This window comes from Pontivivens ytuae (assembly GCF_015679265.1).
Lineage (GTDB): Bacteria > Pseudomonadota > Alphaproteobacteria > Rhodobacterales > Rhodobacteraceae > Pontivivens > Pontivivens ytuae.
This window is the reverse complement of sequence record NZ_CP064942.1, coordinates 3,013,790-3,068,260: the sequence shown is the minus strand read 5'-3', so window position 1 is coordinate 3,068,260 and position 54,471 is coordinate 3,013,790. Positions and strand designations below refer to the sequence as shown.

The following is a 54,471-nucleotide window of genomic DNA, read 5'->3' as shown; positions in this document are numbered from 1 at the left end:
CGGCCTCGCCGCGCGTCTTGCCGAGGACGGCGGGACCGTCGCCGAATGGCAACGCCTGATCCGCGCCTACCGCGTCTTGGGCGAGGCCGAAGCCGCCGAACAGGCCATGGCCGACGCGCGCGACGCCTTCGCTGGCGACGCAGCAGCCCTCGACGAACTGGAGGCAACGCAGTGAGCGTCTACGAGGACGTGGCGGAGTTCCGTAGCGCGCTTCCGGCGACCGGCGCCCTCATGGGGCTTGACCTTGGAACGAAGACGATCGGCCTCGCCCTGTCGGACGGGCTGCGCGGCGTGGCGACCGCGATGCGCACGCACAAACGGACCAAGTTCGGCGTCGATGCGCAGGCCCTGCTCGCCGCGGGTGAGGAGCGGCAGGTCACCGGCATCGTGCTGGGGCTGCCGCGCAACATGGATGGCAGCGAGGGGCCGCGCGCGCAGTCCACTCGCGCTTTTGCCCGCAATCTCATGGGCTTGACGGAGTTGCCGATCACCTTCTGGGATGAACGGTTGTCCACCATCGCCGCAGAGCGGGCCCTTCTCGCCGCCGACGCCTCGCGCGCGCGCCGGGCCGAGGTGATCGACAGCGTCGCGGCCTCCTATATCCTGCAAGGCCTACTCGACCGGCTGCACCATATGGAGCATGACGATGAGCGATGACGTCTGGTCCCGGCCGGAGATCGAGAGCCCCTGCGTCCGGGTCTGCGTGCTCGACCCCGCAAGCGGGCTCTGCCTCGGCTGCCACCGCAGTCGCGATGAGATTGCAGGGTGGTCGCGCATGACACCCGAGCATCGGCGCGAGGTCATGGACGGTCTTTCGGCACGCGCCGCCCAGCAGACGCGGCGGCGGCGTGGCGGGCGAGCCGCACGTGTGACAAATGCCACAAAACCCCAACCGTGAGGCAAACTGCCTTTAAACGGCCTCAAGTTGTGGCCCATGATCGAGTTGATTCGAGGGGTACGTTTCTGGAGACGCCATGTTCTGGCCGGTGACACTTGCACTTGCCATCGCGTTCAGCGCGCTTGTCGTGACGGGCGTCATCGACACGGTTGCGGCCGAAACACAATTCGTACTGGCGCTCGTGCTGTGCACCACTGCAGCCGCGATTTCCCTCTACCGCAGCCATGTGAGGACGGGCCGGCTTCACGTTCAGCCCCTGCTTTGGGCTGTCATGGCGCTGGTGATCTCCGGTGCGTACAGCTTCCGCGAGCACGGCCGCCTCTTCGCGCTCTCCCTCCTGGAACAACCCGTCGAGATCGAGCCGAACGTCCCGAGCCTGCGCAACGAAGTCATGCTGATGCGCGCGTGGGACGGCCATTTCCGCGCCGTTGCAGACGTGAACGACACCCCGGTCGGGCTTCTGATCGACACCGGCGCCTCGCTGGTCCTGATCCGCTACGACGACGCCCGGCGTATCGGGATGCCGGACACCGATCTCGACTTCAACATGGCCGTCACGACGGCCAACGGCCGGTCTTTTGTGGCACCAGTCACGTTCGACGAGATCAGCATCGGCGGCGTCGTCGTCCGTGACGTCGAAGGCGCCGTCGCCCGCCCCGGTCAGCTTCACTCCAGCTTGTTGGGCATGTCCTTCATCGAACGCCTCGACGAAGTCGCCATTCGACGCGACCGCATCGTGCTGCGGAACTAGTTTCGTAGCTGAAGTTCGAATGCCACTGAGCAGTGGGAAAACGCGTGTTCACGATACGACGCCAGCTTACACGCGTTTGATTTAACCGGCGAAGCATGTTTTCCGGCAATCACTGCACGATAAATTCCGCATGAAGAGCTCCGGCAGCCTTGATGGCTTTCAGGATGTCGATCATGTCCCGCGGCGCGACGCCGAGCGCATTCAGCCCAGCGATTACCTCCGGCAACGTCACCGCGTCCTCGACTAGAGCGAGGCCAACGCCCTCCTCCTCTTCGATCCCCACCCGGGTCCTTGGCACCACGACAGTTTCGCCACCGTTCGTGAAAGGATTGGGCTGGATCGCAAGGGGCGCCTCCTCGACCCTCAACGTCAGATTTCCCTGGCTGACTGCGACGCGGGAGATGCGGACGTCGGCGCCGAGGACGATCGTTCCCGACCTCTGGTCGATCACGACCCTCGCACGCTGGTCTGGTTCGATCTCGAGGTTCTCCATCGTACTCACGAGCCGAGCCGGAGAGACGCTCTCGCTCAGGCTAATTTCAACAGTTCCGGGGTCGAGCATGCGTGCGGACCCTCGGCCCAGACGCCCGTTGATCGCCTCTTCAATCCTCGCCGCAGTGGTAAAATCGGGATTCCTCAACGACAATCGCAACCGCTGCATATCGTTGAAGACGAACGGAATCTCACGTTCAATCCGCGCGCCGGCGGGTATCGTGCCAGATGTCGGCACACCCAGTGTCACCGAAGCGGCATCACCCTCGGCACTGGCACCACCGGAAATGACCGCTCCCTGCGCGACGGCATAGATCTCGCCATCCGCAGCGTTGAGTGGCGTCATGATCAGCGTGCCCCCTAGCAGGCTGTCTGCATCGCCGATGGTCGAGACCGTAACGTCCATCAAGCTGCCGGTGCGCGCGAACGGTGGCAGGACACCTGTGACGAGCACTGCGGCAACGTTCTGCGGCCGGAACTGCTCACCGGAGACGTTGATGCCAAGCCTCTCCAGCAGATTGGCGAGCGCCTCCTCGGTGAAGGGCGTGTTGCGCAACGTGTCGCCGGTTCCGTCGAGGCCGACGACGAGGCCATAGCCCACCAAGTCGTTGCCCCGCACGCCCTCGAACTCTACGAGATCCTTGATCCGCGCGCGCTCTGCCAACACCGGGCTGGCCTGCAACATGCACATCGCGATTAGAACAAGAGCGCGAATCATCCGAGGTACCGCGTCAGAGACAGCTCGCTCATGCGGCGGGTCAGGACAAACAGCGTATCGAGTTGGTCCTGGTAAGCCTGGAGCCTCGATGCCGCCTCGTAGGGATCAACACCACCAAGAGCATCCCTTTCAAGTACAAGGGAAGTCTGCCGTGCCGCTCCACGGGCCTGCAATCGCTCACCCGTCTCTGCCGATCGGCCGACGCGGGCCTCGAGTGCTACGAGGGCGTCGGAGGACTGGCTGAGGGCGTCAAGGCCTGCATCCGCGAGTTCGCTGCGTTCAGCTGCATCGACGGGCAGCGTGGTGTCGGCGGCGAGCAAAGTCCCAACATATCCCTTGAGGAGCTCCGTAATGGCCGGGTCGAGCGCGGTCGGGTCGGATGGAAGCGGCTCCCCACTCGCCAGATTCAACGAAGCTGCCGGAGCACCGGCCCAGAGCGTGGTTTCCAGTCGCCCACCTGGACCGAAGTATGCCTCCAGTTCGGCGCTCGGATCAGCGGCAGCCCCAATCGATGCGGTGGCGTCGGCGAGCAGCGTTGCCGCATCGGGAAGAGGTGCGCGATCGGTCTGCGCGCCGGAAAAGACGGCACGATCCGCATACCGGGTGGAAAGTGCAGCCAACGTCCGATCGAGGCCATCGCGGGCGTCGATCAACGCGCTTTCGGTCAGGTCCGACTGACCGAGATCCCTTGCGCCAGCCAAGTCGATCGCTACGGTCCCGAGAGCCTGCCGCATCTCGGCAATGGCCTCGGTCTGCGCAGACCACCGGCCTGCTGCCAGGGTCAGCACGCGATCGTCCGCCTCGAGCCGAGCAAGACGGCTCTCGATACCATGAAGGCGTTCCGCGGCAGCGCCACCGAGGCCATAGGGCTTGGCCGAGCGGTTGCTGAGCAGTTCCTTCTGCGTTTGAATGATCTGGGACTGGACGCGTCCGGTGCCGGACCGGAGCGTCAGGAGATCGGCGAGGTCGCTGCGGGGTGTGACGGTCATCGCTTAGATCTCCAGAAGGGTGCGGATCATGCTGTCGACGGTGTCGAGCACGCGGGCATTCGCGGCGTACGCCGTCTCGATCTCCAGCAGAAGCTGCAGCTCCGCGTCGGTATCGACGCCGATTCGGCCGAGCTCGACGGTGCGGGCTGCCTCGAGGGTTGCGGTGCGGGCGGCGGCGTCCGTCTCGGCAGATGCGGCTTCGCTGCCCAAAGCTGCTGCGAAATGGATGGCGTGGTCGAGGATCGAGCGGGAGACGGGATCGCCGATCGTCGCGAGATCCGTGCCTTGTTGGCGAAGGCCTGCAGAGAGGGCTTGTAGGGTCGCTGCATCGCCGGGCGCGCCCGGTGCGGTGGCGCCGACGCCATCGCGAATCCGGTGGAGCCGTCCGCCTTGCGCCGGATCTACCACCGCGTTGACCTCGAGACGGCCTGCAAGACCAGTGGTGTCGAGCGGGTCATGCGCGACGTTTCCGTCACCCAGCAATGCGGCATCACCGGGCGCCCGGGTGACGTCCGCTGTTTCCAGTCGCGAGAGCAGGCCGGCGGCAAGCGTGTCGAGTTCTGCCGTGATGCGGGGCAGCGTGGTGTCGCGGAGGAACTGATCGGCAGCGAGGCCGCCGCCTGACAGCAGGCTACCGTTCTCCGATGGCGTCACGGGCTGTCCGTTGAACAGAACCTCGCCGAGAGTGCCATCGGTGACGTTCAGCGCCTCTGTCACGACGGGTGTCGGGGTGAATTCGAAACGGGCGGGGATGCCGTCCAGCAGCGCGGCGCCGTCGGGGGTGAAGAGCGCGATCTGGTCGTTGTCGCGACGAATGATGCGAACCGGCACGTGCAGGGCGACCTCGTCGACCAGGCCCGCGCGCTCCTGCTCCAGTGCGGAGACGTCGCGGCGCTGTGCCTTGCCGGCGGTGATCTCGCGGTTGAGCTTGTCGATACCCTCCAGCGCGCCGTTCAGGGCATCGACCCGCTCGCCGAGCCTTCGGTCGGCATCGGCGCGTGCCATGCGGAGGCCTTCGGACAGATCGCCGAAGGCGCTAGCCACATCCTGCGCGGCAGTCAGGACGTTTCGCTGGAGAGCCTCGTTCTCCGGCGTTGCTGCGGCTTCGTCGATGGAGGTCAGGAGCGCGGTCATCTGCGTGACCAGCCCGGTTTCCGCACCCGGATCGCCGAGGATGTCGCCGACTCGGGCGAGCGCGTCGGCGCCTGTCCGGGCCTGTTCCGCCGCACTGTCGGCCGACAGGCGGAGCGCCGTGGCGCCCGCGTCCCGGGCCACGACGACCTGGCCGGACGCCACGCCGCCGTCGAGTCGCGGAACGCGGTCGAGCTCCTGCCGCGCGTAGCCCGGTGTAAGCGCGTTGGCGACATTGGTGCTGACCAGTTCAGCGGCGCGCGCGTTGATGGCGAGGCCGGAGCGGGCGCTGGCAAGGGCGGCGGAAATGCTCATGACGGGCTCCTCTCAGGCGCCTCAGCGCTTGATATTGGTGGTTTCCTGAAGCATTTCGTCGACGGTCTGGATGATCTTCGCGTTCGACGAATAGGCCCGCTGCGTCTCGATCAGCGAGGTGAGCTCACCGGCGATGTCGGTCGTAGAATTCTCCCGCGCGAAGCCGATCGTGGTTCCGGTCGGACCGTCGCCGGCGTCCCAGAGGTACATCGAGCCGCTCTCGCTGGTCAGGGCGAACGCCTGATTGTCGAGGGCACGCAGGCCGTTCATGTTCGGAACGTCCGCCAGCGGCACCTGGTAGAGCGTGCGCGAAAAGCCGGTGTCGTAGATCGCCGTCATCAGCCCGTTCTCATCGATCTCAACCGAGGAGAGGTTGCCGACGGGAGCCCCATCCTTGGTGATCGCGATCGGCGCGAATTCGGAGGAGAGCTGCGTCAGCTGGCCGTCCTGGCCGGGCCGGCCGATCTGGATGGAGAGCGGGCCACCGCCCACGTTGATCGAGAGCAATCCCGTGGTCGCATCGTAGCTCTCGCCATTGAGCGGCGTGCCACCAGGGATGGAGACCGTATCGATGACGCCGCCACCGGTGCGGCTGTCGTCGAAAGTGATCTCGAAATGCGCCATCGGGTTGGTGGTCGACGCGCTGTCGCTCAGTTCAAGCGTCCACGTGTTCGACTGGCCCGTCCCCGGGATCGTCGGCGTGAAGGTCGCCGTCAGGGTCTCAGACGTGCCGAGGTTGCCGAAGTATTCGATGCCGACATTGAGCGGCGTCGCAGGCTCACCGGCCTTGGTTGCGGAGGCAGGCAGGTTGGCACCGAAGGAGATGTTGGTGGTGGCCTCGGCCGCAAGCTGCGCCGAGGTGACCCGCACCGGCTCAAGCCCCGCTGCGCTGTCGCGCGGCTGTGGCGGGATCGAGCCGTCGGCATTGGCGGGCCAGCCAAGCAGTGCGAGGCCGCTGGGCGTGCGCAGCACTCCGTTCACATCCGGCTCGAAGGACCCGGTGGAGACGAGTTGCAGCGGCAGGTCGCCCACCGCATCGAGCGCGGAGACCGGCGTGACCGGCAGCAGGCCGCGGCCGGAGATGGAGATGTCGGTGGCGTTGCCTGTCGTGACCAGGGAGCCCTGCGCCTCGACATTCCGGAACGTGTTCACCGTGACGCCGCCCGCGGTGTAGGCGGCGTTGTTCCCTTCCAGCGCGATGGACGCGAAATCCGTCTCCGCCGTCTTGTAGCCGAAGGTCGAGGAATTCGCGATGTTGTCGGAGATGGCGCCGAGCCGGCTGGCATTGACGGAGAGCCCGGCAACGCCGGCATTCATCGAGGAAGAGATGCTCACGATTGGATCCTTTCATCAGTCACGTGACGATGTCTGATCCCTCCATGCCCCATCCTCCCTTAAGGAATGCCTAATCCGACGCAATCATCGCGGCAGGTCGGTCCTGAGCACGGTGATCACCACGGTCGCGTCGCCTTGCGAGACCGTCGTCAGCCGTGCGATTCGCGGCGCCGGCAGCCCGCCGCTTTCAAGGAGGGCGCGCACGGCATCGGTGCGGGCGGCGCCCTCGCCCCAGCCCGTTCCGTCCTCGGGCAGGCGACCGGCAACGGCAACCGGATTGATGAGCAGCCGCAGGACGGAGCCCACGAGATCGCTCAGCGCGATCAGCCGCGGCGTCGGCGCATTATCCCTAAAAAGCGGCATATCTTCCCGGTCGAGCAGTTCGATCACGAGCCCCTCGTCGGTCATGCGGGTGTTCACATGCTCCAGCAGATCGTCGGCGAAACGGGCCTCGCCGGCCGTCGCGCGCAGCATGTCATTGACCGTTTCGAGCCCGGCGCCGCCGGGGCCGGTGCCGGTGTCACCGCCCTCGACGGGGACGGAACCGGTGTCGCCGCGGGCGGCGTTCTCCTCAGTCGGATGCCGGCTGGTCGCCCCCTTGCCATTGTGGGCCAGCGTCTCCTCCGTCAGGACACTGTCGCCGCCCAGCGCCCCGTCGCCGCCACCCGATGTCGCACTGATGGAGATCGTGGGCGTGAAGTACTCGGCCAGCGCCATGCGCTGCTCGTCCGTCGTCGCGTTCAGGAGCCACATCAGCAGGAAGAACGCCATCATCGCGGTCACGAAGTCCGCGTAGGCGACCTTCCACGCGCCGCCGTGGTGCTCATGCCCGCCGGACACCTTCTTGCGCTTGATGATGATGGGCGCTGCGTCGTTCTTGGCCATGGTCGGGGCTCCTGTGTGTTCGAGGGTCGAACGTCCCGGCTGGCCGACGGCTCCCTGCGATATGCGGGGCATTTTATGCGGTGCCACAGGTCAACGTTGCGTTAAGGCTCCACGGTTAATGGTGCGGCAAGACCAGCCGGAGGCCCGAATGCCGCGCGATAGCGTCCTTGCCCAGAAACTCTCCACGCGCCCGCCGCGGCGCACGCCCCTGCCGCAGCTCGATGACATCGCGGCGAACTTCGCCGCGGCGATGGAACGCTCGGCGCGCTCGCTGTTCCGTTCCACAGTGGGCGCGATCATCACGGGCACCGATATCCGGCCGCTGACGCGGGTGGCCGAAGACGTGCCGATCCCTGCCATGCTCGGGATTGCGCCGATGCCGGGCATGCAGAGTGCGGCGATGGTGAACGTGAGCTCCGATCTCGTTTACCACATCGTCGATTTGCGCATGGGCGGCGACCCGCAACAGGCGCCGGTGCCGACCGCGCGCAGCTTCACCGCGATCGACATGGCGCTGAGCGAAGCCTTCGTGGCCGCGGCGATCGAGTGCTTCCTGAGCGCGATCGAGACCGCGCTCGGCGCCCCGCTCGAGCGGCGTATGGAACTCTCACATCTGGAGCAGAACATCACCCAGGTGCGGCTGGCCGCGAACAATGCGGACGTGCTGGTGATCGCCATGAACCTCGATATCGGCGAGGCGGCGCGCAACGCAGATTTCGAGCTGGTGATCCCGCTCGCCGTGCTCGACGCCTTACAGGCGAGCCGCGGGGACGACACCGCGCAGCAGCGCGACCAGCATGCGGACCTGTGGCGCAGTCATATGCGGCAAGTCGCGCGGGAGACGGAGATCGACGTCAGCGCCCTGCTCCACCGTATGAACGTACCGGTGCGCGAGCTCGAGGCGTGGGAGCCCGGCACGCTCCTCACCTTCCCGCGCAGCGCGTTGGAGGAGATGGAGCTGCTGATCGGCGAGCCGTCGAGCGCGGTTCCGCTCGGCACCGCGCGGCTCGGCGGCAGCAGCGGGCAAAAGGTGGTGAAGCTCACAGACGACATGCTGCCGGAGGTGCATGCCTACCTGTCGCAGAACCTGTGAGGAACCGATGACCGAAACCGCATTCTCAGATGATGTTTCGATTTTCTTGCCAAACGAAACATCGCCAGTCTACGGTCCTCCCGGCAGGAGGCGCGGAGACGGGATGGACATCGCCACGCGACAGTCGAGGATCTTCGCGATGCTCAACGCGTCGGGCCGCGTCGCCGTGGCGAGCCTCAGCGACCAGTTCGGCACCTCGGAGCAGACGATCCGCAAGGACCTGCGCACGCTGGAGCGGGCCGGCAAGGCGGTGCGTGTCCATGGCGGCGCGGTGCGGGCGCCGGCGGTGGACTATATCGACTACGAGCACCGCAAGCTGATCGCTGCCCCGCAGAAGGCCGCGATCGGACGGATTTGCGCGCGGCTGATTCCCGACGGGGCGACCGTTTTCATCAATGCCGGGACGACGACGGAGCAGGCGGCGCTCGCCCTGCGCGATCACGCAGGCCTGCGTGTCATCACCGACAATGTGGGCCTGTCCGACAAGCTGCGCGCGTTTCCCGGCGTGGAGGTTCTGATCGCGGGCGGCCGCGTGCGCTCCAGCGACGGGGCCATCGTGGGTGAGCAGGCCGTGAGCTTCATCCGGCAGTTCCGCGTCGACTTCGCGCTGATCGGTGCCGCGGCGATCGAGGAGGACGGTGCGCTCCTCGACCACGACCTGAGGGAGGCACAGGTTGCCACCGCGATCATCGAGACGGCGCGCCATGTGATCCTTTCCGCGGACCACACCAAGTTCGGGCGGACGGCGCCGGTCTGCATCGGCCAGATCGGCCAGATGAACAGCGTCGTGACCGACCGCACACCTCCTCCGGCAGCAGCCGCGATCTGCGCCGCGCACGACGTTCGTGTCCTGACGCCCTGACGCCGCGACGGCCATTTTCCTTGACACTGGGTTTCGGATCACCAAGCATTTGAACCCAATCGGCGCCGCCAGAGCGTCAGCAAGAAGGCGGCTCAAGATGCCGCCGCGGGGAGAATGTCGCCTTGGGAGCACTCATGGCACTGCTGCGCGGGCTGATGGCCGTGAACTCGGTGCTGCTGCGCGTCGGGCGAACGATCGCTTGGGTCGCGATCGGGATCATGGTGCTGATCATCCTCTACCAGGTCGTCATGCGCTACGCGTTCAACGCGGCGCCCAACTGGACCGAGGAGTTCGCACGCTTCCTCATGCTGTGGATGACCGGGCTGATCGCCCCGTCGGCCTACCGCTGGGGCGGCTTCGTCTCGATCGACATGGCGGTGCGCACCCTGCCCCGCATCCCGGCGGCGATCCTGTCGCTGCTCCTCCTGATGCTCGCCATGACGGTGCTCATCGTCGGCGCCATGATCGGCTGGAGCGAGGTCACGGGCTTTTCCGGCAGCTTCACCACCGGCTCGCTCTACACCTTCGTGTTCCCGAGCCTGTCGGAGGGCGTGACCTTCGGCTGGGACAAGATGCCGAGGTCGCACATGATGGCCTCCTTGCTGGTGGGCATGTGGCTGCTGGTCCTCGTGAACACCGAGCTGGTGCTGAAGTCGCTGATCGCACTCTTCGATCCGGACCGGAAGCTGCCGCAGGACACGGCGATGATCGCGGCAGGGGCGGAATAGATGCTGGTCTGGTTCCTGCCGCTGTTCCTGCTGTTCCTGATGCTGGGCCTGCCGGTCTTCTTCGGCCTGCTTGCCTCGCCCGGCTTGCTGATCTGGTGGGATGCGCTGGCCAACGACAATCCGCGTTTCATGCGGGACATCACGCTGCTCTATCGAAACGTCTACAACGGCATGGACTCCACGCCGCTGATGGCGATCCCGTTCTTCATGCTGGCGGGCGAGATGATGAACCGCGGCGGCATCACGCACCGGCTGGTGGAGTTCAGCCAGGCGCTGATGGGCCATTTCCGTGGCGGGCTCAGCCACGTGAACGTACTGAGCTCGATGCTCTTTGCCGGCATGTCGGGCTCTGCTGTCGCCGACACCTCCGCGCTCGGCTCCATGCTGATCCCGGCGATGGAAAAGCAGGGCTACAGCCGCAAGTTCGCGGCCGCGATCACCGCCGCGTCCTCGGTCATCGGGCCGATCATCCCGCCCTCGGGCATCATGATCATCTACGCCTACGTGATGGAGGTCAGCGTCGCCGATCTCTTCGCCGCGGGTCTCGTGCCCGGCATCATGGTCGGCCTCGGGCTGATGCTGGTCACCAAGATCATGGCGGACAAGTACGACTTCCCCGCCGCCTCCGAACGCGCGACATGGAAGGAAAAGGGGCAGGCGAGCCTCAAGGCGTTCTTCCCGCTGCTCACGCCCGTCATCATCCTCGGCGGGATCCTCGGCGGGATCGCCACGCCCACCGAAGCGTCGGCCATCGCGGCCTTCTATGCGCTGATCGTGAGCCTCTTCGTGCTGCGCTCGATGAGTTGGTCGGATATCCCGGATGTGCTGAAGCGTGCCGCCCTCGCCTCCGCCGTCGTGCTCCTGCTGGTGGGCGCGGCGATGGCGTTCAAGACGGTGGTGAGCCTGTCGCGTGCGCCCGAGAGCATGGCCGATTTCGTGCTCAGCCTGTCGAGCAATCCGCTGATCCTGCTCTTCCTCATCAACATCCTGCTCTTCATCGTGGGCATGTTCCTCGATGCAGGCCCTGCGATCATCATCCTCGGCCCGATCCTCGGTCCGATCTTTGTGGAGATGGGCGTCGATCCGATCCACTTCGCCATCATCATGAGCGTGAACCTGACCGTGGGGCTCGCGACGCCGCCCATGGGGCTCGTGCTCTTCGTGGCCTCCTCCGTCTCGGGCGAGAGGGTCGAGACGATCTCCAAGGCCATTCTTCCCTTCCTCGCCGTCGAGGTCGCGGTGATCTTCCTGATCACATACGTCCCGGCGATTTCGCTGACCCTGCCGCGCCTGCTGGGCTATGCCGGGTAGGCGGGCGATGAGGCAAAGACAGATCCGTTCAACAGGAGGAACACGACACATGAAATTCACTCAGGGACTGAAGTCGCTGATGCTGGCGGCGGTGCTGGGCAGCACGGCGCTGGGTGCGGCCGCACAGGAATACACCCTGCGCGCCACGGCGAACTCCAACGAGAACGACGAGGATTACGACGGCCTCGTCGTGTTCAAGAACTTCGTCGAGAGCGCCTCGAACGGCGCGATCGAGGTCGAGCTCTTCATCGGCACGCAGCTCTGCTCGAACGGGGCGGAGTGTCTGCAGGGCGTCGCGGACGGCTCCATCGACATCTACATCTCCACTTCCGGCGGGGCTGCGGGCATCTTCCCTTACGTGCAGGTCCTCGACCTTCCGTACCTGATGCAGAACGACCGCGTGGCCGAGGCCGTGATGCAGGGCGATTTCGTCCGCACCATGCGCGACATGGCGCTGGAGGATAGCGGCGACGCGATCCGGCTCATGACGATCGGCAATACCGGCGGCTGGCGCAACTTCGCCAACACGGAGCGTCGGATCGCAGCGCCCGAGGACATGGAAGGGCTCAAGATCCGCACCGTGGTCGCCGACCTGCCGCAGGAGCTGGTGCGCGCCCTCGGCGCCTCGCCCACCCCGATCCCATGGCCGGAGCTCTTCACCTCCTTCCAGACCGGTGTCGTGGAAGGCTCCAAGAACGGCATCACCGACATCATGGGCATGAAGTTCCCGGATGCGGGCCTGCAGTACCTCACGCTCGACGGCCACGCCTACATGGGTGCTCTGTGGTTCATGAACAACGAGGTGTTCCTCTCGATGCCCGAGGAGCTGCGCCGCGTCGTGGTCGACGGCTTCTACGCGCTGCAGCAGGCTACGTTCGCCTCGCCGAAGCGCAAGTCGATCGAGGCCTACGAGGCGTTCGTGGCCGGTGGCGGTGACCTCTACGTCCCGACGCCGGAGGAGAAGGCCGCCTTCGCCGCGGCCGCCGAGCCGGTCTACACCTGGTTCGAGGAGAATGTGGACCGCGGCCCCGAAGTGCTCGCCGCCCTGCGCGAAGCCGTGGCCGAGGCGGAGGCCGAGATCAATGCCGGGCTCGAAGCCGATCTGAACTGAGCCCCGCGCTCTGCATGCAACCGGACGGGGCGGCGCGGGCCGCCCCGTTTCACGACAGCCCCGCGCCTACCGGAACGGATAGAGCCAGGGCTTGTAGTCATCGACCATCACAAGGGCCTGCTCGATTTGTTCCGGCGTCATTTTCTTCACCACTTCCTCGAGGGAGATCGCCGCGTCCGGATCGCCGCCGATGGCGCTGAGCGTGTACCACATGTAAGCGCGCACCAGGTCGACCGGCGTGCCGCGCCCGACCTCGTAGTACCAGCCGATGCCCGACTGCGCGCCCGGATGCCCCTTCATGGCGGAGCGCAGGTACCAGTCGAAGGCGCGCATGTCATCGCGCTCGACGCCGAGGCCCATGGCGTACATCACCCCGATCAGTTCCTCCGCATCGGCGTTGCCGGCACGGGCCGCGGGCAGGAACTCGGCCATCGCCTCCTCAAAGCGCCCCTCCTCCATCAGGTCGCGGCCGCGCTCGATCTCGGCGAAAAGCGGGCTCGCGGCGAGCATGGCGCCCATCAGGGCGGCGCGAAACAGGGGCATCGTGGTCTCCTCCGGTCTGTGGCCCGAGCCTGCCGTCTGCCTCGCGTGGCCTCAACCCTGATCCTGAGCGCGGGCACCGCCGCGGCGCAGGTGCCGATCGATCCGGCGGATTATGTGCCTGCCGATCCCGCGCAGGCGGAGATCGGGCGGCTGCTCTTCTTCGACCCGATCCTGTCGGGCAACCGCAACATCGCGTGCGCGACCTGCCACCACCACGATTTCGCGGGCGGCGACGGCCTGCCGCTCGGCATCGGCGAGGGCGGCGAGGGGCTGGGGACCGAGCGCGTGGCATTGGCCGAAACGCCCGTTGAAAAGCGGGTGCCCCGCAATGCACCCGCCCTCTTCAACCTCGGGCATACCAGCGTCGAGGTGCTGTTCCACGACGGACGGCTGAGCGTGTCGGAGCTCTACGGCAACGGCTTCAACTCCCCGGCGGAGGAATGGCTGCCCCAGGGCCTCGACAACATCGTGGCCGCCCAGGCGCTGTTCCCGCTCACCTCCGAAGTCGAGATGGCCGGCAGTCCGGAGGAGAACGAGGTCGCAGGCGCCGCCTATGATCGCATCGACAACGTCTGGCCGATCCTCGCCAAGCGCGTGCGGATCATCCCGGAATACGGCGACGCCTTCGTCGCGGCCTTCGACCATATCGAGACGTCGGAGCAGGTGACGATCGTCGAGATCGCCAACGCCCTCGCCGCCTTCATCACGCTGGAATGGCGCAGTCATGACAGCCCCTATGACCGCTTCCTCGCGGGCGACGAGGCTGCGCTGAGCGAGGCGCAGCGCCGCGGCCTCGACCTCTTCTTTGGCGAGGCGGGCTGTGCGGCCTGCCATTCTGGGCCGCTTCTGACCGATCAGCAGTTCCACGCGTTGGCGCTCCCCCATTTCGGCCCAGGCCGCACCCGCCGCTTCGACCCTTACGCCCGCGACGTCGGCCGGATGGGCGAGAGCGACCGGCTGGAGGATGCCTACCGCTTCCGCACGCCGAGCTTGCGCAACGTCGCGCTGACCGCGCCCTACGGCCACAACGGCGCCTACGCGACGCTGGAGGGGATCGTGCGCCATCACCTCGATCCGCAAGCGTCGTTTGACGAGTGGGCGGAGGACGCGGTGGCCCTACCCGATATCCCATGGGTCGCGGGCGGCGACTTCCTGAGCTTCCAGGACAGCCGTGAGCGGGCGCGCCTGCGGTCGGCCGTCGATCTGGAGCCCCTCGAACTCAGCGAGGACGCCATCGCCGACATCCTCTCCTTCCTAAACGCCCTGACCGGCGAGACGGCGCTCACGGGACGGCTTGGCCCGCCCGAGGCCGTACCCTCCGGCCTGCCGGTGGAGGTGCGCAGATGATGCAGATCCTTGTCGCGGGCCAGGCCGTCGTCGACTTCATCTTCGAGGTCGACACCCTGCCGACCGAGCCCGAGAAGTACCGCGCCCGCGGCGCGCGCATCGTCGGCGGCGGCTGTGCCGCTAACGCCGCGGTCGCGATCTCCCGCCTCGACGGCCGGGCCCATCTCGCCGCCCGACTGGCGGAGGATCCCGTTGGCCAGCTCATCATCGCAGAGCTGCAGCGGGAGCGTGTGGGCACCTACCTGACCACCAAGATCCAGGGCGCCTCATCCTCCTACTCCTCCGTCTACATCGACAGGGCGGGCGAGCGGCAGATCATGAACTTCCGCGGCGACGGCCTGCCCGACGAGCCCGACTGGAGCCTGCCCGCCATCGACGCCGCACTCGCCGACACCCGCTGGGCCGAGGGCGCCATCGCCGCCATGAAGGCCGCGCGGGACGCCGACGTGCCCGGCGTGATGGACGCCGAAGCGCCCGTGGTTCGAGAGGCGTTGGAGATTGCCTCCCACGTCGCCTTCTCCCGCCAGGGCCTCGACGAGTTCCTGCCCGACGGCACGGTGGAGGAGCGGCTGGAGCTTGCCGCGAGCCTCCTCGGCGGCTGGGTCTGCGTGACCGACGGTGCGCAGGGCGTGACCTGGCGGCAGGGTGACGAGGGCGGGCACGTCCCCGCCTTCGAGGTGGACGTGGTCGACACGCTGGGCGCCGGGGATGTCTGGCACGGCGCCTTCACCCTCGCGCTGGCCGAGGGGCGCGGCGAGCTGGCCGCGATGCGCTTTGCCAACGCGGCCGCCGCGATCAAATGCACCCGTCCGGGGGGCCGCGCGGGCAGCCCGACGCGGGACGAGACCGACAGCTTTCTTCAGGAGAACCTGCATGCAATTGACGCCCGGTAAGCTTTGGGGGATGCGCCGGATGGCCGACGCGTCGGGCCGCTTCCGCATGACCGCCGTGGACCAGCGCCCGCCGATCAAGGGCCCGATCGCCAAGCATCACAGCGTGGATGAGGCCCCGTGGGAGGAGGTCGCGAAGTTCAAGACGCTGCTGATCGAGACCCTTCAGGGCGAGAGCTCCGCCATGCTGCTCGATCCACATTACGCGATCCCGATGGGGCTGGACGCCTATGACCCCGCGAAGGGCCTGATCGTGACGCTGGAGGACAGCCTGTTTCAAGAGACGCCGGGCGGTCGCCTGTCCTCCGAAATCGACGACTGGTCCGTGGGCAAGATCCGGCGGATGGGCGGCGACGCAGTCAAGGTGCTCGCCTGGTACCGGCCCGATGCCTCCCCCGACGTGCTACAGGCGCAGAAGGATTTCACCAAGCGCATCGGCGAGGCCTGCGCGAGGTACGACATCCCCTATCTTTTTGAATTGCTGGTTTACCCGCTGGCGGGCGACGCGCACCAGACCACCGACTATGTCGAGCAACAGGGAAAGAAGGCGGACCACGTCCTGGAATCGGTCGAGGAGTTCGCGAAGCCCGATTACGGCGTCGACGTCTTCAAGCTGGAAAGCCCGGTGAATGCCTCCGACGTGCCGGAGCATGACGGCGAGATTCAAAAGCTTTTCGACGAGATGGGCCGCCTCGCCGGTCGCCCCTGGGTCATGCTGAGTGCGGGCGCGGGCAAGGCCGCCTTCCGCAACGTGCTCGCCCACGCCTATCGCGCCGGGGCGTCTGGGTATCTCGCGGGCCGCGCGATCTGGCTGGAGGCCTTCGGGCACTACCCGGACTGGGACCGGATGCGCGCCGATCTGGAGGGCGACGCGGTCGCCTACATGCGCGGGCTCAACGAGTTGACCAGCGCCGAGGCGATGCCGTGGCACGACCACCCGTGTTTCGGCGGCGAGACCGGGTTTTTGCCCGCCGATGCCAGCTTCCGGCACGGCTACGAGGACATCTGATGGCCCGCATCGGCATATTGCCCCTGGGCCGCCCCACCTTCGACGTGCCCTTCGCGGAGGAGAAGCTGGTGGGCATGCTCGCGGCGCTGGACGCGACCGGGCACGAGGTGGTCGGCCCGCGCGCCCTGCTCTTCGATGCGGAAGCGACGATGGCGGCGCTGGATGATCTGGCGGCAGCGAGCATCGACCAGTTCCTGATCCTGCAGGTCACCTTCACCGACGCCTCGATGACCGTGGCCGCTGCGAACCGCTTCGCCGACGTGCCGCTGTCGATCTGGGCCGTGCCGGAGCCGCGGCTGGGCGGCCGACTCAGGCTCAACGCCTTCTGCGGGCTGAACCTCGCAAGCCACGCGCTCGGCCTGAACGACCGCGCTTTCGGGTGGCTCTACGCGGAACCGGATGGTGCGGGGCTCGACGATCTGCTCGCCGGGCAACGGGCGAGCGGGCGGCTTAAGGCGCAGCCGGTACCGGCGACCGCATCCCCCACCGCCGAGGCCCTGAAAGGCCGCCGCATCGGCCGGATCGGCGCTCATCCCGACGGGTTCGACACCTGCGCCTACGATGCCGAGGCCCTGCGCGGCCTGACCGGCGTCGAGGTGGAGGCGCTGGAACTCGACACCCTTTTCGACACCGCCCGCGCCGTCGATGACACCGCCGCCACAGCTCTGCGCGCCGAGGCCGACGCCCGGCTCGACGGCCTAGCTGAGGTCGATCAGACCGAGCTCGACCGCTCGCTGCGGCTGAAACTCGCCCTCGACCAGCTCCGGACCGACCGTAAGTTCGACGCCTTCGCCATCCGCTGTTGGCCCGAGACCTTCACCGAATATGGCGGTGCGGTCTGCGGCCCGGTCTCGATGCTCGGCGAGGCGCGCGTGCCCTGCGCCTGCGAGGCCGACGTCTACGGCGCCGTCACGCAGATGATGTTGCAGGAGGCCGCGGACGCGCCCGTCTTCCTGGTCGATCTCGTGGACATGGACAGCGCGGACAACACCGGCGTCGTCTGGCATTGCGGGCAGGCCCCGGCCTCGATGGCCGCGGCCCACCCCACCGCGACCATTCACACCAACCGCAAGATGCCGCTGCTCTACGAGTTCGCGCTGAAGCCCGGCCGCGTCACCTTCGTCCGCCTCTCCCAGGCCCATGGTGAGACCAAGCTGATCCTGAGCGGTGGCGAGGTGCTCGACCGGCCCATGGCCTTCACCGGCACCTCGGGCGTCGTCCGCTTCGACAGGCCCGCAGACGAGACGCTTGCGAACGTCATCGACAGCGGCCTCGAACACCACATGGCGCTCGCCTATGGCGATCACCGCGCCGCACTTATCGAGATGGCAGGTGCGCTCGGCCTGCCCGTTCTGGAGATCTGAGCCATGACCCTGCGCTACGGCATCATCGGCACCGGCATGATGGGCCACGAACACATCCGCAATATCGAGCTCCTGGACGATGCGCAGGTCGTAGCGCTGTCAGATCCCGACCGCGACATGCTCTATTCGGCGAAGAAGCAGGCGGGCGGCGAGGCCCGGACCTACTTCACTCATCAGGAGATGCTGGCGGCGGGCGGGCTGGATGCGCTGGTGATCGCCGCGCCCAACCACCTGCACCACCCGATCATGCTGGATGCGCTGGCGACCGACATCCCGATCCTCTGCGAAAAGCCGCTCGGCATCTCCACCCATGAATGCGAGGAGATCGCGGGACGCGCCGCCATCCGCAAGGCCCCGGTCTGGGTCGCGATGGAGTACCGCTACATGCCCCCCGTCGCCCGCCTGATCGAGGAGGTCGAGGGCGGCCGCGCGGGCTCGCTCAGGATGCTCTCGATCCGCGAGCACCGCTTCCCGTTCCTCGACAAGGTGAACCACTGGAACCGCTTCAACGCGCAGACCGGCGGCACGCTGGTAGAAAAGTGCTGCCACTTCTTCGACCTGATGCGGCTGATTTTGAAATCCGACCCGGTGCGGGTCTTTGCCTCGGGCGCCGGGGGCGTCGCCCACGCGGATGAGAAGATCGCGGGACGGGTGCCGGACATCCTCGACCACGCCTACGTCATCGTGGAATTTGCCAACAATTCCCGCGCGATGCTGGACCTCTGCATGTTCGCCGAGGGCTCCTATTGGCAGGAGGTGATCTCCGCCACCGGGGAGAAGGCGCGCATCGACGCAATGGTACCAGGCCCTGCGCGGTTCGCCCCGGGCGGGGTGGAACGCGCCTCCCGCCTCGTCATCTCCAACCGCGGGACGAAGCAGGAGGAGGTGCACGATATCCACGTGGAAAAGCGGGTGCTTGCGGCGGGCGATCACCACGGCTCCACCTTCTTTCAGCATGAGAAGTTCGCGCGGATGATCCGGGAGCAGGGCGCGCCGGAGGTCGGCGTGCGCGACGGTTTGCTCGCAGTTGCCGTGGGGGCCGCGGCAGAGGAATCGGTGCGCACTGGCCTGCCCGTCACCCTGCCCCGCATGGCCATGGAGGGCGCGGCCTGATGCCCGATATCGTCATCACCGAGTTCATGGACGAGGCGGCGGTCAACGATCTCTCCCGCGAGTTCGACGTGCTCTACGATCCAGGCCTCGTGGACCGGCCCGACGAGCTTGCCGCCATGCTGCCGGGCGCGCGTGCACTGATCGTGCGCAACCGGACGCAGGTGCGCGGCGAGCTCTTGGCAAGCGGCATCCGCTGCGTCGGGAGGCTAGGCGTCGGCCTCGACAATATCGACGTCGATGGCTGTGAGGCGCGGGGCATCCACGTCTATCCGGCCACCGGGGCCAACGACGCCTCCGTCGCGGAATACGTTATCGCAACGGCGATGATGCTGCTGCGCGGCGCCTATCACTCGACCGCTGAGGTCGCTGCCGGGACATGGCCCCGGCAGGCCCTGATCGGGCGGGAGGTCGGCGGACGCACCCTCGGCCTGATCGGCTACGGCTCCATTGCGCGGAAGACCGCGGCACGAGCGACAGCGCTAGGGATGCGGGTCATCGCCCACGATCCCTACGCGCAGGAGGCCGATGTCGAGCTGACGGATCTCTACGGGCTGCTGGGCCGGGCGGACGTGATCTCGCTGCACGTGCCGCTCACCTCCGATACGCGCCACCTGATCGATGAGGAGGCGTTGGCGCAGGTGCGCAAGGGCGCGGTGCTGGTGAACGCGGCCCGCGGGGGCGTCGTGGATGAGGAGGCGCTGGCCACGGCGCTGCGCACCGGCCGCCTCGCCGGAGCCGCCCTCGATGTGTTCGAGGATGAGCCTCTGGCCGGCGGCAGCGTGCTCGCGGACGTGCCCAACCTGATCCTGACGCCGCATATCGCGGGCGTGACGGAGGAGAGTAATGTCCGCGTCTCCGCCCTGATCGCGGAGCGCATCCGCGCGCATCTCACCGGTTAACCTTCCGGCAAGGTTTCGGAAACGGTTCGCTAACCTCCGCTGCGCTACTCCTGCCGTAACCCCGACGGCAGGAGAATCCGCCGATGGCCCTGCGCCTGTTTCTGACCCTGGCCTTTCTGGCCGCGCGCCCGCTCTGGGCCGATGCTGCGCTCTGCGATCATGCTGCGGCCACCGCGGCGCGGGCGCATGACGTCCCGCTCGACGTCATGCGAGCCATCACGCGGACGGAGACGGGCCGCCCGGTGGACGGTGCGCTGCAGCCCTGGCCCTGGACCGTGAACATGGAAGGGGCCGGCCACTGGTTCGACACGCGGGCCGAGGCTGTCGCATTCGCCCGACGCCACCACAATCGTGGCGCGCGCAGCTACGATGTCGGCTGCTTCCAGCTCAACTGGCGCTGGCATGGCGAGGCCTTCGCGTCCCTCGACCAGATGTTCGAGCCGCAAGCCAATGCCGACTACGCCGCGCGCTACCTGCGCCAGCACTACGAACGCTTCGGCAACTGGACCGAGGCCGCGGGCCGCTATCACTCCGGCACCCCCGTCCATGCGGAACGCTATGCGACCCGCTTCGACGACATCCGCGGCGGGCTCTCAGACGCGCCCCCGGCGCCGCCCGGACCACAGCGCACTGCGTCCCTCCTGCGCGCCGCAAACGGGCCTCTGCTAATCGCCGCCCGCGGCCCGCTCCTGGGGCGCTGAGATGTTCGCACAGCTCGACATCCGCCAGCTCTATCAACCGACGGTGCTGCTGACCGTCGCGCTGATGGCCGTCATCGTGATGATGATCCTGCCGATGCCGCCGGTGGTGCTCGACATGGGCCTCGCCGCGTCCTTCGGCCTCGCGATCCTGATCTTCACCAACACGCTCTTCATCAACCGCCCGCTCGATTTCTCGGCCTTCCCGACGATCCTGCTGGCGAGCCTGATGCTCCGCCTCTCGCTCAACGTCTCCTCCACCAAGCTGATCATTGGGGAGGGGCATACGGGCACAGGTGCTGCCGGCGGCGTGATCGAGGGCTTCGCCATGTTCATCATGGGCGGCTCGGTCTTTCTCGGCCTCGTCGTCTTCGGCGTTCTGATGATCGTGAATTTCATCGTGATCACGAAGGGCGCGGGCCGGATGGCAGAGGTCGGCGCCCGCTTCGCCCTCGACGGGATGCCGGGCAAGCAGCTCGCCATCGACAGCGACATGGCCGCAGGCGCGCTGAGCCATGCCGAAGCCAAGGAGCGGCGGCGAATCGAGCAGGAGGAGACGACGTTCTTCGGCTCCCTCGATGGCGCCTCGAAATTCGTGAAGGGCGACGCGATCGCGGGTCTGCTCATCACGCTTCTGAACCTGGTGATGGGCTTTTCCATCGGGCTGTTCGTACACGGGATGCCTGCAGGCCAAGCCATTGAAACCTATGCGATCCTGACAGTGGGCGACGGACTCGTCAGCCAGATCCCGGCCGTCATCATCTCCATCGCGACGGCCCTTCTGCTGTCGAAGGGCGGTCAGGCGGGCTCGGCGGACAAGGCGATCCTCGCGCAGCTCGGCGACTACCCGGTGGCGCTCGGCACGGTGGCCGCCCTGATGCTGATGTTCGCGCTGGTGCCCGGCCTGCCCATCCTGCCGTTCCTGCTGGGCGCGGCCCTCCTCGCCGGGGCCGCGTTCTACGCCCATCAGCACCGAAAGGCGGAGGAGGCGCGCAAGGCGGCCGAGGCGAAACAGCCCGCCGCCACGCCGAAGGAGCGCAACCTTGGTGACGTGCTCGACCTCGACGAGATCCATGTGAAGGTGGCACCCGACCTCGTGCCCGTCGCCATGGACGCCGCCGACGGGCTCGACGCGCGGATCGTCAACATGCGCAACCACATCGCGGAGCTCTATGGCCTCGTCATCCCGGAGATCCGGCTGACCGACGATCCGGGCCTCGATGCCGGCCACTACGCCATCCTGATCCAGGGCGTGGAGGTCGCGCGCAGCCAGGTCGAGCCCGGGCACCTCCTCATGCTGCTCGGCGACGAACGCGCCGCACTGCCACCGGGCCGCGACGTCTCCGAACCCGTCTACGGCGCGCCCGCCCGCTGGATCCCCCGCGATCAGCAGGAGGAGGCGAGCCGCGCCGGTCAGACCACCATCACGCCGGCGGAGGTCATCGCGACCCACCTCCTGGAGATGGTGAAGACCCATTTCGGCCGCCTCTTCACTCGGCGGGCACTGCGCAAGGTGCTCGACGCCTTCACCGCGCCCTCCGACGCGAGCCGGGCCGAGGCGAACCGCCGGATGCTCGACGAATACGTGCCGGATCGCGTGCCGCTGGAAGTACTCCAGACCGTCCTGCGCCTGCTGCTCGAAGAGCGCGTCTCGATCCGCAACCTGCCGCTGATCCTCGAGGCGCTCAGCGAGGCGGGCGCCCAGGCTACCCCGACGGAGATGCTGGTCGAGCATGTGCGCCACCGCCTCGGCTTTCAGCTCACCGCGGAGCTGCGCGAGGCCGACGGCACCCTGCCCTTCATCCAGCTCGAACCGGCGTGGGAGGAGACGTTCCGCACCCACCAGATCGAGGGCGAGGGCGCGCTGCCCGACATCGCGCTGCCGCCCGAGGACTTCAACCGCCTCGCCTCGACCGTCGCGACCCAGATCAACAAGGCGTCGGAGACCGGGCGCTATCCTGCCATCGTCACCGCGACACGGCGGCGACGCTTCGTCAGCACGGTGCTCGCGGCGAAGGGCATCCGCAATCCAGTCCTCTCCTATGACGAGATCGACCGTGGTGTGCGCCCCGCGCTGGTCGGCACCGCGTGAGCGAGCTGATCGCCGCCCTCGCGGAGGCCGCACCGCTCGCCGAGAGCGCGATCCTCACCTTCATGCTGGTCTTCGCCCGCGTCTCGGCCACCGCCGCACTGCTGCCGGGCTTCGGCTCACAGATGATCCCGGCGCGGATCAAGCTGGGCGTGGGCCTCTCCTTCGCCGCTATCGTGGCGCCCCTCGTCGATGTCGGCACCCTGCCCCGGGACCTCGCGAGCCTCGCCACCGCCATCGGGATCGAGATCGTGGCGGGCCTCGTGCTCGGCCTCTCGATCCGGCTGCTGGTGATGGCGCTGCAATTCGCCGGAGCGATCGCGGCGCAGGCGACCTCCATTGCGCAGATCATGGGGCCCGGCGCGATGCCTGATCCGCTCCCTGCCTTGGGGGCCCTGTTGACACTGGCAGGCATCACGCTCGCGTTGACGCTAGGGCTGCACTTGCGCGCGGCCGAGGCCATGGTGCTCAGCTATGACCTGATCCCGCCCGGCCGCCTGCCCGCCGCGGCCGACGTTGCGACCTGGGGCACCGCGCGGGTGGCGGAGACCTTCGCGCTTGGCCTGACGCTCGCCGCCCCCTTCGTGCTTGCAGCACTCGCCTACAACATCGCGCTCGGCGCCATCAACCGCGCGATGCCGCAGCTCATGGTCGCGTTCGTCGGCGCACCGGCGATCACCGGCGGCGCGCTCCTTTTGCTGCTCGTCGGCGGGCCGCTCATCATCACCACCTGGGCGGACGCGATGGCGCAGCTCCTCGCCGATCCGCTGGCGATCCGGCCATGAGCGAGCAGAACGATCAGGGCGAAAAGAGCCACGAGCCGACGCAAAAGCGGCTCGACACCGCACGCGAAGACGGAAACATCGCGCAGGCGCCGGACCTGACGGCAACCGCCGCCTATGCGGGCCTCTTCCTCGTCATCCTCGCCGCCGGTCCCGCGCTCGTCCGCGATGTCGGCGCCGCGCTCACCGCACCCATCGCCCATGCCGACGCGCCCGGCGAATGGCCGCGTATCGAGGCCTATGCCAAGGACGTCGCCTGGGGCCTCGCGCCGCTGTTCCTCGCTCCGGTGGCGGCGGTGCTCGCAGTCCTCGCGGCAACGCGCGCCGTCACCTTCGCGCCGAAAAAGATCGCCCCCGATCTCAGCCGGATCAGTCCGATTGCCGGGGCGAAGAACAAGTTCGGGCCCACCGGCCTCTTCGAATTCGCCAAGAGCTCCACCAAGCTCACCGTGATCAGCATCGCGGTCGGGCTCTGGTTCACCCTGCGCCTCGACCGGATCGTGGGGCTGAGCGCGGCCGAAGCGCCAAGCCTCCTCGTCGAGATCGGGCAGACAGTGCGCGTTCTGCTGATCGTCGTTCTCGGCATCACCGTGCCGCTCGCCGTGCTCGACATGCTCTGGCAGCGCTTCGACCACCGGCGCAAGCTGCGCATGAGCCATCAGGACCTGAAGGACGAGGCGAAGCAGGCGGAGGGCGATCCGCATGCGAAGTCCCAGCGCCGCCGCCGTGCGCAGGAGCTCGCGGGCAACCGGATGCTGCAGGACGTGCCGGACGCCGACGTGGTCATCGTGAACCCGATCCACATCGCGGTCGCGCTGAAATGGGATCGCGGCCGCGGTGGCGCCCCGGTCTGCGTCGCGAAGGGCCAGGGCGAGATCGCCGAGCGGATCCGCGAGCGCGCGGCAGAGCATGGCGTGCCGATCCACCGCGACATCGCCACCGCGCGCAGCCTGCACGCGACGGTCGAGATCGGCGCCGAGGTGCCGCGCGACACCTACCGCGCGGTGGCCGCCGCCATTCGATTCGCCGACCATGTGCGGAGGAAGGCGAAATGAGCCGGAAGGCGGATCTGACCGGCGTCGCGTCCGTGCTGGGCGCATTGCGGCTGCGGGCCGAGGGCCGACATGCCGAGCTGCGCCGTCGCATCGCGGCGCTGGAGGCGCGCCGGGCCGCCCTCCTGCTGCCCCCGGACGATGCAGACCCGTTCGCGCGCGCCCTGTGGGACCGATGGGCCGACGCGGCCCTGCGCGCCGTTGCGCGGGATCGGGCGCTGGCCGAGGCCGACCGGATCGAGGCGGCGGACGAGCTGCGCCGCGTCATCGCCCGCGAAATCGCGCTCGACACGCTGATGGAAGAGGAAGAAGCCGCCCGGACGCAGCGGCAGGCACGCCGCGCCGAGGAGGGTGGCGATCACATGTCCTGACGCGCCAGGTTGGTGATCAGGACGCCGCGCGCCGCAGAGCCGAGCTCCTCGCTCGCAGCCATATCGAGGCGCGTGCGCAGGTCGCGCATGCGCTGACCGTCCGTGAAAGCCCCGTCGAACCCGCCCGCATTGGCGTGGTCGAACAGCACCCGCAGGAAGGCGTCGCGCAGCCGCGGCTCGCGATCCATGACGGTTTGCGCCTGCGTCGCCTCGGTCTCCACCGACAGGGAGAGGGCGACGAGGCCCGTGATCTCACCGTCCTCCGTGAGCGGCACCACGAACTGGCTACCGAACTCGACGAAGGCGTAGGTGCCGTCGGGGGCGGCCTCCTCCTCGGGCACCGGCATGGGGGGCGGGCCGGAGGGACGCAGGGCGTAACCCGCCCCGCCCCCCGCAAGGGCGCCTACGACGATCAGGACGAGAACGAGGAGAAGGCGCATCGTGGTTTCCCGTCAGAAAGGCAGAACGCGTTCGAGGATCTGCTGGCCGTAGCGCGGCTGTTGCAGGTCCGTGATCTGACCCCGGCCGCCATAGATGACGCGGGCGCCGGCGATCTTGTCGTAGGTGATCTCGTTCCGGCGGGAGATGTCCTCGGGCCGGACGATGCCCGCGACCTGAAGGTCGCGCAGCTCGAAATTGACCCGAACCTCCTGGCTGCCGAAGACGACGAGATGCCCGTTCGGCAGCACGTCCACCACGGTGGCGGCGACGCGTAGCGTGATCTCCTCCTCCCGCCGGGTCGAGCCCGCGCCGGAGGTACCGGTGGACGAGTTCAGCCCTACACCCGGATTGACCGGGATCCCGCGCTCCGCAAGGTCTGCTGGCAGGCCGAAGAGATCGGGGATCGACAGCGCCTCGTCGGCGGAGCGAGAGCGGTCCGTCGCATTGCTGATCTCCGCCTCCTCGTCGATCTCGATCACGACGGTGAGGATGTCGCCCAGCGTCCGCGCGCGTCGATCGCCGAAGAGCGAGCTGGGCCCGGAGCGCCAGAGCGAGGCACCGGAATAGGTAGGCTCGGCCGGCACGGCGGCGCGTGCGAGCGCCAGCCTCTCGGCCGAGACGGCGGCGACGATCTCCGCGTCGGGGCGGTCGACCGGCGTCATCTCGGGCGGGCTGCCGATGGGGCTCGTCGCGCAGCCCGCCAGCAGAAGCAGTGCCAGGACCGTCCTCAACGGCTCACCTCCACCCGGCCCGAGGGCATGACCTCGCCCCAGACGGTGAGGCGGGAGGCGAGGTTCATGACCCGCACCCGGTCACCGACGCGGGCCCGGTCGAGCACCCGGCCTTCGGTGACGATGGCAAGGCCGCCGCTCGCGAACTGCATCTCCACCACGTCGTTGCGGTTGATGACGGCTGGCTCCGCGAGATCGGTGATCAGGATCGGGCGGCCGGGATAGAGCGTCACGCGCGCCTCCTGCCCTACGGCCTGCTCGATCGAGGTGATGCCGCCCGGCACGCTTTCGGCGGCCTGGATGACGTCCTCGTAACGGATGACGGTCTCCGCCCGGATCGCGCGGATCGGCTGCACGCTCTGGGCCATGGCGGGAAAGGCCACGAGCGCCGCAAGGAAGATGAGAGAGCGCATATGGATCACCGGATCTGCGTGGTGGCGCCGAGCATCTGGTCGGCAGCCGTGATGACCTTGGCGTTGAGCTCGTAGCCTCGCTGCGCCTCGATCAGTTCGGTCATCTCGCGCACCGCATCGACGGAGCTGTCTTCGAGATAGCCCTGGCGGAACGTGCCGCGGCCATCCTCACCCGGCGCGCCGACCGTGGGCGTGCCGGAGGCCTCGGTCTCCGCAAAGAGGTTGCCGCCCAGCGCCTCCAACCCCTTGTCGTTGGGGAAGTCGGCGAGGGTGATCTGGCCCATGAGCTGCGGCTGGATCTGGTCGTCGAAATAGGCGTAGACCTCGCCTTCCGCATTGATGCTGATGGCGCGCGTCTCCTCCGGAATGGTGATGTCAGGCACCACCGGATAGCCGTCGGAGGTCACGACCTGCCCCTCCGCCGAGCGCTTGAGCGCGCCGTCGCGGGTGTAGGCCGCCTGCCCGTTCGGCAGTTCGATCTCGATGTAGCCGAGCCCCTCGATCGCAAGGTCGAGATCGCCGCCCGTCGCGCGCAGCGGCCCCTGCTCCACGTTCATCGTGACGGCCGCCGCCCGCACGCCGAGGCCCAGTTGCACGCCCGTCGGCAGCATCGTGCCGTCGGCGGCGTTGATCGTCCCGGCCCGCGCAAGCTGTTGATAATGCAGGTCCGCGAACTCCGCCCGACGGGCGTTGTAGGCGGTCGTGGACATGTTCGCGAGATTGTTGGAGATGACCTCCACCCGCATCTGCTGGGCATCCATGCCCGTTGCGGCGATCGACAGGGCTCTCATGGCTGGTTCTCCTTACCGGGGGGGCTCGCCGAGCGTGCGGATGACGGAGCGGATGCGGTCGTCCTCCCGCTCCTGTAGGCTCTGGCTGAATTCGTAGGCGCGCTGCACCTCGATCATGCGGGTCATTTCGGCGACGGGGACGACATTGGATTGCTCCAGCGCGCCCTGGACCATCCGGCCCTCGAGCACGGGCTGGAACGGCTGGTCGGAGCGGAAGTGAACACCGTCCTCCCGCTCGAAGCTGGCACCGGGCGCAGACTCGAAGAGGCCGAGCTGCGCGATCGGCACGCCGCCCGCGGTCATCGTCCCGTCCGCACCGATGGCGATGTCGGCAGCGTCGGGCGGCAGGACGACCGGAACGCCTGCGGCATCGAGCAGGCGCGCGCCGAGCGGCGTGACGACCTCGCCTTCCGCGTTGGTCATGAAGGAGCCCGCGCGGGTCAGGCGCGGCTCGCCGCCCCGCTCGACCTGGAAGTACCCCTCCCCATCCACCGCGATATCGAGTGGGGCACCGGTCATTCGGTGCCCGCCGGGCGTATCGCTCTGGAAGCGGGTGCGCATCGCGCTCATCGACACGCTGTCGCCCGACGGGGTCGCGTTCACGAACTCGGAGAACACGCCCTGCTCCTGCCGGTAGCCGATGGTCGACATGTTGGCGAGGTTGTTGGCGATCATGCTGAGCTCCCGCTCCAGCGCGGTCTGCCGGCTCAGCGCCACCTGTGTGGTTACGTCCATCGCCCGCCTCCTAGGATCCGACGATGGAGGGCAGGATCTGCCCTTCCCACAGGGTGAGCAGCATGCGGCCCGAATAGTCCATGCTGATCCAGAAGACGACGAGGATCGCGCCGAGCTTCGGCACGAAGGTCAGCGTCATCTCCTGGACGGAGGTCAGCGCCTGCAACAGACCCACGGCGAGGCCCACGACCAGCGCGGCCGTCAGGATCGGCAGTGAGACCACGAGCGAGGTCCACAGCCCCTCGCGCAGCAGGTCCATCAGCGCGGCATCGGTCATACCGGCATCCTCAGGATCTCGTTATAGGCCTCGACGACCCGGTCACGGACGGTCACGGCCGTCTCGACGGCGAGCTCGGTCGCGGCCAGCGCCTCGACCATCGCATGCGGATCGACGCCGCCGGTCAGCGCGCCCTTCGCGGCACTCTCCCCGGCCTCCAGCGTCTCCATGAAGCTTCCCGCGGCGCGGGCGACCGGGCCGGGTTCGCCGCCTCCCGTCGGGGCAGCGGCGGTGCGTGCGTCGGTATAGGCACGGCTGGCAAGCGTGGATGTCAGTTCCATGTCGGTCCCTTTCTATCGGCGCAGAAGATCGAGGAGTGAGGAGGCCATGGAGCGCGCCTGGTCGAACATGCGCAGGTTCGCCTCGTAGCTGCGCTGGGCCTCGCGGGCGTCGGCGATCTCGACCATCAGGTTGACGTTCGAGCCGTCGTAGTAACCATCGGTGTCCGCCATCGGATGGCCCGGCGCGTGGATGCGCTCCAGCGCGCGGTCGCTCGCGTCGACGCCCTGCGTCTGGACGCGGCGGATACCGTCATTGCCCATCACCTCGGCAAAGCGCGTGGTCTTGCTGCGGTAGCCCGGCGTATCGGCGTTCGCGATGTTTTCGGAGCTGATGCGCAGCCGTGCGGTCTGCGCCTGCATTCCGCTGGCGGCGCTGCCCATGGCCTGGAGGAAATCGCTCATGTCATGTCCTTCCTATCGCTGCCGGCCGAGGCCGAGCCGCAGGATGTCGATCGACTTGCGGTAGAGGGTGAGGGCGAGGTCGTGCTGACGGCGCGCGGCATCCGCGCGCATCATCTGATCCTCGATCGCGACGGTGTTTCCGTCGAGCGACTCGGTACCGGGCAGCGCCGCTTCGACGACCTCGGTTCCGGCGGCGAGCGCGCGTGCACCTTGATGTCCGGTTCGCGTCGCCTTCGCTTCGAACGGGCTCCCTGCACGAGCCATCGCATCGGCGAAGGGCGTGAGGTCCCGCGCGCGGTAACCCGGCGTGTCGGCCTGCGCGACGTTCTGCGCGATGACGGATTGGCGGGCCACGGCGTGGCGCGCCGCCTCGCCCGCGAGCTTCATCAGTGACGTTTCGGTGTTCATCAGGGCTTCTCCCGTCCGATCTCAACTCCGGCTTAACCTCGCAGGGGTGAACAAAGGGTAAGCGCCGGACAAAAGGAGGCCCCGCGATGCCCATTTCCCTTGCAGACCTAACGGATCAGGTGCGCGACACCCCGCGTTTGGTGCAGTTCGGACGGGTGTTGACCGTGGCGGCGGAGCGAATCACAGCGCTTGGTCTGGACCGGACGGTGGAGCTCGGGACGCTGGTCGGATGGGAGGGCGGCCGAGGTGAGGTCGTAGCTCTCGAGGATGGCGCCGCCATCATCAGCCCCCATGGCAACGTCGCTGGCCTGCGGCCCGGCATGCCGTTGCGACCCCTGCCCGATCCCGGGCGCGCGCCTCATGACGGCTGGCTCGGCCGCGTTGTGGATGCCTTCGGACAACCGCTCGACGGCGCACCGCTCGCGCCGGGCGTTCCGCGAGAAGATCAGGGGGCACCGCATCCCCTCTCGCGCCGCGCGCTCGGGTTCCGCCTCGACACCGGCGTTCCCGCGCTCGACACGATGCTGCCGCTGGTGCGGGGGCAGCGCATGGGCCTCTTCGCGGGATCAGGGGTCGGCAAGTCGCGCCTGCTCCTCGATCTCGCCCGAAACGTTCAGGCCGACGTGGTCATCTTCGCTCTTCTGGGTGAGCGGGGTCGCGACCTGAAGATCATGCTGGACGAAGGCCTCGCACCGGTTCGGGACCGCAGCGTCGCCGTGGTCGCCAGCTCCGACCGCCCCGCCCTCGAACGCCGACGCGCGCTCGAAACCGCTCTGCGCGCCGCCGAGCATTTCCGGGACCGCGGAGCCCACGTCCTGTTGCTGGTCGACTCCCTGACCCGCTTCGCCGAAGCCCACCGCGAGGTCGCGCTGGCCTCCGGGGAAGCCGCCAGCCTGCGTGGCCATCCCCCCTCGACCCCACATCGCCTCGCAAGCCTGGTCGAACGGATGGGACCCGGCATCGGATCCGCCGGGGACATCACGGCTGTCATGACGGCCCTCGTCGCCGGCTCCGATATGGAAGAGCCCGTCGCGGACATGGTCCGAGGCCTTCTCGACGGCCACATCGTCCTCGACCGCGACATCGCCGAACGTGGGCGGTTCCCCGCGATCGACGTCGAAACCTCCGTCTCCCGCGCACTGCCGGACGCCGCAACGCCCGAGGAGAACATCCTGATCCGCGAGGTCCGACACCTGATGGCCCGCGCCGCCGAGGTCGAACCCCTCCGCCGCGCTGGTCTCTACGAGGCGGGAACCGACCCCGAGCGCGACCGCGCAGTGGCCCTCTCACCCGTCCTCGACACCTTCTTCGGCCGCCGCGACCTTAAAAGCGCCGAAAGCTCGTTCCAAGCTCTTGCAGCGATCGTCGCAAAGAGGAGCTAACATCACAGACAACGGTTGCTACCGAAGCAGACGACGACCGAACAAGAAGACCGAAGCCCTGACGATTTCGTGCCGAGGCGAATCGATCGTTCAGGAGATCCGATGTGAAGGGTATTGCGGCATGAGGTGCCATATCGGTAGATCACTAGCTGAGCGCAATGCTTCACCCGGTTGCGGCGACATCCCCTAAACCTTCACGACCGCCCCCGCCGCTGTGCGGCCAGATGTCGAAAAACAGCAAATAGCCAAGAGATCCGACGCTAGGGCAATAGCCGCGCTGTGAACCGATTTTGCGACCCCGTGGATTGCAAAGGGGCAAGAGGTTGAAAGAGCCCGACAAGAGGGCTCTGCACAGCCGACTGATCCACGGACCGCACTGCGAAGAAGCGTTCGATCAGGCGGTCGACCTTGCCGGGATCCGTGAACTGATCGACGCCACGATCGCCAAAAACGGCCAGAGCACGCTCTTCGAAAACATCACGCTGCCGTTCGATATCGAGCTGCGCCACCTGACCCGGCAGGTTGAGCGCCGCCTCGAAAACCGTGCGAAGGGGAGTCGATCCCATGACCCGGAACCAGCCCGCCGTGCTGGCACTCGGGGAAGCTGCAATGGCACCGATATCGCGTTTCAACTCCAAGGCCAGTCGAAAATCGGTGTTCTGCTCTCCAACGGCGACTTCGAACTCGCGCACCTTGTACTGCTCGGCAATTGCTTCGGCGAAACCCGGTAAACCGGTTCTTGCGCCCCCCGGGTCGCCAAAGCCGAAGGCGGCGGAGAACTCGCGGTAGCGCGGGTCTACGAGTTTCCGCGCGAGCGCATCGGGCGATCCGGTCCCCTCCTCGAGAATGCGGCGCAGGAAGAAGCGCTTGTCAACTTCGTCGCCGAGCCCGAACGCGCCGAGGGCCACCCGCAACAGACGATAATCGCCAACCAGTTCTTCCGCCGACTGAATGTCGGCAATTCGCTCGCGAAAGTAGCCAAGCTCCCGCTCAACGAGCGGTCCCGCCGCAAAGCGGTTCTGCTGGTCCGCCAGCGAACGCTCCAGGAAGCGGAAGCCCGCGATGCCATCCAGTGGGAGTAGCGGTTGCATCAGCTCGGCGCCATCAGTCGCTCTTCGACTGGCAGAAGGCGGCGGAGGGTGCGCATGGTCTGGTAGACGCGTCCCTCGCGCAGATGCTCGGCAGCCTCGTCGATCAGAAGCCGCCCTTCGCCGTCGGCGAAGACGTGGGAGAGCTGCGCAATGCCTTTGCTGAGCTGAGAATGCGCATCCTCCGCATCCGCTTCGCCCGCGAGGAACAGCTGGGCGACATAGCATACCCGCGACACCGGCGTCGTTGCCTCCTCCGGATGGATGGCGTCGCGCAACCGAAGCACGTTTGCGTCTCGCGTCAGAATGTGGAGCCGCGTGCGGCGATCCCCGTTCTCGATCACGACGCCGTTGATAAGAAGGCGCTCGGACGGACGAAGTTTCAGAACGAGACCTGACATCATGCCACCTGTCGTTCGGATGAGAGGCCGCGCATGATCGCACGGTTGACGTCAATGAGCGGTGCCGCCTCCGCTTCGTCGCGCAGGACTTGCGCAGTGTGGGTCTGGACGAAGCCTGCGAGCGCGATCAGACGCAGGCGCACATCCTCCGGCAACCGGTTCCCGTCACTGACGAGGTCCCGTGCGAGGGCGAGCCAGAGCCGGCAGTTGTCGTGCAGCGCGCCGGCAAGCTGTGGATAGTCTTCGGCACCTCCGGTCCGGGGCGCGTCCAGACGCGCCGTGACCCGAGCGAAAGCATCGTATTCGGCCGTCCGCGGCGTGATCGTGCCGGTACGGGCCGCTCCATAGGCGCGGCGGGCCTGTTGGGCGTGGTTCATCACCCTCTCCTTCAAGGCTGGTCGTTCGGTCCGAGGGATCCGGGTCGCGGGAAGCGGCCCGGATCAGATCTCGGATCAGCGGAACAGCGCGAGGATGTTCTGCGGCGCCTGGTTGGCGATCGAGAGCGACTGGATGCCGAGCTGCTGCTGCACCTGAAGCGCCTGCAGACGGGCCGACGCCTCCTCCATATCCGCGTCGACCAATGCGCCTTTGCCGGTCGTCAGGGAGTCGGTGAGGCTCTGGACAAAGCTCTGCTGCGTCTCGATCCGGCCCTGGACCGAACCAAAGGCGGCGGCGGCATCGATCGCGGTGTTGATGAGCGTCTCGATGTCCGTCAGGGCCTGCGCGGCGCCTTCCGTCGTCGTCACGTCCATCGCGCCGAGCTCGGTCAGCCCGCCCGCAGCGGTACCGCCCGTGAACTCCGCGATGCCGACATTAATGCTGTCGGTACCCTGCCCACCGCCAATGGCAATCGTCAGTTCGCCGGTCGTGGCGTTCTGCGAGGTGGTGATGAGGGTCAGGCTATTGTCCGTCAGATAGGTATCGATCTGCGCCTTGAGCGCGGTCGAGACATCGACTTCGGTCTCGGTCCCGTTCGCGACATAGGTGAAGGTCTGAACGCCGCCAGTGTCCGCCCCCGCGGCGCCGTTGCCGTCGAGCGTGATCTGGTAAGTCGCGCCTGCCTCCACTCCGCCTGCCGTGAAATCGACGATGGCGTTCGCAGGAGTGGCGTTCCCCGCCACTGCCGAGCCGGTCCGCGTGCCCGTCAGGAGCGAGCCCGCGGTCGTCGCCGTCGTGCCGACGACCTCGACAGCAGCCGACAGATCCGTCCGGCTCACCGAGATCGCGGAGGTCGACACCGTGCCGTCGCTGGCGCGGTCGAGCGAGGACAGGATCGAGATGTCCTGACCCGGCTGCAGCAGGTTGACCCCATTGAACTGGGCTGCACCGACGATGGAGTTCACCTGGTCGCGCAGGGCCACGATCTCGGTCTGGATCTTGGCCTTGTCGTTGCCGGACTCCTGCGCGGCCACGACCTGTGTCTTCACGTCGCCGAGCAGGTCCACAATGGACTCCGCGGCCTTCCGCGCCACAGCGACGGTGGAGTTGCCGAGCGACAGGTTCTCGGAGATCGCGCCGAACCCGTCGACGTCGCTCTGCATGACCTGGCTGATCGACCAGATCGCCGCGTTGTCTGCGGCGGAGCTGATTTTGAGACCGGTCGAGATCTCCGACTGGGTCTTGGACAGGCTCATGTTGATGTTGCGCAGGGTGTCCAGGGCCACCATGGCGCTGTTGTTCGTAAGAATGCTGGACATATCAGTCCTCCGGCGAGCGGTGCGTTCGACACCGCGTTTACGGTTCTGGCCGGACCACACGGTCCGACTGCGGTCGCCGTTCTGACGTGTACGGCGCCGGGCTTTGCCCTTCGCCGTGCCGATCTCGAAGATCGCGGAAACGTTTTGGCACCGTCGCCCCTAACAGGACGTAAAAGAAACGGTCGATCAGAGTTAACGGCGCAAGGAGAGGCCGGAGGGTTCACCCAACGCCGCCCGACGACCGTCGGGACCGTAGGCGAAACCGGCGTCACGAGAGCCTGCGCGGCTCTCCTCCAACCCCGCGCGCGCCGCCTCGATCAGCCGAAGGTTGCGCTCCAAGCGCCCCCGCACGACCGCCATCTGCTCGGCGTCGAGTGGGGCGAGCAGCGCCTCCACCCGCTCCAGCATTGGCGCGATATCATAGTGGCCGGAGAGCAGCGCGGCGCGTTGCCCATCCAGCATCCTGAGGATCCGTCCCAACCGGCGATCACGCATCCGTCCCCTCCCACAAGCTGTCGAAGATGTGACGCGCGAGCCCGATCCCGCCCGCATCGGCAAAGGCTTTCGCCTGCTCGCGAGCCAGCAGGGATGCAAACGCATCCTCGCCGGCGCCGCCTCCCATCGCGGCGCGCGCGCGCCCCATACCGGAATGCTGCAGCATCTCCGACAAGAACGCGGCCTCGAACTCCCGCGCGGTCTTTTCGAGCGCTGCCCGCCGGTCGAGAGACGCGGTGGCGGGCGGAGTGGCAACGACATCCATGGCATGCTCCGTCTGAGATGATTTGCGATCATCATGAGGGCGCTGGGTAAAGAAATCGTAAGACCTTCCAGGCATGACGAGGGCGAAGCAACGCGAGAAACCAATGCACGTCCTGCTCCAGATCCTTGGAATGGCTCCGACCAACCCGTCTGCCGCGCCTGCAGGCTTGCCGACGGAATCAGATGATCCGGGCGGGTTCACCGATCTCTTTGCCGAGCCATCGGGCGAGGCGACATCCGGTGACGTCGAAGAACACCTGCTCCCCGACACTCGCTCGGGAATGCGAATGCCTGAGATGACCGCCTTCCCGAACACGCTCGAGCTCCCTTCGTCCAAAAACTCGGCGGATGCAGAAGCTGAAGTCGCGACAGCGCCGCTAGTCGGCACCACTGCCCCCGCGCCGAATCAAACCGACCTCGGCATGACGGATATTGAGGTATCTGCACAAACCCCGATTATCTCCGACGCTGGCGAGATCGAGCCCGAACACACGCACAGACCGCAGGGTTTGAAGGGGGACACCGAACCAGCGCCTGTGCTCGATCCGAAACAGATCACCGCAACTTCTGCGGACGCGAATGAGGGCCAGATCCTGCTGCCCCAAACCGCGGCTGTAAATGCAGCCGCCGATGAGGCCGCGCCGAAGCCCGATCGCCTCGGGACGGCAGCGGTTCCACCGGAGAATGCGCCTCCAACTGCCCCAATGCCGAAGATCGTCCAGGCTCCGCATCAGCAGAGTAAAGCAGCGACCTCCCCTGATGTCAGCCAACGCGCGGAGGCAGCTGCCGAGGCCGAACCAACGGAAGGCGATCCGCCGCCGATCAAACGAACAGACAGCGCGCCGGCCGAAGCGCGTGAGCTTCAGCCGCGCACCGCAGCATCGCCAATCGCGTCCGCCATCGCGCCCAACGTGGCCGACACGCCGGACACTCCCGCCCCGCCGATCCCATCCGACCCAGTTGTCGAGACGAACACGTGGCGAACCGATCCGACCTCACGCGCGACGGCGGCACCCGCGGCTCCCATAGCGCACACGCAGCTCGCAGCAGAGATCGTGCGGCTGGCAGCCGACGGGCAGGTACGCACGGCGGAGCTCCGCCTCGACCCACCGGAACTTGGACGGCTGACCGTAACGCTCAGCTTTACCGAGGACGGGCTCTCCGCACTCATCGCCGCCGAGCGGAACGAGACGATGGACCTTCTCCGCCGCAATGCCGAGCACCTGGCCCGCGAGCTTTCCGCAGCCGGGTTCGAGGGCGCCGACCTGCAGTTCTCCGACCAGTCGGCAGGCTCCGACCAGACCACACCCGACCGCGAGGAGACCGGCACCTTCGCGTCTGTGACGACCGACGCCGAACCCACCCCGTTGCAGCGCCAGCCCGCCAGTGGCCTCGACCTCAGAGTGTAGGAGATCCCGATGGACGCCGTGACCTCGACGACGCAAACCCAGAGCCAAGCACCGGCTGCGAGCACCAACACCTCGTCCGTGACCGACTACGAAACGTTTCTGACGTTGCTCACAGCCCAGCTCCGCAACCAGAACCCGCTCAACCCTATGGAATCGACGGAGTTCGTGGCGCAGCTCGCCACCTTCACCTCGGTCGAGCAACAGATCCTCACCAATACCAAGCTCGACGGGCTGACCTCGGCTCTGAGAGAAAGCGACGTCTCCGCACTCGGCGGCTGGATCGGGCGGGAGGTCGCGGTCGAGGGGCCAATCCCCTTCAACGGCACGCCGGTTACACCGGAATTCGACGCCGATGCCCCGACGGGCGCGCGGCTCGTGGTGCGGGATGGCCTGGGTGAGATCGTCAGCGACCAGCCTTACGGCAGCGGTACTTGGACAGGAACGCTCAACAACGGCCTGCAGGCTTCACCCGGCACCTACAGCTTCGAGCTGCGCGGCCCCGCAGCACAGGGAGATCGCCTCATCGCGAATGGCTATGGTTTTGCTACGGTGGAGGAGGCGCGCTTTTCGCCCGATGGCAACAGCTTGCGGCTCTCCGACGGGCGCGACGTGCCGGCCAGCAGCGTCAGTGCGCTGCGGTAACGTCCGTCAGACGCGGAACACCCAGAAGCGATAGAGGATGTAGTTCAGTATCGGCAGCGTGAAGATCACGCAGGCCGCAGCACCCCAGTCCGGCCAGCCGAAGAACGGGGTCAGCTTCGTCGTCACGATGAAGGAGTAGACGACGCCGATGCCGATCACGACAAGGAACTTCGTCTGCTGCCCGGTGTCCCAGATCCGGCTCTGAAAGGTCCACTTCGTGTGCGCCACGTATTGCAGCGCCGTCGAGATCGAAAAGGCGATCCCATTGGATTCCCAGCGGGTCAGACCGAACTCGCGCAGCCCCAGGAACAGGCCCGCATAAGTCGCTGCGAGGCACACGCCGACCACGCCGAAACGCACAAGCCGCCAGAATTCGCGGCGCGTCAGCACGTGCAGGCGGCGTTTCTGGAAGGATGTCATGCTCACCTGTTCGGGACGGCGCGGAGCTTTTCCCATACGCGCCCCGCAGTCATCCGTCCAGCCACGCCGTTCAGACGAAACGGTTTACGTGGTTTTCCAGCCGCTCCTGCCGCCCTGACACGGGGCTCGGATTGACGCCGTCGCGCGCCACGCGGGCGGCGATGTCCTCCAGGCTCTCCTCGTGGAGCATGTGCTTCGCATCCGCACCTTCCCAACCGGCATAGCGATCGGTGAGCGCGGCCTCCAGGCCCCCTTCCTCCAGCATCGCCGCGGCAGCTTTCAGCCCGCGGGCGCAGACATCCATGCCGCCGACATGGGCCGCGATCAGATCCTCCGGATCGAGGGACTGGCGCCGCAGCTTCGCGTCGAAATTGGTGCCGCCGGTGCCGAACCCGCCCCCCTTCAGGATGTGGTAATAGGCCAGCGCGACCTCCGGCACGTTGTTCGGGAACTGGTCCGTGTCCCAGCCCGACTGGTAGTCGTTGCGGTTCATGTCGATCGAGCCGAAGGCCCCAAGCGCCTGCGCCAGCGCGATCTCGTGCTCGAAGGAATGCCCGGCGAGGATCGCGTGGCCCTGCTCGATGTTGAGCTTCACCTCGTTCTCCAACCCGTAACGCTTCAGGAAGCCGTAGCATGTGGCGACGTCGTAGTCGTACTGGTGCTTGGTCGGCTCCTGCGGCTTCGGCTCGATCAGGATCGTGCCTTCGAAGCCGATGCGGTGCTTGTGATCCACCACCTTCTCGATGAACTTCGCGAGGTGGTCGAGTTCGCGGCCCATATCCGTGTTGAGCAGCGTCTCATACCCCTCGCGCCCGCCCCAGAGCACGTAGTTCTCCCCGCCCAACCTGTGCGTGGCGTCGAGGCAGGTCTTCACCGTCGCGGCGGCGAAGGCGAACACGTCTGGATCCGGATTGGTCGCGGCCCCGGCCATGTAGCGGCGGTGGGAGAAGAGGTTGGCGGTGCCCCACAGCAGCTTCGGCCCGTCCTTCATCTTCTCTTCGAAGAGATCGACGATGGCCTCCAGATTGGCCGTGTTCTCGGCGAAATCCGCGCCCTCGGGCCGCACATCGGCGTCATGGAAGCAGAAGTAAGGCACGCCGAGGATGCGGAACATGTCGAAGGCCGCGTCCGCCTTTGCCCGCGCATGGTCCATCGTGTCACCGAACCAGGGTCGCTCGAAGGTGCGCCCGCCGAAGGGGTCGCCGCCCTCCCACGCGAAGTTGTGCCAGTAGCACACGGCGAAGCGCAGGTGCTCCTCCATCCGCTTGCCCATCACCACCTCGTCGGGATCGTAGTGGCGGAAGGCGAGCGGGTTGTTGCTGTCGGGTCCTTCGAAGGTCACGGGGGTGATGCCGTCGAAATAGCTCATGAGACGCTCCTGATGGCGGAATAGGCGGCGCGGTAACGGGCATGACCGGCGGCGAAGGCATCGGCCAGCGCCGGGTCGGGTTCGATGGATCGGGCGATGGTGGGTGGCGTGGCGATCTCGGCCCCCGCGCCTTCGGCGGCCATGAGGCCCAGCCGGGCTGCGCCGAAGGCTCCACCGAAATCACCCGCTTCGGGAACATCGAGGATCAGGCCGGTCGCGTTGGCAACGACCTGCAGCCAGTGGGACGAGAGCGAGCCGCCCCCCACCGCCGTGGCTCGCTCGAGCCGCGTTCCGGTCGCAGCAAGCGCATCGCGGCTGTCGGCGAAGGCGAAGGCGACGCCCTCCAGCACCGCGCGGGTCATGGCGTCGCGGTCGGCCGCGTGCTCCAGCCCGAGGAAGGCGCCGCGCACCCCGGCATCGTTGTGAGGCGTCCGCTCGCCGCCCAGATAGGGCAGGAACAACGTGCGGCCGGGTGCTACCACCTCGCAAAGCGCACCGGTCAGGTCGCGCGCGGTCGACCCCGCGACACCCGCATACCAGTTCAGCGCATCGGTCGCCGCGAGGATCACGCCCATCTGGTGCCACTTCCCCGGCAGCGCGTGACAGAACGTATGCACCGCACTGCCCGGATCGGGTGCGAAACTGTCATTGGCGGCGAACAGCACACCAGAGGTACCGAGCGACAGGAACGCCTGCCCCGCCTTCACAACGCCCATGCCCACGGCCGCGGCGGCGTTGTCCCCGGCACCGCCCGCGACCGGTGTTCCAGCCGTCAGCCCCCAGCGCTGCGCCAGTTCGGGCCGGGTGCCGCCGGACACCTCGGTGCCTTCCACGAGCCGCGGCATCTGCTCGCGCGTGAGCCCGGTCACGGCCAGCAGCCGATCGGCCCAGTCGCGGGCGGCGACATCGAGCCAGCTCGTTCCGGCGGCATCCGACATCTCGGCGACGTGCTCGCCGGTCAGCCAGAGGCGCAGGTAGTCCTTCGGCAGTAGCACCTTGGCGACTTTCGCGAACACCTCAGGCTCATGCGCCCGGACCCAGGCAAGCTTCGGCGCGGTGAAGCCGGGAAAGACGATGTTGCCCGTCAACTCGCGGAATACCGGATCGGCGTCCAGCGCCGCCGCTTCCTCCGCCGCGCGGGTGTCATTCCACAGGATGCAGGGCCGTAGCACGTCGTCGGAGGCATCGAGCAGCGTTGCCCCATGCATCTGCCCCGACAGCCCGATGCCGCGCACGGCGGACAGGTTATGCTCAGCCGCCAAAGCATCGAACACCGCCTCGGCCGCGCGCAGCCATTCCACCGGCGACTGCTCCGACCAGCCGGAGGCCGGCCGATCCACGCTCAAGGGTGCGGTCGCCTGGCCCGCGACCGCCTGGGTCTCGTCGACCAGCACCCCCTTCAGCGAGGAGGTGCCGAGGTCGAGCCCCAGATACATCAGGCCGCCCGGTGTTCGGGCTTCTTGCCGAGGATGATCATGCCGAGGACGTCGTCCTCGGTCACATCCTCGACCCGCTCGGTACCGACGAGCTGGCCGTTCTTCATCACGCTTACCCGGTCGCAGAGCTTGAAGACGTCCTGGATGTCGTGGGAGATCAGGAAGATGCCGATCCCCTGCTTCTTCAGCTCCTCGATCAGCTCCGCAACCATCTGCGTCTCGTGCACGCCGAGGGCCGCGGTGGGCTCATCCATGATCAGGATCTTCGCGTTGAAATAGACCGCGCGGGCGATGGCGACCGACTGGCGCTGACCGCCCGAGAGAGCACTCACAGGGGCCGCGAACTTTTTGAAGTTTGGGTTGAGCCGCGCCATGATCTTGCGCGTCTCCGCCTCCATCGCGTCGTCGTCCACCATGCCGAAGGCGTTGGTGATCTCGCGGCCCAGGAACAGGTTCGAGGCCGCGTCCAGATTGTCGGCGAGCGCCAGCGTCTGGTAGATCGTCTCGATGTTGTTGGCGCGCGCGTCGCGCGGGTTCTCGATTGTGACCTTCTGGCCGTTGACGAAGATCTCGCCCGCATCGGCACGGTAGGCACCCGACAGGATCTTGATCAGCGTCGACTTTCCTGCGCCGTTGTGGCCGAGCAGCCCGACGACCTCGCCGGGATGCAGGTCCACGCTCACATCATCGACCGCCTGCACACCGCCGAAGGCGATGGACATGTTGCGCATCTCGACGAGAGGGGTTCCGGTGTTCATGACTGTCACTCCCCTCAGAGGCCCGCGCGGCGGCGGTAGATGATGTCGACCCAGACGGCGAGCACGAGGACCGCGCCGACCACGATGTTCTGCAGCGGTGCATCGACGCCGACCATGGCCATGCCCGACTGAAGCGACTGCATGATGAGCGCGCCGAGGATCGCACCGTAGATCGTACCGATCCCGCCCGACAGCGCCGTGCCGCCGATCACCGCCGCCGCGATCACCCGCAGCTCATCCAGCGTGCCGATGTCGTTGGAGTGGTTGGTCAGGCGTGCCGAAGCGACCACCGCCGATAGCGCACAGAGCGCCCCCATGATGGCAAAGACCTTGACCGTCAGCAGCTTGGTGTTGATGCCCGAGAGCTCCGCGGCATCCGGGTTTCCGCCGGTGGCGAAGATGTAGCGCCCCAGCCGCGTACGCTGCGCAATCACCGTCATCACGATGGCGATCACGATCAGCAGCAGGACCGAGACCGGCAGGCCGTAGCCCTGCACCAGCCCCTCCGGCATCACCTCGCCGCGCGCCTCGAACATGCGCTCCAGCCGCCGCTCCGGTATGGAATAGCTGTTGAGGATAAAGATGAAGGCGAGGATTGCGAAGGCGAAGATGCCGCCGAGTGCAACCTCGGCCCCCATCGGCTTCACCGGGAAGCCGTGGGAGGACTTGCGCCGGCGCGAGGCGAACAGCATCGCAAGCGCCGCCGCCGTCAGGACCATCCCAATGATCCAGCTCCAGCTCTCCCCGAGCGTGCCATTAATGCCGCCGAAGATCTGGAAGGTGGAATCGAGCGGGCCGATTGTCTGCCCGTTCGTCATGTACCAGGCCACGTTGCGCCAGATCAGCAGACCGCCCAGCGTCACGATAAAGGCTGGAATGGCGAGATATCCCACCATCCAGCCTTGGAACGCCCCGATGGCTGTACCGACGATCAGCCCGCCGATCACGGCGAAGATCCAGATCATGGGCGAGCCGAGGCCGAAGATCTCCGGCAGGTACTGCGTCTGCAGCACCGCCATCGCCGCCGAGCAGGTGGCGAGCAGTGAGCCCACGCTCAGATCGATATGTCGGGTCACGATGATGAAGACCATGCCCGTGGCCATGATCGCCACACTCACCGTCTGGATCGTGAGGTTGAAGATGTTGCGCGGCGTCAGGAATCGCCCGTCGGTGAAGGCCGCAAAGCCCACCCAGATCACGAACAGCGCCGCGATCATCCCGATCAGCCGCATGTCGAGTTCGAGCGAGGCGAAGAAGCTCTTCGGCGTCTGCGGAACCGTGGTGGCACTGTCGCGGGTATCTGCGGGGCCAGTGTCGGTCATCATACTCGTATCCCTGTGGATCGGTACCGCTCCGGAAACCCTCCGGAGCCGCCCCCGCTCAACACGCGGGGCGAGAGGTCCCGGCCCGAAGGCCGGGACGGTTGTGCTGTCCGGCGATCAGCCGCAGACGTCGACGCTGCCCGCGGGCACGTTCTGGCAGAGCGCTTCCTGCGTGATCCAGCCTGCGTCCACCACCGTGGCGAGGTTGGCCGCGGTGACCGGAACCGGCTCCAGGAACTCGGCATACATCGTGGTGCCGCCCGGGGAGGTCCACTGCTCCACGCCTTCGATGTCGGCGAGGTCGGTGCCACCGGCGAGGGCGACCGCGATCTCACCGGCCGCGCGGCCGAGATCCCGCGCGTCCTTCCAGACGGAGACGGTCTGCGTGCCGAGCGCGACGCGGTTCAGCGCTGCGTGGTCGCCATCCTGGCCGGAGACCGGGATGCCCTCCATGCCCTGTGCCGTCAGCGCCGCGACCACACCGCCCGCGGTGCCGTCGTTGGAGGCGACGACCGCGTCGACCTCATTGGCCTGCGCGGTCAGGATCTGCTCCATGTTGCGCTGTGCGTTGGCGGGCAGCCAGCCATCGGTGTAGGCCTCGCCCACGATGGTGACGTTGCCCGCATCGATCGCCTCCTGCAGGATCTCCTGCTGACCGCCGCGCAGGAAGTCCGCGTTCGGGTCGGTCGGCGAGCCCTTGATCATCACGTAGTTGCCTTCGGGCTGTGCCTCGAGCACCGCGCGGGCCTGCATGCGGCCGACTTCCACGTTATCGAAGGTCAGGTAGAAGGCGCGCGGGTCCTCGATCAGGCGGTCATAGGCCACGACCGGGATGCCCTCGTCGGAGGCCTGCTGCACTGCCGGGCCGATGGCAGAGGCGTCCTGCGCGAGGATGATCAGCGCGTCCGCGCCCTGCGCGATCAGCGACTCAACGTCCGAGAGCTGCTTGGCCGAGGACGACTGCGCGTCGGCGGAGATGTACTCGGCACCGGCCGCTTCGAGCGCTGCCACGATGGCGGCCTCGTCGGTCTTCCAACGCTCTTCCTGGAAGTTCGACCAGCTCACGCCGACGGTGAGATCCTGGGCGAGCGAGGGGGTGGCGAAGCCTGCGGCGAGCACGACGGCAGCCGCGAGGGTCTTGTTGAAGTTCATGATGTCCTCCCGAGTTGGTCCGACGGCTCTTGATTCGAAACGGCTGCCGGATCGTGGGGTCACCTTGAACGATTAAATTTGAAAGTCAAAAAATATTTGACCCAGCTTGGGCTGATATGCAGGCTCACCAGCAAGGATGGTGCGGATTAGGTCATTTCGCAGGTGCAATATGGCAATTCCAAACCGGTTTAAATTGAGCAGTTGAATTTAATTGGAGGCCTCATGACCGGCTACGGCCCGCAGGGACTGGCGCTCGCCCCCGCCGGGGGGAGTGCGCGCGACCTGATATTCGAGCGGATTCGCGCAGCCGGTCAGATCGCCCGGGTCGACATCGCCCGCGACCTGTCCATCAGCCCAGCCACTGTCACGACGCTGACGGCCGACCTGATGAGCCGCGGCCTGATCGAGGAAACGGCCGATGGCCGCGGCGCCGGTGGCGCCCGCGGCCGTCCCCGCGTGGCCCTGCGCCTGCGCGCCGATGCCCACGTGGTCGCAGGCCTGAAGCTCGGCGACCGGGTGGTGACTGTCGTCCTTCTGGACTTCGCCGGGCGGCGGCTGGCCGAACGGACCACTCCCGCCGGCCCCGTCCCCTGCGATGCGGAGGCGGTGCTCGCCTCCGTGGAAGATGCGCTGGATCAGGCGCTTGCGGAAGCGGCGCTGACCCGCACCGACCTTGCCTTCATCGGCGTGGGCGTCCCCGGTTTCGTCGCGACGGAGACCGGCATGGTGCACTGGTCGCCCACCCTCTCCGTCTGCGACGTGCCGCTCGCGCAGCTCCTGGAACAACGGCTCGGCCGCCCGGTCGCGATCGACAACGACGCCAACCTGCTCGCCATGGCGGAGCTGTGGTTCGGCGTCGGCCGCGCGATGCGCGACTTCATCGTGGTCAGCATCGAACAGGGCGTCGGCATGGGCATCGTGCTCGGCAACCGGCTCTATCGCGGTACGCGGGGCCGCGGGGCGGAGTTCGGGCACATGAAGGTGCAGCCCGAGGGCGCTCTCTGCCGCTGCGGTCAGCGCGGCTGCCTCGAAGCCTATGTCGCCGACTACGCCCTGTTGCGCGAGGCAGAGACCGCGCTGCCCCATGCGCCGCTCGCCCCGCAAGACCGGCTGGAGAAACTCTTTGCCGAGGCGAAGGCCGGGAACCTCGCCGCCCGCTCTATCTTCCACCGCGCCGGGCGGCTCTTTGCCATCGGGCTCGCCAATATCGTCAACATCTTCGACCCGGAGCTCGTGATCCTGTCAGGCGAGCAGATGCGCTACGATTACCTCTATTCGGACGCGGTGCGGGAGGGGATGGAGGCGAACTCCCTCGACCTCGGCCACCCGCCGGTGGAGCTGCGCATTCACAAATGGGAGGATCAGCTCTGGGCCAAGGGGGCGGCCGCACTGGCGCTCGACCGCCTGTCGGAGCAACTGCTGGCGGGGGAGATGGCGGATGCGTAGTGTCCTGATCTTATTGACGTTCGCCGGAGCGGCGGAGGCTGGCCCGCGCTTCATCGACCGCGCCCCGGAGCAAGACTTTACCCATGTCTACGGCGGCGGGTGGGAGCACTTCGTGGGCGGTGGCGTCGCGATCCTCGACTGCAACGGCGATGCGATGCCGGACCTCTTCTTCGCCGGGGGTGAGAACCCGGCAACCCTCGCCGTGAACCGAACGCCCCGCGGTGGCGACCTGCGCTTCGAAGCCCGGGCGGTGACCGTCGCGGCGGACGCGCTTGCGGCGCGAGGTACCCCCGGCAGCCCAACCACCGTTGACCTCGACGGGTCGAACGGCACCTCAGCGGACGGCTCGGACCAGACCACAACCACCGTAACGTTCACAGCATCGACCGGCGTCGGCACCGAAGCCAACGATCCTGCGTCGTCTGCAGTTAATGCGACAGCTCAAACCGGCCTCGCCGCCCCTTCGACACCGCCCCACACGACTTCTACATCTTCGCCCGGCGTGCCGCTCACCGGCGTCACCGGCGCTTGGCCGCTCGACGTCGACGGCGACGGGGCGCTCGACCTCGCCGTGCTGCGCGTCGGCGCGAACCTGCTGTTGCGCGGCGACGGTACCTGCGGTTTCACGCCAGGCCCATGGCCCTTCGCGGCAGGCGACGGCTGGTCCACCGCCTTCTCCGCAACTTGGGAAGGCGACGGCCTGCCCACGCTGGCCATCGGCAACTATGTCGACCGGAGCGATCCGGAAGGCCCGTTCGAGGCCTGCGACTCCAGCGAGCTGCACCGCCCGGAGGGGGATAGGTATTCAGCGCCGATCCCGCTGGAGCCAGGCTTTTGCCCGTTGTCGATGCTAATTTCGGACCCGTTAAGAACCGGTGAACCGACCCTGCGCATGTCGAACGACCGCCACTACTACGTGCGCGGCGGGCAGGAGCAGATGTGGACGCTGGACGTCGAGCCGCGACTGCTGACCGAAGCCGATGGCTGGCGGCGGCACATGCTGTGGGGCATGGGCATCGCCTCCCGCGACCTCGACGGAGACGGCGTGGCGGAGGTGATGCTCACCTCGATGGGCGACCAGCGGATGCAGCTCTCCGAAGGCGGTCACGGCTGGGTCGATGCACCCTATGCCCTTGGAACTACGTCACAAAGGCCTTATGCAGGCGGTGACGGGCGGCCCTCCACCGGGTGGCATGCGGAGTTCGGGGACGTCGATAATGACGGGCGCGACGATCTCTTCATCGCGAAGGGCAATGTCGACCAGATGCCCGATGCGGCGAACCTCGATCCGAACAACCTGCTGATGCAGAGCGCCGATGGCACCTTCGCGGAGGCGGGGCTGGAGGCCGGGATCGCCACCTTCGAGCGGAGCCGCGGTGGCGGGCTCGTCGACCTGAACGCGGACGGGCTGCTGGATCTCGTCGTGGTGAACCGGCGCGCGAATATCGAGCTTCATCAGAATGTTACGGAAGGTGCAGGCAACTGGCTGACCCTCGACCTGCGCCAGCCCGGCGGTAACGCGCGGGCCGTCGGCGCCTTCATCGAGTTGGTCGCCAACGGCCGGACCTACTGGCGGGAGATCACCGTCGGCGGCGGCCATGGGGGAGGTCAGGCGGGGCCGCAGCATTTCGGGCTGGGGGTCGCCGAAGGCGCCGAGGTTCGGGTGCACTGGCCCGATGGCGAGGTGTCGGAGTGGCGCGTGCTCGATGCGGTTAACCAACATCTCTGGGCCCGATAGGGCGGTATGAAATGCGTATGACTCGCGTGCACCGGGCGTATGACACCTGTGCACCGCTGCGACGGCGGCCGAAAGGTTAACGCGGGACGGGAAGGCCGCTCGGCACCGTTTCGGGGATGCCGCTGCGCCCCGCGATGCTGGTCTCGTCGGTGAGGGCCTCGAGGAAGGCGATCAGATCAGCGACCTGTGCGTCGCTGAGCGCCACGGGGGTGAGCCGGTTGGCCGCCGGGATCGCCTCCGCGTCGGGGCCGTCCATCAGCGTCCAATCCTCGAAGCCGCCGATCAGTCGGACCTGCGCCCGGTCGTAGCGCTCGAACCCCGAAACGGGATCGCGGTGATGACGGATCACCCCCTCCAGCGTCGCGTAGGCCCCCGCATGGCCGTAGGGCGCGGTGGCCGCGACGTTGCGCAGGGACGGCGTGCGGAAGGCGTAGGCGTCATCGGCCCGGCCCGTCACGCGGCCTCGCCCCTCATCACGGGCGTGCGCCTCGAACCGGGCGGCCTTGCCGGGGCCGAGCTGCGGCATGGCGATGGCGTGGAAGGCGTGGTCGGTCTGGAACGGGCCAGCGTGGCAGGTGCTGCAACCAGCCTCACCGTAGAAGAGCTCCCGCCCGGCATCGGCCTGCGGCGGCAGCTCCGCCTCGCTCCGCAGCCACCGGTCGAAGGGGCTGTCATCGGCGCGCCACTCAGCCTCCATGAACTGGGCGATGGCGTCGGAGATATCGGTGAACGCGATCTCGGGCCGTCCGGCGGCGGCGAAGGCGTCGGCATAGGCGGGGACCGCGGCAACGCGGGCGCTCAGGAGGTCCCAAGCACCGCCTTCGCCAGTGATGCGACCCATGCGGACGGCCTGCGCGATCTCATTCTCGGAGTAATGCCCCGCCATCTCGTCAGGGCTGAGCACCGGGAACATCGTCTGGGCGGAGAGGACGGAGGCGAAGCCCCCCACCATGTCGGCGCCGATCGGCGTGCGGATGCCGCCGGGCTGCTCCGCATCCTCCTCCAGCCGTCCGTCATGAAACATCACGGTGAACTCCCGCGCGCCGAGGTTGAAGAGCGCGGGGGCGTTGCGGGGGATGCGCTGCTCGGGCGGGTTGTCGGGGTCGATGCGGCGGTCCGGACCGAGGCCGATGCCACCGTCGCCCAAGCCGAGCGCGACACCGTCGGCAGTGGCGTGCTTCGGATGATGGCAGGTGGCGCAGGCGACCTCGCGATTGCCCGAAAGGATCGGGTCGTAGAAGAGATCGCGGCCCAGCGCTACGAGCGCCGGATCCGTCGGCCGGTAGTCGGCATCGGTGACGGGGCCGAACTCCTGCGCGGAGAGCGGGGTGGCGAGGACGAGGGCCGTAATCAGACGTTTCATGGCGCAACCATGGCCGGGGCCGCGCGAGCAGGCAAGCGTCGGAAGGATTGCGTATTTTAAGAGAGTGATAACCTGGGTCGGCGCACCGTGGGCCTGCGGTACAGGCGGGCGCGCCGATGACCGCGAGAGTGATGCGTCACCCCCGCGGCACGAGCGGCCGTGCGGGGTGACGGCCCCCAAGCCCATCACTCTCTTCAAATACGCACGCGGCCCGCAGGGCTCAAAAGGCGGGCGCGCGGCAGCGCGCTCAGAAGGCCTTGAAGGTCAGGGTCGTCAGGCTGCGCTCCACGTTGGCGATGCTCGCCACGTTCTCGTTGATCCAGTGGCCGATGTCGGCGCCCTCGGGGGGGTAGAGCTTCATCATCAGGTCCCACTCGCCGGAGGTCGAGTAGAGCTCGGAGACGATCTCCCGCGCCCAGAGCTCATCGGCGACCTCGTAGGTCGTGCCGGGCTTGCAGCGGAGCTGTACGAAAACGGCGCTCATAGGTCGGTCCTCACTTGCCAGAGTTCGGGGAAGAGCTCGGTTTCGAGCATCTTCTTGAGATAGGAGACACCGCCGGTGCCGCCCGTGCCGCGCTTGAAGCCGATGACGCGCTCGACGGTGGTGACGTGGTTGAAGCGCCAGCGGCGGAAGTAGTCCTCCATGTCCACCAGCTTCTCGGCCAGCTCGTAGAGGTGCCAGTACGCCTCGGGAGCGCGGTAGATCGTGGCCCAGGCGGCAGTGACGCGCGGGTCGGCGCGGTAGGGCTGGGTGAGGTCGCGATTGAGTACCTCGGCAGGCAGGTCGGCGACCTCGGCGAGGCGGGCAAGCGCCACGTCGTAGAGCGAGGGACGCTGGCGCTCGGCCTCCAACGCCTCGACCAGATCCAGGCGGTGGGCGTGGGGTTTCAGCATCGCGGGATTGCGATTGCCCAGCATGTATTCGATGCGTCGGTACTGCCACGACTGGAAGCCGGAGGACTGGCCGAGGCTCTCGCGAAACCGGGTGTAGTCGGCGGGCGTCATGGTGCGCAGCACGTCCCAGGCGCCGTTGAGCTGCTCGAAGATCCGGGCGACCCGGGCGAGCATCTTGAAGGCGGGGCGGATGTCGTCCTCGGCCAGCGCGGCGCGGGCCGCGTCGAGTTCGTGGATGGCGAGGCGCATCCAGAGCTCCGACGTCTGATGCTGCACGATGAACAGCATCTCGTCATGGGCGTCCGACAGCGGATGCTGCGCGGTCAGCACCGCGTCGAGATGCAGGTAGTCGGTGTAGGACATGCGGTCGGAGAAGTCGGTGACGGGGGTGGTCATTCCGCATTCTCCAGCGAGGCGAGCAGGCCGTCGAGCCTCAGCCCCAGCACACCCCAGATCGCGAGAAACACCCAGCCGAGAAAGAAGGCGCCGCCATTGTTCAGGACGAGCTGCAGAACGTCGATCCCGAGCGTTCCCACGACGCCGATGCGTGCAACCTGGCGCACCTCGCGGGGATATCGTGCGAAGAGGCCGGCGGCGACCAGACCTAGCGGGCCGCTGAACGCTCCATGCAGGAAAGGCGTCGTCCAAGTGGGCGCGTTCAGTGCGAAGAGGCAGCCGAGGAAAGCTGCCGCGGCGGCGAGGCCGTAGGTCTTCATCGCCCAGGCCCGAGCCTCGGGGTCCCGGTACTCGATGCGGACGCTCATGTCACCGCCTGCCGCTGGTGGAACTCGGCCCGGTCCCAGGTGCCGGTGGTGAGGATCTCGGACAGGATCGCGGCGGCCTCCACAACCTCCTCTTCGCCCAGATAAAGCGGGGTGAAGCCGAAGCGGAGGATGTCGGGGGCGCGGAAATCTCCGATCACACCGCGGGCGATCAGGGCCTGCATGACCGCGTAGCCGTCGGGGTGGCGGAAGCTGACTTGCGAGCCGCGCCGGGCGGGGTCGCGGGGGGAGGCGAGGACGAGGTCGGTGCGCGCCTCGACCTCGGCGATGAAGCGCTCCGATAGGCGTTGGGAGGCGGCGCGCAGATCCGCCATATCCACGCCGTCCCAGGCGTCGAGCGCCGCATTGAGGGCGGCAAATTGCAGGATCGGGGGCGTGCCGACCCGCATCCGCTCGACGCCCGCGCCGGGGCGGTAGTCGGGGTCGAAGGCGAACGGCGCCTCGTGGCCCAGCCAGCCGCAGAGCGCGGGCCGCGCCGTCTCCGCATGGCGCGGCGCGACGTAGATAAAGGCAGGAGCACCCGGGCCGCCGTTGAGGTATTTGTAGGTGCAGCCGACGGCGAAATCGGCACGGGTGCCGCTCACATCCACAGACAACGCGCCGGCGGAATGGGCGAGGTCCCAGACTGTGACGATGCCGAGCGCGTGAGCCTTCTCCGTCAGCCCCTTCATGTCGTGGAGGCGGCCGGTGCGGTAGTCGACCTCGGTCAGCATCAGGACGCCGATGCTCTCATCCAGGGTATCTTCCACAGCCTCCGGCTCCACGACGCGCAGTTCGTGGCCGCGGCCCAAAGTGCCGATCAGCCCCTCCGCTATGTAGAGATCGCTTGGAAAATTACCGTTGTCGCTGAGGATCACCTTGCGGTCGGTCATCGCAAGGGCTGCGGCCAGCGCCTGGTAGACCTTGATCGAGAGCGTGTCGCCGACGGTCACGTGGCCCGGCTCCGCCCCGATCAGCGCCCCAATGCGGTCGCCCAGCGCCATGGGCTGCGCCATCCAGCCGGCCCTGTTCCAGCCGCCAATCAGCATCTCGCCCCACTCGTCCCGCATCATGGCGGCGACGCGCTCGGCCGCGGACTTCGGCAGCGGGCCCAGCGAGTTGCCGTCGAGGTAGATCATCCCCTCGGGCAGGTGGAAGAGGCAGCGTGTGGCAGCGAAATCGGTCAAGGTGGGCTCTCCGACAGGGACGCCCCCTTGTCTCAGGGAACCGGGGCCGCGCGCAAGGGTCGCCGGGTCACCCGCAAAAAACCCGCGCGCCTCGCCGATCATCTGTTAAGCACGACGATGGACTGGTTTTGCGTGCCCATGGGACGGGCGCGTGCGCCGCGGTTCGACGGGACTGAACGGGATCCTCGATGACGCTAGCCCTCGTGCCATCGCGAGCGGGCGGCCTCGACGCGCTGTGGAGCGCGCCGGATGCCGTCGTGCTGCATGTGGACCTCGCCGGTTTCTCGACGCTGGCCCGCGCGCTGGCCGACGAGGGGCCGCGGGGGGCGGAGCGGCTGGCGGGCCACCTCGACGCCTTTTTCGAAGCGACGATCGGCGCGGTGCAGCGGGCGGGCGGCATGGTCGCGACCTTCGCGGGCGATGCGCTGGTGGCGCTGTGGCCCGAGGCGGGAGCCGATGGTGCGGGCTTCGCGGCGGCGGCCGGGGCGGCGCTCGACGTGGCCGCAACGCTGCCACCACCGCTGAAGGCGCGGATCAGCCTCGCGAGCGGCGGGGTGGAGCTGTGTCGGCTTGGAGGCGAGGAGACGGAGGAGATGTGGGCCGCCCTCGGCCCCGCGATCAGCGAGGCGGCGCGCCTCAACGGAGCAGCGACACCAGGCGAGATCGTTGTCTGTCCCGCGGATGCGGCACGGGCGAGCGCTCTGTTGGAGCTGGAGACGCGGACGGGTGGAACGGCGCGCCTGCTGCGGCGGCGGGCGGATGCACCGGCCCCGCGGATGGAGCTCGGCGATCTGCCGCGGCCCGACCATGACCGGACGCCACTCGCGATGCTCTGGCGGCAGCTCAACGGCTCGGCGGCGGGCGGCGCGTTCCGCGATCTCGTGGTGCTGTCGGTGGACCTTGCGCAGGGCGGCGAAGGCGCGGTCGTGACGCCCGAGCGGCTGGCCGCGAGGCTGAAGCGGGTGCGCGCGCAGCTTGCCCCCTGGGGCGGAGTGCCGGTCAACATGATGGCCGAGGAGAAGGGCATCATCCTGCACGCCGTCTTCGGCCTGCCGCCGCAGGGCCCGGCGGAGCGGGAGCGGCGGGCGCTGCGCGCGGCGGCCGCCATCTGGTCGGATATCGGCGAGGGCGGTGCGCGGATGCCGGTGGGCGTCGCCGGCGGACGGTTGTTCTTCAGCCGCTACGGACATCCGGAGCTGCGGACCGTCTCGACCTTCGGCTGGCCCTCCGCACTGGCCACCCGGCTGATGCAGGGGGCAGGCGACGGGCCGCTCACGGATGCGGCGACGGCGGTGCGCTCGGGCGCGGGGCTCGCCTTCACCGGGGCGCATATGCGCGAGGTGAAGGGGGCGAGCGCGCCGGTGGAGGTCGTGCGCCTCGCCGATCCGGGAATCCCTCAGCGCCGGCAGGAGGGCGGGCGGGCGACCGCGCCACCGGTGCTGGCCCCCTGGCTCGCACGGCCCGGTCGCCCCCGGGCCCCGGCGGAGGTCGTGGGACCGCGGGGCATCGGGAAGAGTCACATGCTCGCCGCGCTATCCGCGGCCGCGCATGCCGATAACTGGACAGTCGCCGAACCGGTGCTGCGGCCCGACGGGGCGGATCTGCCCTATGACGCGGTGCTGCGGGTGCTGGCCACCCTGGGTGCGGAACTGCCCGCGCTCGGCGGGCTCGACAGCGCGGGGGAGCGGCAGCAGCAGAACATCGAGGATGATCTGGCGGAGCGGCTGGGCGCGGCCAGCGCGGCCGGCACCAAGTGCCTGATCCTGGTCGACGATGCGCAATATCTCGACAGCGGCTCCCGCGTGGTGCTGGAGCGGCTGGCGATGCGCGGCGCGCTGCGCGTCGTGCTCGCGCGGCGGGGGGCGACGGAGCCCGCGCCCGCCATCGCGGTCCCGCCGCTGACGGTGCGGGAAAGTGCGGCGCTGCTCTGCACCCTGCTCGACGCGCGGCTCTGCGAGCCGGAGACGGCGCGCCAGCTTCACGAGGCGAGCGAGGGCAACCCGCTGTTCCTCGAGGAGCTCGCCCGCGGTCTGCTGGCCGAGGGGCGGCTGGCGGTGACCGGCGACACGGTGCGGCTGCCGACGGCGGAACCGGCGAGCCCGGATCACCGGAGCCTCACGCCCGGCACCCTGCGCGACCTGGTGGCCGCGCGCCTTGACCAGCTTGAGACAGCCGATCGGGCGGTGCTGAGCGCGGCGGCCGTGATCGGGCGGCGTTTCGGCGCGGGCTCGCTTGCAGCGCTGGCGCAGGATCCCGAGGTCACGACCCGGCTCGCGCGGCTGGCCGAGGCAGGGCTGGTGCGCCCGGTCGGCGAGGATCAGCACGCCTTCGGCAACGACCTGGTGTGGGAGGTGAGCTACGACGCCCTCTCCTTCGCGCAGCGGAGCTGGCTGCACGGGCGGGTGATCGAGCTGGGGCTGGCCGAGGATCTGGCCGAGCGCGCCCGCCATTTCGCCGGGGCCGAACGACAGGTGGAGGCGGTGGCGGCCCACCAGAAGCTGGCGGAGCGGGCCGTGGCGCTCTTCGCCCATGCCGAGGCTTTGTCACAGGCCTCCGAGGCACGGCGGCGCGCGGACGAGCATGGCGTGACACTGGCCGAGGAGGACCGGCTCTCCCTCCTGATGGTGGAGGGCGAGGCGGGGCTGGAGGCGGTCGAGATGCGGATGGCCGAGGCGCGGTTGCAGGAGGCGCTGGCCTTCGCCGGTACCCCGGTGGCGGGCCGCGCGGCGGGGCGGGTGGCGCAGCTATTGCCTGCGCTGGGGCGGCAGGTGCTCCACCGGGTGGCGGGGCGCTGGGGCGGGCCGGTCAGGCATGGCGCCCTGATGGCGCGCGCACACCGCCTGCTCGCCGAGATCGCCTATTTCGACAGCCGGATCGATGCGGTGCTGCTGCACACCCTCGCCTCGCTCAACACCGCCGAGCGGGTGGGCCAGGTGCGGGAGATCGTGGCGGGCTTCGCCGCGCTTTCGATCGGATTCGAGACGTCGGGCCTGCGCCCGCTCGCCGATTTCTACTCCCGCCGCGCGCATGAGGTGGCCGAGGCGCGGGGCGACCGGCACGACGTCGCCTTCGCCTCGCTGGTCGCGCAAGTGATGTATGGCGGGCGGGCCGACTGGGCGCGGACGCGGGAGATGGGCGACCGCGCCATGACGCTCTATGCCGAACTTGGGGCGATGGGCCGCTGGCGGCAGACGGTCGCGACGATCCTGCACAACCGGATGGCGCAGGGGCTGCTGACGCCGGAGGATCCGCTGCTCGAAGAGCTCGGCGCGCGGATGGACAGCCGGGTGAGCGCGCAGATCCGCTCCTGGTGGCTGACCGCGCGGCTGGGTGCGGCGTTCCAAGAGGCGGACCCCCTGCCCGGCTCGGCCAAGGATGCGCTGCGCGCGCTGCGGACCCACCCGCATCTCAATCCGGCCGAGCAGGTGTTCGCGCAGGCGACCCTCGCCATGGCGGAGCTGCGGGACGGCGATCTGGGTGCCGCGCGGGAGGAAGCGCGGCAGGCGCTCGACCTTGCCGAGGCGCGGCCGCCCGCGGCCTGGCACCTTCACGCGGGGCTGAGCTGGCTCGCCACCGTCACAGGCGTGGTGGCCGAGGCGCGGCCCGACGACACGCGGGCGGCGGCGGAGGATCGGCGGGCACTCCGCGCCCTCGCGCGGTTCGCCAAGATCATGCCGGTGGCCCGGCCCGCCGCGGCCTTTCACCGGGATGTGCGAAACATCACAGAATGGGCCGAGGCCGCGTGCATGATCGACGAGGCCGGCCCGCCGGCGATCGCGCATATGGAGGCGCGGCGCGCAGCGGGTCTTGAGACATAAGGGGTGGGCATGACGCGGCAGAAGGTCGCCATTCTCGGCGGTGGATTCGGCGCGCTGACAACGGCGTGGAACCTGACGGCAACGCCGGAGCAGCGGGAGAAGTACGAGGTCGAGATCTGGCAGATGGGCTGGCGGCTGGGCGGCAAGTGCGCCACCTCGCGCGACGCCCAGAAC

Annotated in this window: 59 protein-coding genes (2 of these 59 only partly in view); 27 read left to right on the top strand and 32 right to left on the bottom strand. The window is 67.9% G+C overall.

The genetic code is table 11. The features are described from left to right. The 4 genes from ccmI to I0K15_RS15085 all read left to right on the top strand — a co-directional run. On the top strand, positions 1-175 hold the 3' portion of the coding sequence (gene ccmI / locus I0K15_RS21095; RefSeq protein ID WP_230374145.1) for a c-type cytochrome biogenesis protein CcmI. The gene continues 989 nt to the left of window position 1, outside the view; only the last 175 of its 1,164 coding nucleotides appear in the window; its start codon lies off the left edge, out of view; the stop codon is at positions 173-175. 56 nt (positions 176-231) lie between these two features. Continuing rightward, a complete protein-coding gene (gene ruvX / locus I0K15_RS15095) occupies positions 232-657 on the top strand; it encodes a Holliday junction resolvase RuvX (protein WP_230374411.1) in 426 nt (141 codons plus the stop codon). Beyond that, positions 647-898: a DUF1289 domain-containing protein gene (locus I0K15_RS15090; RefSeq protein WP_196102325.1), complete on the top strand. Its 252-nt coding sequence runs from the start codon at positions 647-649 to the stop codon at positions 896-898. The genes ruvX and I0K15_RS15090 overlap by 11 nt, the downstream gene beginning before the upstream one ends. Positions 899-974: 76 nt before the next feature. Continuing rightward, on the top strand, positions 975-1,649 hold the full coding sequence (locus I0K15_RS15085) for a retropepsin-like aspartic protease family protein (protein ID WP_196102324.1): 675 nt from the start codon (positions 975-977) through the stop codon (positions 1,647-1,649). Between the two features lie 109 nt (positions 1,650-1,758). Here I0K15_RS15085 and I0K15_RS15080 read toward each other — a convergent pair whose 3' ends face one another. From I0K15_RS15080 to I0K15_RS15060, 5 genes are all read right to left on the bottom strand, one after another. Then, positions 1,759-2,826 (bottom strand): flagellar basal body P-ring protein FlgI, encoded by a 1,068-nt coding sequence (locus I0K15_RS15080; RefSeq protein WP_230374144.1) that lies wholly within the window; start codon positions 2,824-2,826, stop codon positions 1,759-1,761. A gap of 29 nt (positions 2,827-2,855) precedes the next feature. Then, positions 2,856-3,848, bottom strand: a complete 993-nt coding sequence (locus tag I0K15_RS15075; protein WP_196102322.1) for a hypothetical protein — start codon at positions 3,846-3,848, stop codon at positions 2,856-2,858. A gap of 3 nt (positions 3,849-3,851) precedes the next feature. Then, positions 3,852-5,294 carry a flagellar hook-associated protein FlgK gene (gene flgK, locus I0K15_RS15070; RefSeq protein ID WP_196102321.1) on the bottom strand — a complete coding sequence of 481 codons (1,443 nt, stop codon included), beginning with the start codon at positions 5,292-5,294 and terminating at the stop codon, positions 3,852-3,854. A 21-nt stretch (positions 5,295-5,315) separates the two neighbouring features. Beyond that, on the bottom strand, positions 5,316-6,629 hold the full coding sequence (locus tag I0K15_RS15065; RefSeq protein ID WP_196102320.1) for a flagellar hook protein FlgE: 1,314 nt from the start codon (positions 6,627-6,629) through the stop codon (positions 5,316-5,318). An 84-nt stretch (positions 6,630-6,713) separates the two neighbouring features. After that, positions 6,714-7,514, bottom strand: coding sequence for a flagellar motor protein MotB (locus I0K15_RS15060; RefSeq protein ID WP_196102319.1), 801 nt, complete (start codon positions 7,512-7,514; stop codon positions 6,714-6,716). Between the two features lie 148 nt (positions 7,515-7,662). On the opposite strand from I0K15_RS15060, the gene I0K15_RS15055 reads away from it, so the two are divergent. The 5 genes from I0K15_RS15055 (at position 7,663) to I0K15_RS15035 (ending at position 12,619) form a co-directional block, all read left to right on the top strand. Beyond that, complete coding sequence (locus I0K15_RS15055; protein ID WP_196102318.1) at positions 7,663-8,607, top strand: FliM/FliN family flagellar motor switch protein; 945 nt, start codon at positions 7,663-7,665, stop codon at positions 8,605-8,607. A gap of 103 nt (positions 8,608-8,710) precedes the next feature. Continuing rightward, on the top strand, positions 8,711-9,469 hold the full coding sequence (locus tag I0K15_RS15050; protein ID WP_196102317.1) for a DeoR/GlpR family DNA-binding transcription regulator: 759 nt from the start codon (positions 8,711-8,713) through the stop codon (positions 9,467-9,469). Between the two features lie 134 nt (positions 9,470-9,603). Beyond that, positions 9,604-10,197, top strand: a complete 594-nt coding sequence (locus I0K15_RS15045; protein ID WP_230374143.1) for a TRAP transporter small permease — start codon at positions 9,604-9,606, stop codon at positions 10,195-10,197. Beyond that, entirely contained in the window at positions 10,198-11,508 is a 1,311-nt protein-coding gene (locus tag I0K15_RS15040; protein ID WP_196102315.1) for a TRAP transporter large permease, read from the top strand. 49 nt (positions 11,509-11,557) lie between these two features. Then, positions 11,558-12,619 (top strand): TRAP transporter substrate-binding protein, encoded by a 1,062-nt coding sequence (locus I0K15_RS15035; RefSeq protein ID WP_196102314.1) that lies wholly within the window; start codon positions 11,558-11,560, stop codon positions 12,617-12,619. Between the two features lie 66 nt (positions 12,620-12,685). On the opposite strand, the gene I0K15_RS15030 is transcribed toward I0K15_RS15035, so the two are convergent. Continuing rightward, the gene (locus tag I0K15_RS15030) at positions 12,686-13,162 is read right to left on the bottom strand and encodes a tetratricopeptide repeat protein (RefSeq protein WP_196102313.1); all 477 of its coding nucleotides are present in this window, start codon (positions 13,160-13,162) and stop codon (positions 12,686-12,688) included. Between the two features lie 45 nt (positions 13,163-13,207). Between I0K15_RS15030 and I0K15_RS15025 the strand changes: the two genes are divergently transcribed. From I0K15_RS15025 to I0K15_RS14975, 11 genes are all read left to right on the top strand, one after another. Continuing rightward, entirely contained in the window at positions 13,208-14,509 is a 1,302-nt protein-coding gene (locus I0K15_RS15025; RefSeq protein WP_230374142.1) for a cytochrome-c peroxidase, read from the top strand. Next, positions 14,506-15,402, top strand: a complete 897-nt coding sequence (locus I0K15_RS15020) for a PfkB family carbohydrate kinase (protein WP_196102312.1) — start codon at positions 14,506-14,508, stop codon at positions 15,400-15,402. Before I0K15_RS15025 ends, I0K15_RS15020 begins: the two co-directional genes overlap by 4 nt. Further along, entirely contained in the window at positions 15,383-16,408 is a 1,026-nt protein-coding gene (locus I0K15_RS15015; protein ID WP_196102311.1) for a tagatose 1,6-diphosphate aldolase, read from the top strand. Before I0K15_RS15020 ends, I0K15_RS15015 begins: the two co-directional genes overlap by 20 nt. Beyond that, complete coding sequence (locus I0K15_RS15010; protein WP_196102310.1) at positions 16,408-17,772, top strand: L-fucose/L-arabinose isomerase family protein; 1,365 nt, start codon at positions 16,408-16,410, stop codon at positions 17,770-17,772. The genes I0K15_RS15015 and I0K15_RS15010 overlap by 1 nt, the downstream gene beginning before the upstream one ends. Positions 17,773-17,775: 3 nt before the next feature. Next, a complete protein-coding gene (locus I0K15_RS15005; protein ID WP_196102309.1) occupies positions 17,776-18,885 on the top strand; it encodes a Gfo/Idh/MocA family protein in 1,110 nt (369 codons plus the stop codon). Next, positions 18,885-19,784 carry a hydroxyacid dehydrogenase gene (locus tag I0K15_RS15000; RefSeq protein ID WP_196102308.1) on the top strand — a complete coding sequence of 300 codons (900 nt, stop codon included), beginning with the start codon at positions 18,885-18,887 and terminating at the stop codon, positions 19,782-19,784. The genes I0K15_RS15005 and I0K15_RS15000 overlap by 1 nt, the downstream gene beginning before the upstream one ends. 83 nt (positions 19,785-19,867) lie before the next feature. Beyond that, positions 19,868-20,485: a lytic transglycosylase domain-containing protein gene (locus I0K15_RS14995; protein ID WP_196102307.1), complete on the top strand. Its 618-nt coding sequence runs from the start codon at positions 19,868-19,870 to the stop codon at positions 20,483-20,485. A 1-nt stretch (position 20,486) separates the two neighbouring features. Beyond that, on the top strand, positions 20,487-22,574 hold the full coding sequence (gene flhA / locus I0K15_RS14990; protein ID WP_196102306.1) for a flagellar biosynthesis protein FlhA: 2,088 nt from the start codon (positions 20,487-20,489) through the stop codon (positions 22,572-22,574). Next, positions 22,571-23,356, top strand: coding sequence for a flagellar biosynthetic protein FliR (locus tag I0K15_RS14985; protein ID WP_230374141.1), 786 nt, complete (start codon positions 22,571-22,573; stop codon positions 23,354-23,356). Before flhA ends, I0K15_RS14985 begins: the two co-directional genes overlap by 4 nt. Further along, a complete protein-coding gene (locus tag I0K15_RS14980; RefSeq protein ID WP_196102305.1) occupies positions 23,353-24,408 on the top strand; it encodes an EscU/YscU/HrcU family type III secretion system export apparatus switch protein in 1,056 nt (351 codons plus the stop codon). The genes I0K15_RS14985 and I0K15_RS14980 overlap by 4 nt, the downstream gene beginning before the upstream one ends. Further along, positions 24,405-24,776, top strand: coding sequence for a hypothetical protein (locus I0K15_RS14975; RefSeq protein WP_196102304.1), 372 nt, complete (start codon positions 24,405-24,407; stop codon positions 24,774-24,776). Before I0K15_RS14980 ends, I0K15_RS14975 begins: the two co-directional genes overlap by 4 nt. Here I0K15_RS14975 and I0K15_RS14970 read toward each other — a convergent pair. From I0K15_RS14970 to I0K15_RS14930, 9 genes are read right to left on the bottom strand one after another with little or no spacing between them, the layout of a single operon-like run. Continuing rightward, positions 24,764-25,216 carry a flagellar basal body-associated FliL family protein gene (locus tag I0K15_RS14970; protein WP_196102303.1) on the bottom strand — a complete coding sequence of 151 codons (453 nt, stop codon included), beginning with the start codon at positions 25,214-25,216 and terminating at the stop codon, positions 24,764-24,766. The two genes, I0K15_RS14975 and I0K15_RS14970, sit on opposite strands and share 13 nt — an antisense overlap. A gap of 12 nt (positions 25,217-25,228) precedes the next feature. Beyond that, positions 25,229-25,948: a flagellar basal body L-ring protein FlgH gene (gene flgH / locus I0K15_RS14965; RefSeq protein ID WP_196102302.1), complete on the bottom strand. Its 720-nt coding sequence runs from the start codon at positions 25,946-25,948 to the stop codon at positions 25,229-25,231. Beyond that, entirely contained in the window at positions 25,945-26,361 is a 417-nt protein-coding gene (gene flgA / locus I0K15_RS14960; RefSeq protein WP_196102301.1) for a flagellar basal body P-ring formation chaperone FlgA, read from the bottom strand. Before flgA ends, flgH begins: the two co-directional genes overlap by 4 nt. Before the next feature lie 5 nt (positions 26,362-26,366). Further along, positions 26,367-27,152, bottom strand: coding sequence for a flagellar basal-body rod protein FlgG (gene flgG, locus I0K15_RS14955; protein WP_196102300.1), 786 nt, complete (start codon positions 27,150-27,152; stop codon positions 26,367-26,369). 12 nt (positions 27,153-27,164) lie between these two features. Further along, complete coding sequence (locus tag I0K15_RS14950) at positions 27,165-27,887, bottom strand: flagellar hook-basal body complex protein (protein ID WP_196102299.1); 723 nt, start codon at positions 27,885-27,887, stop codon at positions 27,165-27,167. A gap of 10 nt (positions 27,888-27,897) precedes the next feature. Further along, entirely contained in the window at positions 27,898-28,164 is a 267-nt protein-coding gene (locus I0K15_RS14945; protein ID WP_196102298.1) for a flagellar biosynthetic protein FliQ, read from the bottom strand. After that, positions 28,161-28,445, bottom strand: a complete 285-nt coding sequence (gene fliE / locus I0K15_RS14940; protein ID WP_196102297.1) for a flagellar hook-basal body complex protein FliE — start codon at positions 28,443-28,445, stop codon at positions 28,161-28,163. The genes I0K15_RS14945 and fliE overlap by 4 nt, the downstream gene beginning before the upstream one ends. A 12-nt stretch (positions 28,446-28,457) precedes the next feature. Next, on the bottom strand, positions 28,458-28,847 hold the full coding sequence (flgC, locus tag I0K15_RS14935) for a flagellar basal body rod protein FlgC (RefSeq protein ID WP_196102296.1): 390 nt from the start codon (positions 28,845-28,847) through the stop codon (positions 28,458-28,460). A 12-nt stretch (positions 28,848-28,859) separates the two neighbouring features. Continuing rightward, positions 28,860-29,255, bottom strand: a complete 396-nt coding sequence (locus tag I0K15_RS14930) for a hypothetical protein (protein ID WP_196102295.1) — start codon at positions 29,253-29,255, stop codon at positions 28,860-28,862. 86 nt (positions 29,256-29,341) lie between these two features. On the opposite strand from I0K15_RS14930, the gene I0K15_RS14925 reads away from it, so the two are divergent. Then, entirely contained in the window at positions 29,342-30,637 is a 1,296-nt protein-coding gene (locus I0K15_RS14925; RefSeq protein WP_196102294.1) for a FliI/YscN family ATPase, read from the top strand. A gap of 260 nt (positions 30,638-30,897) precedes the next feature. Here I0K15_RS14925 and I0K15_RS14920 read toward each other — a convergent pair whose 3' ends face one another. The 6 genes from I0K15_RS14920 to I0K15_RS14895 form a co-directional block, all read right to left on the bottom strand. Further along, positions 30,898-31,728 (bottom strand): DUF1217 domain-containing protein, encoded by an 831-nt coding sequence (locus I0K15_RS14920; RefSeq protein ID WP_196102293.1) that lies wholly within the window; start codon positions 31,726-31,728, stop codon positions 30,898-30,900. Beyond that, complete coding sequence (gene flbT, locus I0K15_RS14915) at positions 31,728-32,126, bottom strand: flagellar biosynthesis repressor FlbT (protein WP_196102292.1); 399 nt, start codon at positions 32,124-32,126, stop codon at positions 31,728-31,730. The genes I0K15_RS14920 and flbT overlap by 1 nt, the downstream gene beginning before the upstream one ends. Continuing rightward, positions 32,126-32,503: a flagellar biosynthesis regulator FlaF gene (gene flaF / locus I0K15_RS14910; RefSeq protein ID WP_196102291.1), complete on the bottom strand. Its 378-nt coding sequence runs from the start codon at positions 32,501-32,503 to the stop codon at positions 32,126-32,128. The genes flbT and flaF overlap by 1 nt, the downstream gene beginning before the upstream one ends. Positions 32,504-32,578: 75 nt before the next feature. Beyond that, positions 32,579-33,823: a flagellin gene (locus tag I0K15_RS14905; protein WP_196102290.1), complete on the bottom strand. Its 1,245-nt coding sequence runs from the start codon at positions 33,821-33,823 to the stop codon at positions 32,579-32,581. A 192-nt stretch (positions 33,824-34,015) separates the two neighbouring features. Next, complete coding sequence (locus I0K15_RS14900; RefSeq protein ID WP_196102289.1) at positions 34,016-34,318, bottom strand: hypothetical protein; 303 nt, start codon at positions 34,316-34,318, stop codon at positions 34,016-34,018. Beyond that, entirely contained in the window at positions 34,311-34,583 is a 273-nt protein-coding gene (locus tag I0K15_RS14895; protein WP_196102288.1) for a rod-binding protein, read from the bottom strand. The genes I0K15_RS14900 and I0K15_RS14895 overlap by 8 nt, the downstream gene beginning before the upstream one ends. A 103-nt stretch (positions 34,584-34,686) precedes the next feature. Here I0K15_RS14895 and I0K15_RS14890 point away from each other — a divergent pair, with 103 nt between their 5' ends. Next, positions 34,687-35,991 carry a flagellar hook-length control protein FliK gene (locus tag I0K15_RS14890; RefSeq protein ID WP_196102287.1) on the top strand — a complete coding sequence of 435 codons (1,305 nt, stop codon included), beginning with the start codon at positions 34,687-34,689 and terminating at the stop codon, positions 35,989-35,991. 9 nt (positions 35,992-36,000) lie between these two features. After that, complete coding sequence (locus I0K15_RS14885) at positions 36,001-36,633, top strand: flagellar hook capping FlgD N-terminal domain-containing protein (RefSeq protein ID WP_196102286.1); 633 nt, start codon at positions 36,001-36,003, stop codon at positions 36,631-36,633. Positions 36,634-36,639: 6 nt separating this feature from the next. On the opposite strand, the gene I0K15_RS14880 is transcribed toward I0K15_RS14885, so the two are convergent. The 6 genes from I0K15_RS14880 to xylF all read right to left on the bottom strand — a co-directional run bounded on the left by I0K15_RS14880 (position 36,640) and on the right by xylF (position 43,090). Next, the gene (locus I0K15_RS14880) at positions 36,640-37,053 is read right to left on the bottom strand and encodes a GtrA family protein (RefSeq protein ID WP_196102285.1); all 414 of its coding nucleotides are present in this window, start codon (positions 37,051-37,053) and stop codon (positions 36,640-36,642) included. Positions 37,054-37,123: 70 nt separating this feature from the next. Beyond that, entirely contained in the window at positions 37,124-38,422 is a 1,299-nt protein-coding gene (xylA, locus tag I0K15_RS14875) for a xylose isomerase (protein WP_196102284.1), read from the bottom strand. Further along, a complete protein-coding gene (gene xylB / locus I0K15_RS14870; protein ID WP_196102283.1) occupies positions 38,419-39,858 on the bottom strand; it encodes a xylulokinase in 1,440 nt (479 codons plus the stop codon). Before xylB ends, xylA begins: the two co-directional genes overlap by 4 nt. Next, positions 39,858-40,616, bottom strand: a complete 759-nt coding sequence (locus I0K15_RS14865) for an ATP-binding cassette domain-containing protein (RefSeq protein WP_230374140.1) — start codon at positions 40,614-40,616, stop codon at positions 39,858-39,860. Before I0K15_RS14865 ends, xylB begins: the two co-directional genes overlap by 1 nt. A gap of 14 nt (positions 40,617-40,630) precedes the next feature. Further along, positions 40,631-41,938 carry a sugar ABC transporter permease gene (locus tag I0K15_RS14860; RefSeq protein WP_196102282.1) on the bottom strand — a complete coding sequence of 436 codons (1,308 nt, stop codon included), beginning with the start codon at positions 41,936-41,938 and terminating at the stop codon, positions 40,631-40,633. A 117-nt stretch (positions 41,939-42,055) separates the two neighbouring features. Next, positions 42,056-43,090, bottom strand: a complete 1,035-nt coding sequence (xylF, locus tag I0K15_RS14855) for a D-xylose ABC transporter substrate-binding protein (RefSeq protein ID WP_196102281.1) — start codon at positions 43,088-43,090, stop codon at positions 42,056-42,058. Between the two features lie 222 nt (positions 43,091-43,312). On the opposite strand from xylF, the gene I0K15_RS14850 reads away from it, so the two are divergent. Continuing rightward, a complete protein-coding gene (locus I0K15_RS14850) occupies positions 43,313-44,536 on the top strand; it encodes an ROK family transcriptional regulator (RefSeq protein ID WP_196102280.1) in 1,224 nt (407 codons plus the stop codon). Then, positions 44,529-46,274 (top strand): CRTAC1 family protein, encoded by a 1,746-nt coding sequence (locus I0K15_RS14845; RefSeq protein WP_230374139.1) that lies wholly within the window; start codon positions 44,529-44,531, stop codon positions 46,272-46,274. The genes I0K15_RS14850 and I0K15_RS14845 overlap by 8 nt, the downstream gene beginning before the upstream one ends. Before the next feature lie 76 nt (positions 46,275-46,350). Here the strand turns inward: I0K15_RS14845 and I0K15_RS14840 are convergent, their stop codons facing one another. The 5 genes from I0K15_RS14840 to kynU all read right to left on the bottom strand — a co-directional run bounded on the left by I0K15_RS14840 (position 46,351) and on the right by kynU (position 50,479). Continuing rightward, positions 46,351-47,637, bottom strand: a complete 1,287-nt coding sequence (locus tag I0K15_RS14840; RefSeq protein ID WP_196102279.1) for a cytochrome-c peroxidase — start codon at positions 47,635-47,637, stop codon at positions 46,351-46,353. A 247-nt stretch (positions 47,638-47,884) separates the two neighbouring features. Continuing rightward, positions 47,885-48,121, bottom strand: a complete 237-nt coding sequence (locus I0K15_RS14835; protein ID WP_196102278.1) for an Lrp/AsnC ligand binding domain-containing protein — start codon at positions 48,119-48,121, stop codon at positions 47,885-47,887. Then, positions 48,118-48,927, bottom strand: a complete 810-nt coding sequence (kynA, locus tag I0K15_RS14830; RefSeq protein WP_196102277.1) for a tryptophan 2,3-dioxygenase — start codon at positions 48,925-48,927, stop codon at positions 48,118-48,120. The genes I0K15_RS14835 and kynA overlap by 4 nt, the downstream gene beginning before the upstream one ends. Beyond that, positions 48,924-49,295, bottom strand: coding sequence for a hypothetical protein (locus I0K15_RS14825; RefSeq protein ID WP_196102276.1), 372 nt, complete (start codon positions 49,293-49,295; stop codon positions 48,924-48,926). Before I0K15_RS14825 ends, kynA begins: the two co-directional genes overlap by 4 nt. Next, positions 49,292-50,479 carry a kynureninase gene (kynU, locus tag I0K15_RS14820; protein ID WP_196102275.1) on the bottom strand — a complete coding sequence of 396 codons (1,188 nt, stop codon included), beginning with the start codon at positions 50,477-50,479 and terminating at the stop codon, positions 49,292-49,294. Before kynU ends, I0K15_RS14825 begins: the two co-directional genes overlap by 4 nt. Before the next feature lie 188 nt (positions 50,480-50,667). On the opposite strand from kynU, the gene I0K15_RS14815 reads away from it, so the two are divergent. Beyond that, the gene (locus tag I0K15_RS14815; protein WP_196102274.1) at positions 50,668-54,297 is read left to right on the top strand and encodes an AAA family ATPase; all 3,630 of its coding nucleotides are present in this window, start codon (positions 50,668-50,670) and stop codon (positions 54,295-54,297) included. Positions 54,298-54,306: 9 nt separating this feature from the next. Further along, positions 54,307-54,471, top strand: partial view of an NAD(P)/FAD-dependent oxidoreductase gene (locus I0K15_RS14810; protein ID WP_196102273.1) — the beginning only. 1,770 nt of this gene lie beyond the right edge of the window; only the first 165 of its 1,935 coding nucleotides appear in the window; its start codon is at positions 54,307-54,309; its stop codon lies off the right edge, out of view.

Bases quoted from the DNA above. Each gene is read 5' to 3' on its own strand.
- I0K15_RS14950 (WP_196102299.1), bottom strand. From the start codon at position 27,887: ATGGACGTAACCACACAGGTGGCGCTGAGCCGGCAGACCGCGCTGGAG.
- I0K15_RS14970 (WP_196102303.1), bottom strand. From the start codon at position 25,216: ATGCGCCTTCTCCTCGTTCTCGTCCTGATCGTCGTAGGCGCCCTTGCG.
- I0K15_RS14835 (WP_196102278.1), bottom strand. From the start codon at position 48,121: ATGAGCGCCGTTTTCGTACAGCTCCGCTGCAAGCCCGGCACGACCTAC.
- flgC (WP_196102296.1), bottom strand. From the start codon at position 28,847: ATGAGCGATTTCCTCCAGGCCATGGGCAGCGCCGCCAGCGGAATGCAG.
- I0K15_RS15075 (WP_196102322.1), bottom strand. From the start codon at position 3,848: ATGACCGTCACACCCCGCAGCGACCTCGCCGATCTCCTGACGCTCCGG.
- I0K15_RS15005 (WP_196102309.1), top strand. From the start codon at position 17,776: ATGACCCTGCGCTACGGCATCATCGGCACCGGCATGATGGGCCACGAA.
- flgG (WP_196102300.1), bottom strand. From the start codon at position 27,152: ATGAGAGCCCTGTCGATCGCCGCAACGGGCATGGATGCCCAGCAGATG.
- flgK (WP_196102321.1), bottom strand. From the start codon at position 5,294: ATGAGCATTTCCGCCGCCCTTGCCAGCGCCCGCTCCGGCCTCGCCATC.
- ruvX (WP_230374411.1), top strand. From the start codon at position 232: ATGGGGCTTGACCTTGGAACGAAGACGATCGGCCTCGCCCTGTCGGAC.
- xylB (WP_196102283.1), bottom strand. From the start codon at position 39,858: ATGTATCTGGGGCTCGACCTCGGCACCTCCTCGCTGAAGGGGGTGCTG.
- I0K15_RS14945 (WP_196102298.1), bottom strand. From the start codon at position 28,164: ATGACCGATGCCGCGCTGATGGACCTGCTGCGCGAGGGGCTGTGGACC.
- I0K15_RS14995 (WP_196102307.1), top strand. From the start codon at position 19,868: ATGGCCCTGCGCCTGTTTCTGACCCTGGCCTTTCTGGCCGCGCGCCCG.
- I0K15_RS14840 (WP_196102279.1), bottom strand. From the start codon at position 47,637: ATGAAACGTCTGATTACGGCCCTCGTCCTCGCCACCCCGCTCTCCGCG.
- I0K15_RS14925 (WP_196102294.1), top strand. From the start codon at position 29,342: ATGCCCATTTCCCTTGCAGACCTAACGGATCAGGTGCGCGACACCCCG.
- I0K15_RS15030 (WP_196102313.1), bottom strand. From the start codon at position 13,162: ATGCCCCTGTTTCGCGCCGCCCTGATGGGCGCCATGCTCGCCGCGAGC.
- I0K15_RS14850 (WP_196102280.1), top strand. From the start codon at position 43,313: ATGACCGGCTACGGCCCGCAGGGACTGGCGCTCGCCCCCGCCGGGGGG.
- I0K15_RS15060 (WP_196102319.1), bottom strand. From the start codon at position 7,514: ATGGCCAAGAACGACGCAGCGCCCATCATCATCAAGCGCAAGAAGGTG.
- I0K15_RS15085 (WP_196102324.1), top strand. From the start codon at position 975: ATGTTCTGGCCGGTGACACTTGCACTTGCCATCGCGTTCAGCGCGCTT.
- I0K15_RS14885 (WP_196102286.1), top strand. From the start codon at position 36,001: ATGGACGCCGTGACCTCGACGACGCAAACCCAGAGCCAAGCACCGGCT.
- I0K15_RS14900 (WP_196102289.1), bottom strand. From the start codon at position 34,318: ATGCGTGATCGCCGGTTGGGACGGATCCTCAGGATGCTGGATGGGCAA.
- I0K15_RS15055 (WP_196102318.1), top strand. From the start codon at position 7,663: ATGCCGCGCGATAGCGTCCTTGCCCAGAAACTCTCCACGCGCCCGCCG.
- I0K15_RS14860 (WP_196102282.1), bottom strand. From the start codon at position 41,938: ATGACCGACACTGGCCCCGCAGATACCCGCGACAGTGCCACCACGGTT.
- I0K15_RS14890 (WP_196102287.1), top strand. From the start codon at position 34,687: ATGCACGTCCTGCTCCAGATCCTTGGAATGGCTCCGACCAACCCGTCT.
- I0K15_RS15045 (WP_230374143.1), top strand. From the start codon at position 9,604: ATGGCACTGCTGCGCGGGCTGATGGCCGTGAACTCGGTGCTGCTGCGC.
- I0K15_RS15040 (WP_196102315.1), top strand. From the start codon at position 10,198: ATGCTGGTCTGGTTCCTGCCGCTGTTCCTGCTGTTCCTGATGCTGGGC.
- xylA (WP_196102284.1), bottom strand. From the start codon at position 38,422: ATGAGCTATTTCGACGGCATCACCCCCGTGACCTTCGAAGGACCCGAC.
- I0K15_RS14905 (WP_196102290.1), bottom strand. From the start codon at position 33,823: ATGTCCAGCATTCTTACGAACAACAGCGCCATGGTGGCCCTGGACACC.
- I0K15_RS15020 (WP_196102312.1), top strand. From the start codon at position 14,506: ATGATGCAGATCCTTGTCGCGGGCCAGGCCGTCGTCGACTTCATCTTC.
- I0K15_RS15015 (WP_196102311.1), top strand. From the start codon at position 15,383: ATGCAATTGACGCCCGGTAAGCTTTGGGGGATGCGCCGGATGGCCGAC.
- fliE (WP_196102297.1), bottom strand. From the start codon at position 28,445: ATGGAACTGACATCCACGCTTGCCAGCCGTGCCTATACCGACGCACGC.
- xylF (WP_196102281.1), bottom strand. From the start codon at position 43,090: ATGAACTTCAACAAGACCCTCGCGGCTGCCGTCGTGCTCGCCGCAGGC.
- I0K15_RS14895 (WP_196102288.1), bottom strand. From the start codon at position 34,583: ATGGATGTCGTTGCCACTCCGCCCGCCACCGCGTCTCTCGACCGGCGG.
- I0K15_RS14880 (WP_196102285.1), bottom strand. From the start codon at position 37,053: ATGACATCCTTCCAGAAACGCCGCCTGCACGTGCTGACGCGCCGCGAA.
- I0K15_RS14825 (WP_196102276.1), bottom strand. From the start codon at position 49,295: ATGAGCGTCCGCATCGAGTACCGGGACCCCGAGGCTCGGGCCTGGGCG.
- I0K15_RS15090 (WP_196102325.1), top strand. From the start codon at position 647: ATGAGCGATGACGTCTGGTCCCGGCCGGAGATCGAGAGCCCCTGCGTC.
- I0K15_RS14865 (WP_230374140.1), bottom strand. From the start codon at position 40,616: ATGAACACCGGAACCCCTCTCGTCGAGATGCGCAACATGTCCATCGCC.
- I0K15_RS14815 (WP_196102274.1), top strand. From the start codon at position 50,668: ATGACGCTAGCCCTCGTGCCATCGCGAGCGGGCGGCCTCGACGCGCTG.
- I0K15_RS15010 (WP_196102310.1), top strand. From the start codon at position 16,408: ATGGCCCGCATCGGCATATTGCCCCTGGGCCGCCCCACCTTCGACGTG.
- flhA (WP_196102306.1), top strand. From the start codon at position 20,487: ATGTTCGCACAGCTCGACATCCGCCAGCTCTATCAACCGACGGTGCTG.
- flbT (WP_196102292.1), bottom strand. From the start codon at position 32,126: ATGTCAGGTCTCGTTCTGAAACTTCGTCCGTCCGAGCGCCTTCTTATC.
- I0K15_RS15000 (WP_196102308.1), top strand. From the start codon at position 18,885: ATGCCCGATATCGTCATCACCGAGTTCATGGACGAGGCGGCGGTCAAC.
- I0K15_RS14975 (WP_196102304.1), top strand. From the start codon at position 24,405: ATGAGCCGGAAGGCGGATCTGACCGGCGTCGCGTCCGTGCTGGGCGCA.
- I0K15_RS14920 (WP_196102293.1), bottom strand. From the start codon at position 31,728: ATGCAACCGCTACTCCCACTGGATGGCATCGCGGGCTTCCGCTTCCTG.
- I0K15_RS14845 (WP_230374139.1), top strand. From the start codon at position 44,529: ATGCGTAGTGTCCTGATCTTATTGACGTTCGCCGGAGCGGCGGAGGCT.
- I0K15_RS14930 (WP_196102295.1), bottom strand. From the start codon at position 29,255: ATGAACACCGAAACGTCACTGATGAAGCTCGCGGGCGAGGCGGCGCGC.
- I0K15_RS14980 (WP_196102305.1), top strand. From the start codon at position 23,353: ATGAGCGAGCAGAACGATCAGGGCGAAAAGAGCCACGAGCCGACGCAA.
- I0K15_RS15080 (WP_230374144.1), bottom strand. From the start codon at position 2,826: ATGTTGCAGGCCAGCCCGGTGTTGGCAGAGCGCGCGCGGATCAAGGAT.
- kynA (WP_196102277.1), bottom strand. From the start codon at position 48,927: ATGACCACCCCCGTCACCGACTTCTCCGACCGCATGTCCTACACCGAC.
- flgA (WP_196102301.1), bottom strand. From the start codon at position 26,361: ATGCGCTCTCTCATCTTCCTTGCGGCGCTCGTGGCCTTTCCCGCCATG.
- I0K15_RS15050 (WP_196102317.1), top strand. From the start codon at position 8,711: ATGGACATCGCCACGCGACAGTCGAGGATCTTCGCGATGCTCAACGCG.
- I0K15_RS15035 (WP_196102314.1), top strand. From the start codon at position 11,558: ATGAAATTCACTCAGGGACTGAAGTCGCTGATGCTGGCGGCGGTGCTG.
- flaF (WP_196102291.1), bottom strand. From the start codon at position 32,503: ATGAACCACGCCCAACAGGCCCGCCGCGCCTATGGAGCGGCCCGTACC.